The sequence below is a fragment of the Desulfomicrobium macestii genome (assembly GCF_014873765.1).
GTDB lineage: Bacteria > Desulfobacterota > Desulfovibrionia > Desulfovibrionales > Desulfomicrobiaceae > Desulfomicrobium > Desulfomicrobium macestii.
In genome coordinates, this window is sequence record NZ_JADBGG010000001.1 from 1 (window position 1) to 57,130 (window position 57,130).

Genomic DNA, 57,130 nt, shown 5'->3' on the forward strand with positions numbered 1-57,130 from the left:
AAGGCGAGACAACCACGCAGGGGCGGCAGGGAAGAAGGGCGGCCACGCAGGGCCGCCCCTACGGTATGCATATACCGAATCGTTGCGGCCACGGTATGCATATATCGGATCATGGCGACCATGCGATGATGAATCCCAGGGCGCAAAAACGTAGGGGCGAAAAATATTTCGCCCACCCGTCGCCCACCCGTCGCCCGCCACCGTCGACATCGCACCACCGTAGGGGCAGACCTACGTGTCTGCCCAACCTCGGCGCAAGGCGAGACAACCACGCAGGGGCGGCAGGGAAGAAGGGCGGCCACGCAGGGCCGCCCCTACGGTATGCATATACCGAATCGTTGCGGCCACGGTATGCATATATCGGATCATGGCGACCATGGTATGCATGTGTCGGATCATGGCGACCATGTGATGACGAATACCAGGGCGCAACCCCGTAGGGGCAGACCCACGTGTCTGCCCAACCTCGGTGTAAGGCGAGACAACCACGCAGGGGCGGCAGGGAAGAAGGGCGGCCACGCAGGGCCGCCCCTACGGTATGCATATGCCGGATCGTTGCGGCCACGGTATGCATATATCGGATCATGGCGACCATGGTATGCATGTGTCGGATCATGGCGACCATGTGATGACGAATACCAGGGCGCAACCCCGTAGGGGCAGACCCACGTGTCTGCCCAACCTCGGTGTAAGGCGAGACAACCACGCAGGGGCGGCAGGGAAGAAGGGCGGCCACGCAGGGCCGCCCCTACGGTATGCATATACCGAATCGTTGCGGCCACGGTATGCATATATCGGATCGTGGCGATCATGGTATGCATGTGTCGGATCATGGCGACCATGTGATGACGAATACCAGGGCGCAACCCCGTAGGGGCAGACCTACGTGTCTGCCCAACCTCGGTGCAAGGCGAGACAATCACACAGGGTCGGCAGGGAAGAAGGGCGTCCACGCAGGGCCGCCCCTACGGTATGCATATACCGGATCGTTGCGGCCATGGTATGCATATATCGGATCATGGCGACCATGTGATGACAAATCCCATGGCGCAACCCCGTAGGGGCAGACCTACGTGTCTGCCCAATCTCGGTGTAAGGAAGCATGGCGCAACCCCGTAGGGGCGAAAAATATTTCGCCCCCCACACCCCAACCACGGAGGATAATCGTGGACAATGGTTTTTGGCAGGTTTTTGCGGTGGGTGTGGCCGTGGCCGTGGCGCCGGGGCCGGATTTTTTCATGGTTTTGCGCAACAGCCTTTCCCGTGGCCGTCTGGCTGGGGTCATGACGGCGCTGGGCATCGGATCGGCCTTGGTTGTGCATGTGGTCTATTCCGTGCTCGGACTGGCGCTCGTCATCGCCTCCAGCCCGGCCGTGTTCGGCCTGATCCGCATCTGCGGGGCATTGTATCTGATCCACATCGCCGTGCGTTGCCTGTTCGGCAAAAAAACGGCCATGCCCGACGCCTGTGTCCAGGTGGACGCGGCAGGCGGAAGGGACTCCCTGCTGCGCGGCTGGCGTGAGGGATTCTGGTGCAACCTTCTGAACCCCAAGGCCGCACTCTTTTTTCTGAGTATCTTCTCCCAGTTCATGACTCCCGCGACGCCCAATTTTCTTCGCTGGGTCTACGGAGCCGAGGTCATCGTCATAGTCACGGCCTGGTTCACGCTGCTTGCGCTCTTTTTATCCACGGGACGCATGCGCGGCATGTACGCTGGCGTGGCGCGCTGGATCGACGGCGGCGTGGGCGTGATTTTCGGCGGGGTCGGCTGCTCGATTCTGTGGCAGGAGGCGCGACGGGTGTTGTAGCGGAACGTTTTTCTCGGTGAATCGAATTTGGGCCCGCCAGGATGCTTATGTCCTGGCGGGCCCAATGCGTTGCAGGGTGTTCAGGATGCAGGCGTCATCCTTTTTGTTTCTTCAGTTCCCGTCTTCTGGCGTGCAGGATGGGCTCCGTGTAGCCGTTGGGCTGCTCGCGGCCCTTGAAGATCAGGTCGCAGGCGGCCTGAAAGGCCACGCTCGCATCGAAGTCCGGGGCCATGGGGCGATAGGCCGGGTCGCCTTCGTTCTGACGGTCGACCACTGCGGCCATGCGTTCCAGGGTGGCGCGGACCTGCTCCATGCTGCACAGGCCGTGGTGCAGCCAGTTGGCCAGGTACTGGCTGGAGATGCGCAGGGTGGCGCGGTCTTCCATCAGGCCCACGTCGGTTATGTCCGGCACCTTGGAACAGCCGATGCCCTGGTCGACCCAGCGCACCACGTAGCCCAGGATGCCCTGGCAGTTGTTGTCCAGTTCGCGCTGGATCTCCTCCCCGGAGAGTGCGCGGTCGAGCAGGGGCAGGGTCAGAAGTTCGTTCAGGCTGGCTCTCTTCTTGCCCTGCAGTTCCGCCTGGCGGGCAAAGACATCCACCTCGTGGTAATGCATGGCGTGCAGGGTCGCGGCCGTGGGCGACGGTACCCAGGCGCAGTTGGCCCCGGCCAGGGGGTGCCCCTGCTTGGTCTCGACCATCTGCTTCATGCGATCCGGCATGGCCCACATGCCCTTGCCGATCTGGGCCTTGCCGGAAAACCCGCAGGCCAGGCCCGTGTCCACGTTCCAATCCTCATAGGACAGAATCCAGCTGGCATTCTTCATGGCCGCCTTGGGAACCATGGGCCCGGCTTCCATGCTGGTGTGTATTTCATCGCCTGTGCGGTCCAGGAACCCGGTGTTGATGAAGATGACCCGGTCCTTGGCGGCGCGGATGCATTCCGCCAGATTGACCGAGGTCCTGCGCTCCTCGTCCATGATTCCGATCTTCATGGTGTGGCGGGGCATGCCCAGCGCGTCCTCCACGCGATTAAAAAGGTCGCAGGCGAAGGCGACTTCTTCAGGGCCATGCATCTTGGGTTTGACGATGTAGACGCTGCCCGCGCGGCTGTTGCGCAGGGAGCCGAGTTCCTTGAGGTCGTGCAGCGCGACAAGGCCGGTGACCATGGCGTCAAGGATGCCCTCCGGGACTTCTTCGGAACCGAGCAGGACCGCGTCCGTGGTCATGAGATGGCCCACGTTGCGCACCAGCAGAAGGCTGCGGCCTGGCAGGGTCAGGGGCTCGCCGTCCGGTGCGGTGTACGTGCGGTCTGGGTTCAGGCTGCGGTTCACGGTCTTGCCGCCCTTGGGAAAGGAGGCGTTGAGGTCGCCGCGCAGCAGGCCCAGCCAGTTGGCGTATGTCTGGGCCTTGTCCTCCCCGTCGACGGCGGCGATGGAGTCCTCGAAATCGACGATGGTGGTCATGGCCGCTTCCAGGACCACGTCCTTGAGGCCCGCGGGATGGGCCTTGCCCACAGGATGGTCGCGATCGAAATGCAGTTCGATGTGCAGGCCGTTGTTCCTGAAGAGCAGGACGCCGGGCGCGAATCCGGCGAAAGCCCGTGGATTCAGCAGTGATGTCTTGCCGTCCGGCAACTCGACCTCGACTTCCCGGCCGGAGTCCGCTGGCGTGAGGCGATATTCCTGAACGTCGGCGTGGCTGCCCCGGGCCAGGGGCAGGGCTTTGTCCAGAAAACCGGCCGCAAATTCGACGACCTTGGCCCCGCGCAGGGGATTGTATGCTCCGGAGCGTGTCGCGCCGTCGTCCTCGCTGAGCACGTCCGTGCCGTACAGGGCGTCGTAGAGGCTGCCCCAGCGGGCGTTGGCGGCGTTCAGGGCGTAGCGGGCGTTGGTGGCGGGCACGACCAGCTGCGGTCCGGCGATGGAGGATATTTCGGGATCGACGCCGCTGGTTCCGATGGAAAAGGGCAGGCCCTCCGGCACGATGTAGCCGATCTCGCGCAGGAGTTGCTCGTAAGCGACGGCATCGTGGATTTCGTCCTTGTGGCGTTTGTGCCAGGAATCGATGGTGTCCTGCAGATATTGGCGCTTGGCCAGCAGTTCACGGTTGCGTGGCGACAGGTCGTGCAGGATTCTTTCCAGGGCGGCCCAGAAATCCGTGTCCGTCACGCCGGTTCCGGGCGTAGCTTTTTCGCGAATCAGGTCATGAAGTGGCTTTGCGACGTTCAATCCGCCGACAGGGATATAAGTCATGGGCTGCTCCTTGGTTGGAATGGAAATTGGTCCTACCAATATCAGGGTGCAGGCTTTGGGTCAACGCCGGACGCGCTGACACTCTGCTTGTTGCCCTCTGAAAGTGATGGCCATGTTTTCGAAAAGTCGGGCCAAAAGGCCGTTGCGGGGCACCTGGAATGCCGGGCAATCTTTTTTGTGGGTATTTGGTCGGCCTGCTCTTGAATCGGAAGCGCACGGCGGCTACGTGTCGATCATGCACCGTCAATTACAATCGTATTCAACGGGGGATTCATGAAAAGCTATCGCAAGGAACTCTGGTTCCAGGTGCCGACCCGCCGGGCCTTCATCAACATTACTGGCGATGTCGAGCAATGCCTGGCCGAGAGCGGCATAAGGGAGGGGCTCGTGCTCGTGAACGCCATGCATATCACCGCCTCGGTCTTCATCAACGACGACGAGTCCGGTCTGCATCACGACTACGAAAAGTGGCTGGAAAAGCTGGCCCCGCACGAACCGGTCTCGCAATACCGGCACAATGTGGGCGAGGACAACGCCGACGCGCACATGAAACGGCAGATCATGGGTCGCGAGGTGGTAGTGGCCGTGACCGGCGGGCGTCTCGATTTCGGGACCTGGGAACGGATCTTCTACGGGGAGTTTGACGGGCGCAGGAAAAAGCGGGTGCTGGTCAAGATCATCGGGGAGTGAGGTTTCATTGCGCTTGCGCGGCACAAAACGCCTTCCGCGATGGTTATGCGGAAGGCGTTTTGCCGTTTGCGCCGGGGAGGATCAACCCAGATTCGCGGCGGCGAATTCCCAGTTGATCAGCTTTTCCAGCACGGCCTTGACATAGTCGGCCCTGCGATTCTGGTAGTCCAGATAGTAGGCGTGCTCCCAGACATCGATGGTCAAAAGTGGCTTCAAACCGCTGGTCAGGGGCGTGTCGGCGTTCATGGTGTTCATGACCTTGAGCTTGTCGCCGTCAGCCACCAGCCAGGCCCACCCGCTGGCAAAACGTCCGACTGCAGCGGCGCTCAGTTCCTTCAGGCAGGTGTCCAGATCGCCGAAGGAATCGTTGATCCTGTTTTTCAGATCGGCCGGGGGCGTCCCTCCGCCCTTGGGGGAGAGGCTCTGCCAGTAAAAGGAGTGGTTCCAGGTTTGGGCGGCATTGTTGAAGATGGCGGTCTTGTCCGCTTTGCCGCTCGTTTCGAGAATGATTTTTTCCAGGGACATGTCGGCGAATTCGCTGCCCGCGATGAGCTTGCTTAGATTGTTGAAGTAGCCCGTGTGGTGCTTGCCGTAATGAAAGCCGATGGTCTTGGCGGAAATGACGGGTTCCAGGGCATTTTCCGCGTAGGGCAGCGCCGGAAGTTCGAGCGGGGCTGCCCAGGCGAGACCCCGCAGACCGCCCATTGCAAAAAGGAGAGCGGCGCTGGAAGTGGCTGCCAGAAATTTTCGGCGGGTCAAGCCGCACGAAGGTTCCAGAAGGGGTTTGTTCATGGCTGTACCTCGGATGTGGTGACGTTTTCGGACAAATCGCGTGAATTTCGGATGCCGTGGGAAGCGCTGCCGTCATTTGCGTCGGCATCTCTTCCGGATACGAAATCACGGGAGACCTGCCTTTGCCCGTATCGCGTTTTACAGGCCCAAGGCAAGCGTGAGTGAAATTGATGTCCAAAGGGGTGAACGGAGATAGGCTCTGAAATGCCAATGGCCGCGCGAGGCGGCCATTGATGGGGTGCTGGATGGTGCGGAGGCTAGAAAAAAATCAGGCCCTGGATCAGGCCTATCATCGCGCCCAGGACCGCGCCCACCACTTCGATGAACCTGAATTCCTTGGACATGATGGACATGAGCAGAACTTCGAGCCGTTCCATGGAGAGGTTTTCGATCTTGTCCTGGATGAGCTTTCTGAAATCCAGGGAAGTCTCCAGTTCGCTTGTGGCGGTTTCAAGCAGGCCAGGCACGATGCGGTCCAGTTCCTTGTCCAGCAGGGCCTTGATCTTTTCCATCATGGGGCCGTCCAGAAACATGGCGATCATGGGGTTCAAGGTTCCCAGACGCTTGGACAGGAATTCGGCGAATCCGTCCTGGATCCTGTCCTTGAGCTTGGCCGCGAATTCGGGGCGGCGCATGACGTTCTGGATGTCGTCGTGGGAGAGAAGCTCGCCCTCGATGACGGCGGCCAGGTTCATGGCCAGCGCTTTTTGCCTTTTGGGGAAGATGCCCTGCACCGTCAGGCTGCCGATCTGCACCGGGCGGCGCGGGTGAAAGAGCATCTTGATGGCGATGAAGTTGGTGATCCAGCCGATAAAGGCGCAGATCAGGGTCGAAAAGCACAGTTTCAAAAGCATGGGAATCTCCGGATCGCGAATTCAGGCCCGACGAGACGGGCCACGTTTCTACTCGGCGCTGGGCGGGACCTGCTGGTCCATGGTGCGGGGAATGTCGTTTTTGAGCGTGCTCTTGATCTGGGCGGTGAAGGCCGCAAGACCCTGGATCTGGATGCCGTCCAGCATCTCGGCTTCGGACTCGATCTTGGAGCAGGCCTTGGCGCTGGACCAGATCAGGTGGATGCCCGCAGTCTGCTTCACGCCTGCCGCGTTGGCCAGTTCGATGACGGCCATGGCATTCGAGCGGCGGACCTGCTTTTTGACCTGGGCAGGCAGGGCCGGGACCTTGAGCAGGTCGTTCTTGGTCAAAAACATGTAGGTCAGGCTCATGCTCGGGCTGGACATGGCCTGGTTGCGAAAACCCGCGTCCACGCTCACGCCCTGTTCCTGGGCGGATTTGATCATGTGAAACAGGTCCCCGGCGATGCTCTGGGCATAGTTCTTTTCTGTCATGGTAACCTCGTGTTGATGGTGCCGGGATTCCAACCGTCCCGGCCCCGGCTCCCTTACACGAGGCCCCGCCGTCAGGCAAGATGCGGGTCAGGAGAAGGTGCGCCCGTCCCAGGCCCATTTGCCGGGTTCCGCATCCCTGAAGACGATGTAGATGCGCGGGCTTTCGATTCCAGTTTGCGCCTGGATCATTTCCGTCAAGTCCCCGGCCAGCTTCCCGATCAGGTCGTCCTTGAGCCCAAGGGCGCTCAAGGTCATGTGCGCCACGGGCTCCTCGTTGCCGCCGAAGAACATCGGCACGTCATCGTTGATGATGACCATCATGTAGGTTTCGGCCTTGCAGAGCCCCGTGCAGACACAGTCGGAAAGAGAGCGCATGAGCTTGTTTTTGTCCTGGACGCGAATGTTGGTCGTAAGTTCAAGGCAGGGCATGTTTCCTTCTCCTCCTGAATTATTGCACCACCCAGACGGTGCAGTCCTTGGCGAGATGCGTGACCTTGGTGGTCACGCTGCCGAAAAGAAACTCCTCGGCGCGGGACACTCCTCGCCGGCCGATGACCAGAGTCCCGAAATCGCCCTGCTGCTGGACCTGCAGGATGTCGCGGGCGATGGACGTGCCGATGCTGCACTGCTGCGCGGCGGGGTTCACCGGGGACTGGCAATGCGGAACATAGGAGATGGTCACCGCATCCGGCGCAATGCCCTGTCCGGTCAGATTGGACTTGGCCTGCTGCAGGAAGGTGCGGATGCGCAGTTCCTGGGCCTGGCCGGCCTCGACCCAGGAGGCCTCGTCCGGATACAGGTCGCGGTTGGGCGGACGCTCGATATAAAGGACCGTGATCGAAAAGCCCGTACTTCCTCCGAGCAGTTCGGCGACATAGGTCACGGCGCGGGCCGCGTTGTCCGAAGCGTCCACGGCGATGAGAATTTTCTTGGGGTTCATGTTCTCTCCTTAACTGTTGATTCGCCCGCGACGGATTTCGTCGATGCAGGGCGCAAGATCTTCAAGCATTTCTCCGATATTGAAATAGAACACTTCGGAGACGGAGGAAAAGTGCATGAGCACGTTGTTCAACGCATGGGGCACATAGGGATATACTTTGCGCAGGTTGGCCAGCCGGTGCTTGAAAAGCAGGGAGAAGTCCGCCGCTTCCAGCGAGACATCCGTTTTGCCGTCAAAATCCGGGCGAGGTATGTTGAAGGTGGTGCAGAATTTCTTGCCGACCAGAAACAGAAGCAGATTGCCAAGGCCGAAGATGTCCAGACCGAACGGGTTTTCCTGGAATTCGTAGGTGTAGTCGAAATCAATCCACACGTAGTTGCCCGTGCCCTGCTCAATCCACAGGTGGTCGCGGCGGATGTCGCCGTGGTTCTCGCCGTGCTTGTGCAGGAATTCGATGGCGCGGCAGGCTTCGACGAACTTGTCCAGGATGTCCGGCAGCATTTCGAAGAAATAGGTCTTGTGATCGGCTTCCAGGCGGTCGATGTGCAGGGACAGAAGCTCGCCCTTGACCACATCGAGGACACGCACGTTGTTTCCGACCGCGTCGTCGTGGGAGTAGCCCTGCATGAAGCGCATGTCTCCCCTGACCAGATCAAGGATGCGCGCCTCCTTGCGCGGGCTGCGAAAGCATTCGATCTCCATGCTGCCCATGGACACGGGAAAACGCTCATAAAAGACCAGCTTCAGGATCTTTCTTTCTCCCGTGGACAGCTCCCGGCAACGTTTGACCCAGTATTTGGGGTCTTCCACGCCGAAGCTGCGTTCCTTTTCGTCCCGCAGCACCAGGAAATATTTGCCATCCAGATCAATCACATCGCCATACGTGATGTTCATGAACTCCGAGGTGTCGGTGAGCAGCTGTCCGGCCCGCTTGCGCGGGAAATCCGGGTCGAAGCGGCTGATGATTTCATAGGCATTGGTCATGCGCGTCTCCTGCTTCTTGCCCTAGGCGTGGTTGCGCAACTTGAGTTCCAGGGGATGGGGCCGCAGATACGTCTGGTCCTGAAGGTAGAACTCCTCATATTTGAGCACATAGTGATTGAGCAGGGTCACGGGCACGATGAGCGGCAGGAAGCCGCGAGCATACTGGTTGATGAGTTCGAGCAGCTCCTGCTTTTCGTCCGGCAGCAGTTCGTTCTTGAAATAGCCCATGATGTGCTGCAGCACGTTCCTGTGCTTGGGCGGCGTGGCCTTCATGCGCATGGCGGTCATGAGGTGCTCGTGGTAGTTCTTGAAGAGTTGCTCCTTGGGCATGGCCTTGCCGCCCGCCACCAGCCTGCCCATGGCACGGTAGATTTCGGGGCTGTGAGCCAGGAGCTGGAGCTTGTGCCGGGTGTGAAAGGTGATCAGATTGCTTAAAGTCTGCCCGGATTTGATCATGTCGCGGTAGCGGCGCAGCACGAAGATGCGGTCGATGAAATTTTCGCGCAGGTGAACGTCGTGCAGGCGTCCCTCCTCTTCGACCGGGAGCAGGGGGAAGTGCTGCATGAACATGCGCGCGAAGATGCCGACGGATTGCCCGGCGAGGTTGCCTGATTCCGAATAGACCTTGACCCGCTCCATGCCGCTGGATGGGGATTTGCTCTTGAAAATGAAGCCGCACAGGTTTTCGGACTCCAATTCGGCCAGACGGCCGGCGGCCCATTCCTGCATGCGCCGGGTGTGGTCGACGCGGGTTTTCTGGGTCAGAAGTCGCGGGGACTCGGGATCGCCCACCAGACGCAGGGCTTCACGTGGAATGGGCAGGCCGCATTCCACCTCCGGGCGGACCGGAACGTATTCCACATATTCTCCCAGGGTTTTGGTCAGGAAGGGGTCGTGCTTGTGCCCTCCGTCGTAGCGGACCTTGTCCCCGAGCAGGCAGCGGCTGACTCCCAGCCGGATGGGTCGGTTCATGATATTCTCCTTGCCGGGCCCGCAATTCCGTGGCGGCATGCGTCGGCTCCGGTTGTTTTTTTTAAATATTCCCCAATTGCCGCCCTGCTGTCCAGGATAGCGCGAAGATTTACAAAATCATCATCCAAGACCGATGCGGGTCAGTTTCTGGAAATTGTTGACCAGGCAGTAGCTGTCAACTTTTAGCTCCATGACCGCGCTGTCGGACGCTGCCGCGAAGGCGCTCAGATTCGGGTGCCTTCTTGAAAAGAGATTCACCGCCTTGTGCCTGCGTTCTCCGTCGAGTTCCGTGGCGAACGCGGTCACCGTCAGGGCCTGCGCGCTGGCCGGATCGGACGGATCGTTGCGGGCTGTGCTTACCAAAAAGGAGACATTTGGGTTGGAGCTCATGTTGTCGTATTTCGCGGTTTGGCGCGGGGTTACGATGATCAGGGTCCGCAAGTCATGGGTCGCGGCAAAGGCCATCTGGCTGCACAGAGGTATGTCCATGAAGGAGGTGGCCAGAACCCCGGAGCGTTGTTCACCAAGAATGGTCTCCAGGGTTTCGCGGATGCCTGGTTCGGCGATGGTGGTCTCCACAAAGTTCGGTTGGGTCATCAAAGTCGGCATTGTGAGCCCTCCTTGGGCGGGGTGATGGGTCCGGAAAGAATTTTTCCGCCGATCTTGCGGGCCAGCGCCGTGAGCATGCCCCGAAAGAGCGGCCCATGCACGGGTATGAGGGGGTACCAGTACACGATGCCCCACAATCCCCGGGGCAAGAAGCGGGCGCGCAGGGTCACTTTGGTGCTCCCTGGGCGTTCTTCTTCCACATCGAACTGGAGCAGGGCTTCGCCCGGCAGTTTCATTTCGGCGAGCAGGCGCAGTCGGCGGTTTTCCTCGACGACGAGCACCCTCCAGAAGTCCAGGGCGTCGCCGACGCGCAGTTTATCCGGGTCGCGCCGCCCGCGCCGCAGACCCGGGCCGCCGATGAGCTTGTCGCATATCCCCCGGATTTTCCACATCCAGTCGCCGTACATCCAGCCTTCGTCCCCGCCGAGGCGGGTGATGGCCTTCCAGACCTGGGCCGGGGTGGCGGCCAGGGTCAGGGTATGCGCCGACTCCAGCACCGTGCCTCCGGCGTAGGGCGCGTCGCCGCAGTCTATCCATTCCGGCACGCGTTGCAGGCCCGCGTCGGACCAGCAGGTTTCCACTTCGTGGCGGACCGTGCGTTCGAGCGCCCTGCCGATGGCCTCTTCGCATGTGAGCAGGCGGGTCGGAACAAGCTCACGGATGCTGTTTTCCCGGCATACGACCTTGTTGCGCAGGCCTTCCGCCAGGGGGCGCGACAGGCTGGCGGGAACGGGCGTTACCATCTGAATCCAGTAGGAGGAGAGCTTCGGCGTCAGGACGGGCACCGGTATGATGAGGCGCTGCCGCAGTCCGGCCGCGCGGGCGTATATGTCGAAAAGGTCTCGGTAGCTCAGGATGTCCGGGCCGCCGATGTCCATGGTGCGCCCCGCCGTCTCGGGATTTTCGAGACATCCGGCCAGGTATTCGAGCACGTTGGTCACGGCGATGGGCTGGCACAGGGACTTGACCCAGGCCGGAGTGATCATGACCGGGAGGCGGTCCACCAGATAGCGCAGGATCTCGAAAGACGCGCTGCCCGAACCGATGATCATGGCCGCCCGCAGCCAGGTCAGGGGGACCGGCCCGCTGCCAAGGATCTCGCCGACTTCCATGCGCGATTTGAGGTGTTCGCTCAAATCCTTGTCCATGTCGCCAAGGCCGCCCAGATAGATGATCCGTTCAAGACCGGCCTCCTTGGCCGCGTCGCGCATGATGATGGCCGCGCGTTTGTCGCGGTCCTCGAAATTCTTCACGCCGGGGTACATGGAATGGACCAGATAGTAGACAGCGTAACATCCGCGCAGGGCCTCTGTCAGCGCAGGCTGGTCCAGGGCGTCGGCCTGGGCCAGTTCCACGTTTTCATGGGCCGCGAAAGGCCTGCACCGCAGCTTCTCCGGATTGCGGCCCACGGCGCGCACTCTCCAGCCCCGCTCAAGCAGGGTCGCGACCAGGCGGCCTCCGATGTAGCCGGTGGCTCCGAGCACGGCGACGATGCGGTTGTCTTTCATTCCACAACTCCTGATAATGTTTGAGGTTACAGATAGTTCCTTCCCGGCGTCTGGCAACCGTCTTTACTCTCGTTCCCAGGCAACCTATTGTTTCCGCATAGCCCTTGAATATTTCATACTGACGAGGTTTTCATGAATATACATGTATTTCGGGATGGTGGCGAGTTGAAAGATGCCGTGTTGCTCATGTTTCGCTCCGAAGGAAAGGGTTGGAGCGAAGCGGATCGGGAACTTGCAGGGCTTTTTGGCCTTGATCCCGCGATTTTATTTTCGGGCAAGGCCGGACGGACCCGCCTCTGCTCCGCGTCTGGCGGGTCGTGCCTGCTTGTGGGACTCGGCAAGGCCGACGATCTTGATCTGGACGGATTTCGCGCTGCCGTGGGCACGGCTGTTCGCGCCGCCGCCAGTCAGGAGCTTTGCTCCCTGGCGGTGGATTCCGAACACCTGGACCGGCTGGAACTGGCCGATGACCTGACTCTTGAATGCGTCGTGGCGGCGCGGCTGGCCAGCTATCGTTTTGTCGACTTCAAGTCCGATCCCGGCGAGGAGGACTGCCCCAAGACCCTGGCCGTCTGGAGCCGTGACGAGGACATGCAGATGAAGGTGGCCCGGGCGCTGGCCGTGGCGGAAGGCGTGGCCCTGGCCCGCGATCTGGTCAACACTCCGGCCAACGTAGCCACGCCCGAGCATCTGGCCGGCGTTGCCCGTGACCTTGCCGTCCGGTTCGGGTTTGGCGTGCAGGTTTTCGGCCCCGATGAGATCGTCGGGATGGGCATGGGCTCCTTTGCCTCGGTTTTTCGTGGCAGCGACACTCCGGCCAGGTTCATCGTGCTCGATTCGGCGCCGGGCAGCGAGGCAAGGCCCCTGGTCTTCGTGGGCAAGGGCGTGACTTTCGACACTGGCGGCATCTCGCTCAAGCCGTCCGCGAAAATGCACGAGATGAAAGGGGACATGGCCGGAGCAGCCGCGATTCTGGGGCTGTTCATGGCCTTGGGCCGGTCAGGTGAAAGCCCCCGGCGGGTGGTCGGGCTGCTGCCGTGCACGGAGAATGTGCCGGGCAGCAAGGCCACCAAGCCCGGTGACGTGGTCACGGCCATGAACGGCAAGACCATCGAGATCCTGAACACCGATGCCGAGGGCCGCCTCATCCTGGCCGACGCCCTGGCCTACAGCGCGCGCTTCGAGCCCGAGATCCTGGTCGATCTGGCCACCCTGACCGGGGCCTGCCTCGTGGCCCTGGGTACGAAGGTCGCGGCGGTATTCGTGACCACGGCCGAGCTTGATGGACGCATTCGCGAAGGCGGCAGCCGCGTGGGAGAACGCTACTGGCCCATGCCCCTGTGGGCGGAATACGGCGTGCCCCTGAAAGGCGATGTGGCGGATCTGAAGAATATCGCCACCCGGGAGGGCGGGGCGATCTACGCGGCCATGTTCCTGAAGAACTTCGTGCCCGAAGGCGTGGACTGGGCCCATCTGGACATCGCGGGTCCGGCCTGGACGGATGAGAATGCGTCCATTTTCAGGCCCGGAGGAACCGGGTTTGGCGTGCGGACGTTGTGGGAGCTGATTGGTGCATATGCCGGGGAGGAGGGGGAGACGGCGCTTTAGGCGCTGGGTGGAGTTGGAGACCGAGTTGGAGTCGGAGGAAGAGTTGGAGCCGGAAGAAGAGTTGGAGCCGGAGGAAGAGTTGGAGCCGGAGCTGGCGCTTGGCTGGTGGGCGCGTGGCCGGGCCTGGTCGGGGACGCTTGATGCCAGGGCGGAAGGGGGGAATGGAAAGATCGCGGTCACAGCTGCCATTTGTCCATTCCTGGTAACACCGAGCCGCCCCGCCTCCACGTCATCCCCGCGCAGGCGGGGATCCAGGCATTCCTGATAACGTCGAGCCGCCCTGCCTCCGCGTCATCCCCGCGCAGGCGGGGATCCAGGCTCTTTTGGCAGCGCAGCAAAAATTCAGCGGAGCGTAATCTCATGCGCCTTTTCATAGGCATCCCCCTTCCCGGCGAGTACGCGCAAATCATTCGCCAGATCCAAGCGGCGTGGAAAAAGCGTCTGGCCTCGAAGGTGTCGTGGGTGCGGCCGGAACTGGCTCATGTGACGCTCAGGTTTCTGGGCGAAGTGGATGAGGACAAGGTGCCGGCCATTGTCCAGGCAATGCAGGAAGCGGCCCGGGGGAGCTTTGCGGCGCAGGGGGGAGCGGGCGGCTTTTTTCCTGCCGTGGGCGCGCCGCGTGTGGTCTGGGTCGGTTTGCGGCAGGGACGCGAGGAATGCGCGGCGTATTTTGAAAAGCTTGATGAAGGATTGGCTCAGGCCGGTTTTTTGGCCGAGTCGAAACCTTTTTCCCCGCATCTGACCGTGGCCCGGGTCAAGACTGCGGCCCGAAATGATGAGTGGTCCGCTCTGCTCGTCGATTTGAAGAAGGATTGGCCCGCGTTTACGGTGAGCCATGTCGTGCTCTGGCAGAGCATCCTCAAGCCTTCCGGGCCGGAGTATCGAAGAGTGGCGGAAGTGGAACTTAAGGAATGACTGCAAGGCGCAGTCCGGAGGGCATCTCCTCCGGGCAGCGCCTTGCAGTTGAATGCTTGTTATTGCTGTGGTTTGCCCATTTCACTGATGGCCGTGGCATAGGCCATGCGCAAGTTTTCAAGGTACTCTGGGTCGGCCTGCCCTTTCCAGGTGGTGACTTCCAGGAAGCGTTTGGGGATCTTTACTCCCATGGGGTCGAAGCCGCCCGCGATCCGGGCCTGCCAGCGCAGTTTCTGGATGGAGGCCGCCGCGTCATCCAGGCCGTCGGCCAGGTTGCTGCCGCCGAGCACGGTCAGGCATTGGCGCAGGGTGTCCGGGTCATAGACCTTGCGGGCGAAGAGACAGGCCACCATCGAAGTCAGGATCACCCGCTCGCGTTCGTCCTCCAGCAGAAAGGCCAGGGCCTTGTCCACGTCCTTGGGCGCGCTCGACTGGTCGTAGCTGTAGGCTCCGGTGTCCAGGTGCGAGTGCCGAAGGCCCAGGGACTGGGCCACGTAGAAGACCTCGCCCGTGGCGTATCCGGCCATCTCCTGGCCCAGCACGCAGGCGAAATCCTCGCCCCCGTAGTGTTTGGCCGCGACCATGGTTCCGGCCGCCAGAAGTTTCCAGAACTCGCTTGCCGCTCCGGCCAGCAGGTGCACGGCTTTGAGATATCCCCGGACTTCGCCGAAGCGCAGTTCGATCCCGGTCTGTTCCGTCGTGACCACGCCCTTTTCAAGCGCCTCCGTGGCCCAGGCCAGGGCCACGCCGCCGCTCATGACATCGAGGCCCGCCTTCTCCACCTCGTCCATGACCGTGAGCACGTCCGGGGCGTGGGTCAGGCCGAGCATGGAACCCGTGGCGAAGATGGGCTCGTAGTCGTACCCTACCTGCCGGTAGAGATACTGGTTGTCCTTGTCGAATTTCTCGCGCACGAAGCCGATATGGATGCAGCCCACCGGACAACCCGAGCAGGCGGCATTGCGCAGCAGCGTGTCGTCGGCAAAGCGCTCGCCCGTGATGCCTTCGATGCCGGGGTCCGAGGTGGCCTGCAGGTTGCGCCAGGGCAGGGCTTTCAGCTCGTTCAGCGCCTCCAGGTTCGAGGCGGTGCCGAGATTGTGATACTTGCGCATCATGTCCGTGTCCGTGACCTTGCGGAAGATGTCGGCGTTCAGGGCTCCGTATTCCTTGCCCTCGGGCAGGTTCTGGGAGCCGTTGCCCTCGATGGCGATGGCCTTGACGTTCTTGGCACCCATGACCGCCCCTCCGCCGAGACGGCCGAAATGGCGATAGGTGTCGACATTTATGCAGGCCATGGCCGACTTGTTCTCTCCGGCCGGACCGATGCGCATGATGGTCCGGTGTCCGGAGCCCTTGAGGATGCGGCGCAGGAGCTTGCCGGTGGTCAGGGCGTCCTTGCCCCACAGGTATCCCGCGTCCATGAGCTCTATGATGTTGGCGCCCAGATGCAGAACCGTGGGCCTTTCGGCGCGGCCGACGATGACCAGGGCGTCCAGCCCCGCGAAACGCAGGGCCAGGGCGCTGCGCCCGCCAGCGTGGGATTCGGCGTACTGGCTGTGCAGGGGCGATGTGAAGGCGCAGACGGTCTTGCTCATGAGCGGAAAAAATCCGGTCAGGGGGCCGATGCAGAAAATAAGGGGCTGCTCCGGATCATCCCAGGCCATGCCGGGCTTTGCGTAATCGAGATGAAGTTTGGCGGCCAGACCCGATCCGCCGATGAATGTATCCACGCCTGGCATGGAGCGGATGGTGGATCGGCCCGTGGACAGGTTGACTTCCAGGATCTTGAAGGTATCGGCGATCATGATTCCACCTCCTGCATTTCCAGACAGTCATGGGGGCAGAATTCCACGCAGTTGCCGCAGTGGATGCAGACATAGGGCCTGCCCTCGCGATCCTGGGCGATGGCGTCCACCGGGCAGGCGGCGACGCACTTGCCACACTGGATGCAGAGTTTCTTCTGCTGGGTGACTCCGCCGCCCTTGCGCTGCTTGAGGCTGCCCGTGGGGCAGGCCGCCGCGCAGGGGGCAGGGTTGCAGGCCAGACAGACCTTGGCCAGAAAGCCGGTGGAAAGGCCGCCGGAGGACAGAATGCGGATGCCGGCATTTTCCCAGGACAGACATTTGTGGACCACGCGGGCGCATGCCAAGGAGCATGAATGGCAACCGATGCATCGGTCCATGCGGGTCGCGACGAGTTGTTTCATAAGTGCTTTCCTGTGAAAGGGGTTCCAAAAAAATAAAGGTATGTGTCTTTGGCGCGATTGTGAAGGGGTGAGCGGGTGGTTTACAAGCCGGGACAAACGTGAAAGCGAGAAGCGGCACAGGAGGTGAACGTGGCGGAACGTGTTTTTTCCATCGTGACCAGACCGGATACGGGACTGGAACTTTTCGAGATCATTCAGGATCATGTCCGCGAACTGCATGGGCGCGGCATGGCCAGAACAGTGGGCTACGAGGTCATGAGCAACGGCCGGGTCATCCTCTTGAAGGTCCGGGGCCCGGAGGAAGATGTCATGCCTTCGGACGAAACCCTGGAGTCCGTGCTGGACGACGCTTTCGTGGCGCGGCTTGAAGCCCTGGCCCAGGAACTGGTTGACGGATTTCATGTGCCGTCTTTTGCCCACTGCGCTTCGGAGTCGGGTGAAGATTGATGGCGGGGGATGAGCCCCCTGGTTTGAAAGTGAAGATTTGAGAGTGGATTCGGACGGCCCTGATCAGAGCCGTCCGATTTTTTTGAGCTGAATTTCAAGGCACGACAAGGCTGCGGGGGTGATCCCGGAAATGCGTCCGGCCTGACCGAGGGTGCGGGGCTGGATGCGGGTCAGTTTTTCGGTGACCTCGCGCGAGAGGCCGGGAATGCCTACGTAATTCATGTCTTCGGGCAGGGCCGTCAGTTCCATCTTTTCAAAGCGATCCACCAGCTCCTGCTGGCGGCGCAGATAGCCTTCGTATTTGGCCTTGATTTCGGCTTCCTCCAGCGCTTCCTCATCAAAGTTGTCCAGCTCCGGCCACAGTGGCGAGAGAACCTCGATGGTCAGTTCCGGCTGGCGCAGCAGCTCCTTGAGGCTGACCGACTTTTGCGGGATCGTGCCGCCCATGGCCTCGACCAGATCCCTGGTCGCGGCATCGGGGCGGACGCGGATGGCTTCCAGTCCGGTCATGATTTCGTTCACGGCCGCCTGCTTGCGGGTGAAACGCTGCCAGCGGCTGTCATCGACGAGGCCAAGATCGCGTCCGATGGCGGTCAGCCGCTCGTCGGCATTGTCCTCGCGCAGCAGGAGCCTGTGTTCGGCCCGGGAGGTGAACATGCGGTAGGGTTCAAGCGTGCCCTTGGTGACCAGATCGTCCACGAGCACGGCGATGTAGGCCTGGCTGCGGGTGAGGATCAGCTCGGGCTCTCCGTGCAGGGCGAGGACCGCGTTGATGGCCGCCCACAGCCCCTGTCCGGCCGCTTCCTCGTAGCCCGAGGTGCCGTTGATCTGCCCGGCCATGTACAGGCCGCGCACCAGCTTGGTTTCGAGGGTGGGCTTGAGCTGTGTCGGGGGGACATAATCGTATTCGATGGCGTACCCGGGTCGGATGATCTGGGCCTTCTCAAGGCCCGGAATGGACGCCACCAGCGCCTTCTGGATGTCCAGGGGCAGGCTCGTGGGGATGCCGTTGGGGTAGACCTCGTGACTGGTCAGGCCTTCGGGCTCGACAAAGATCTGGTGCCGGTCCTTCTCGGGGAAGCGGGCGATCTTGTCCTCGATGGATGGGCAATAGCGCGCTCCGGTGCCCTTGATGACACCGGTGAACATGGGCGAGCGGTCGAATCCGGTGCGGATTATCTCGTGGGTGCGCTCCGTGGTGTAGGTCACGAAGCAGGGCAGCTGCCGGAGTTTTATGCCGGGGCTGTCGAAGCTGAAGGGGCGGGGCGGGTTGTCTCCGGCCTGTTCCTCCATGACGGAATAATCGATGGACGATTTGAGCAGCCGGGGCACGGTGCCGGTTTTCAGGCGTCCAAGCTCGAAACCCAGTTCGGCAAGTCGCGGCGAGAGGCCGTGGCTTGCCGGGTCGCCCTGGCGGCCGCCGCTGAAACTGTCGAGGCCGACATGAATGAGGCCCTGCAGGAACGTGCCCGTGGTCAAGAGCGCCGCTCGGCAGGCAATGGTCTCGCCCAGGGTGGTCACGACGCCCGTGACGCGTCCGTCCTCTACGGTCAGGGACGCGACCGTCTCCTGGCGCACGAAGAGGTTCGGGCAGTTGAAGATGTCCTGCTGCACGACCCGCACGTATTCGGTGCGGTCGATCTGGGCGCGGCTGGAGCGCACGGCGGGGCCCTTGCGGGTGTTCAGGATGCGGAATTGGATTCCGGCCTGATCGGCCCATTTGCCCATCATCCCGCCGAGGGCGTCGATCTCCTTGACCATGTGGCCCTTGGCCAGGCCGCCGATGGCCGGATTGCAGGACAGATGTCCGATGCGGTCGGCGTTGATGGTCAAGAGAAGGGTCTGCATGCCCATGTGCGCGGCCGCCATGGCCGCTTCGCAACCGGCATGGCCGGCGCCCACGACAATGACGTCAAAGATATCGGGCACGGTCGGGATGGTCATGTGTTTATGCCTGGTCGTCGAAAAGAAGATGGGCGAACACCCGGGCGTCGGCGATGGTGGCCGTCATCGAAGAGTGCTCGTTGGGCTGGTGCGCCGTGTGCATGAGGGTGGACCAGCAGATGGCGGGAAGGCCCCGCTTGCGGAACGCCGCCGCCACGGTGCCGCCGCCGATCCCGATCACGCGCGCTTCAAGTCCGCGTGCCTTCTGAAGCGCGGCGGTCAGTCGTGTCACGGCCTCGCAGTCGACAGGCGTCGCCGGGGCGGCCTGTTCCGTGACCACGGGCGCGAAGGCGATGCGCACGTCCCGCTCGAGTTCCACCTCGTCGCAAATGGCCCGCACTTCCCGTTCGATATCTTCCAGCGGGTAGGTGGGCAGCACGCGGCAGTCGAGATGAAAGACGTCCTGGCCGGGGATGGTGTTCACGTTGGGGACGTTGGCTTCCATTTTCGTCGGAGCAAAGGTGGATACGGGTGGATCGAAAAGCGGATCGCAGGCGTCGAAGACCGTGTGCAGGCGGTTCAGGGCAAGGATCAGCGCCGAGGCTCCGACCAGGGAGTTGACTCCGGCTTCCGGGGTCGATGCGTGGCACTGCTTGCCCCGGACCGTGAACCTGAGCCAAAGCACGCTTTTTTCGGCGACCTCAATGGCCTGACCGTCCGGGGTGCCGAAATCCGGGATGACGATCAGGTCGTCCGCGGCAAAGACATGCGGATGGTGGCGCATGATGTATTCGATGCCATGCGTGTTGCCCGTTTCCTCGTCGGCCGCGAGCAGGATGCCGAGGGACAGGTCCGTTCGCACCTGGGCCGTTTCAAGGGCGCGCAGCAAGAGGAGCGCGCTGACCATGCCCTGATGGTTGTCTTCCACGCCCCTGCCGTAGATGAGGTCTCCCTCCTGACGCAGGACAAAAGGGTCGCCCTGCCACAGGGACAGGTCCCCTGTGGGCACCACGTCGGTGTGTGCGATGAGCCACAGCGTGCGCGGGCTTTTGCCCGGTCGCCTGATGATCAGGTTCGGGCGGTAGCCGCAGTCGACGGTATCGTCCGGAGCCTTGATCGTTTCCGCCTGGACGCCTGCAAACCGGGCCACATGATCGGCCAGGTACTCGACCTTCATTTTTTCACCCTGCCCCCCATTGGTCGGGCCAAGGGCGGGGATGGCCACAAGGTCGGTCTGCAACCGCAGCAATTCATCGCGGCTGTTTTCCAGGAGTTCTAGCACGGTGCTCAGCATGGTGGCGTCCTTCGGGGTTGTGGATGACTTCAAAAGTCACTTCTGCCCGGAATTTTGAAGAAAAAAAAGGCAGGAAAAACCTGCCTTGTACGAAGTCCGTGATGAAAGGCTTAACGACCTTTGGCTGCGCGCTTGGATGCCTTGAGCGGGTTGACCTTGGCCTTGCCCTTGCCGGGTGCGGTCTTGGTGTGGGTCGAGAAATTGCAGGTTCCCAGTCTCCACTTCGCTGCGGGCTGGGGATACGTTCCGCAAAATTTGGCGCTTTCGAATTCTTTGATCCGCTCGCAGCCTTCACACTGTTCCACAATCGGGTGCATTACAACGCCGTTGACCTGAACGCCTTCGTCGGTCTTGACGGCATTACTGAAATCTACTGCCATGAGGCTCCTCCATAATTTTGTCCTGAAATGCTGCCGCGTCTTCGGCCGGTGAAAATAGCGGCTTTACGCTGATCACCGGAAACTCGCTTTATTTTTCGAATCAAACATAAAAGTCAAGCTTTTTTTCTTTTTGCAAGATGCACCTTTCTTCCTCTGCCCAGGCTGCAAGCAGCTTTAGCGGTGTGCGTCTTTTTTGGCGCTTTCCGGAAGGGGTGCGTCCCGACGGAATTCTGAAAGCCTGACACAAAGAAACCAGAGCCTGCATGAGACCCTGGTTTCTGGTTTCGTGCGTCTGCCTTTTGGCCGTGAATCTACTGGGGCTTCTTGGGATCCTCAAGACTCAGGAAGGACAACTCGTCGTCATCTGACTTGCCCGAGGTCTTTTCCGGGGAATCGGTCCCGAAATCAAGGAGTATTTCTGTCTCCGGGGAAAATGAAGGCTTTTTGGCCGCAGAGGACTTGGAGCGTGGTTCATCATCCAGGGGTGCGAGCATTTCTTCGAGTTCCGGAATGAAAAGATCTTCGCGCTTGGGTTTGCTTGGAGCCGGAACCTGCGGGGCGGGCGGAGCGTCGAAGGAGGCGCTGAAGTCAAGCTCGACCATGTCTTCGGCAGGGAGCGTGTCCAGAAACAGATCTTCTTCCGGCTTGGGCGTCGGCGCTTTTTGCGCGGGAGCCGCTTCCCTGACCGGGACCTCGGTCATGGTGAAATCCAGATCCGGAAAGTTCGAGACGTCGATGTCGGTATTTTTTGCGGCGGCCGCGGCGGGTGGTGCGGCCAGATAGTCCCCGGAGGCGGCGCCTGTGTCGTTTGCTTGCGCATGGAGTTCGGTTTTCTGCGGTTTTGCGGAAAAATCGGGCTCGGGCTGTTGTGCGGCGGGTTCCTGCTTCAGCCAGTTGACTCCCGAGGCGGAGACCCAGTTCAGGTAAAGAGCCTTGCGGGATTCTTCCCAGTCTGCTCCGCACTTGGGGCATGCGCTGACGTGGTCGAAGGAGTGGAATTTACATTTTTTGCAGTACATGAGGTGTCCTGAATTGGCGTTGGTTTATGTTTGCGCATACCCCTGTACACTGGAATGCTTCTCTTATGCAAGCAGCCTGGCCATTGATGAAAAATGAAGTTGTGCGTATCAGGCTCCGTTAAATTATCAGGCATGTTGGGTGGGCTTGGACGGCTGGCACTCGGAAACAGACTTGTTCAAAGCTTGTCGAAGGCCGCCATATGCAACGCCCGCAAGCGAGAATTGTTCATGGAATCACAAAAAGAGGGAGGCGGGAAACTTTCGTTTCCCGCCTCGCGTAAAACCGAGATGACTAAAAACCAGATGCGATGTGATTCCGATCAGTTCGCCGGGCCTGTTCTGGGCCGGAGGTTGGCATCCATGTTGTCATTGTGACTGGAATAAACGCCTCTACAAGTCTGTTACCTGTGTTACCTTGGGAGTTTCCTTCCAACGCGCCTTTCAACCAACATTTTGTTTTTGGTTTCTGACCAACGCACCTCTTTCTTCAAAGCGAAAGATGTTCCCTAGGAATGTTTACAGCCGACACGCCTGTGATAGAGGTTTTTTCCTGATTTCCTTCCAACACGCCTCTGCAGTACAGATTTGGTTGTCGGTTTCTTTTGAACGTCACCTTGGAGACAATTGGAACCATTTCAATCCGCATGCGGCAGGTTCTTGATTTCACCTAGTACTGCAATGCAAGCGAAAGTCAAGATCTATTTCTTGCGCATCCTGTCGGCCATTATCTTGGTAGCGGCGGCGAAAATACCGCAGACGATGCCCATGAAGAAGGCCTTGACCGGCTCGTAGCCGAACCAGCTGGCGATCATGCCGATGGAGCCGCCGATGATGACTCCGCGCATGACGGCATGGCTTGGTGTGTTTTCGTTGGATCTGTCGCTCATTTTTCCTCGTACGCAAGCCTTTGTCAGGCCTTGTTTTTTGCATCCATCATCGCGTGAAGCTGATTCAGGATGCGTTTTTTATAGAATTGGACCACGTCTTCCTTGTTCATGATCATGTCCAGCTGCCTGGTGTGGATGAGGATGTGTCCCAGGATTTCAAGATGATTCTCGATGAATTTCTGGTCGCAGTCGTCCAGCCGGGCGAAAAGCGCGTCTTCGCGCACTCTGGTCCGGAAGTTGAATTCGTCGAGTATTTCTCCGACGAACTTCGCCCTGCGAACCTTGCGCTGGTGATCCGCAGCTCCGCCCTTGAACTGGAATCGGATGTAGTTTTCACGCGGTCTTGGCCCGGCCAGTGCCTCCACGGACGTGAAGTGATAGCCGAACCGCGACTGCAGGTTGCAGAAGTGTTTCGAGATCATGAAATAATTTCTTTCCGAGAACTGGGACGCCATGGCCGGTTCCAGGTTCCTGTTGGTCGCGGACTGGAAGAGCACCGACATGAAGCCCTTGCAGTCGATGCACGGGGGGCCATCCCAGGGATAGGCCACGATGCCGCGCCACAGCGCGAGCATGGGAACGGAGGTGATCTTGTCCAGCGGGATCATCTTGTCGCCGGTATCGCTGACAAATCCGTCCTCGAGATTGATGATCCACCATTGCATGGGCACGATGGTCTTGAGCTGTTTGCTCGACCTGGGAGAAAAATTGTGGTCGCGGCCGAAACTGAACATCTCCTGCACGGATTTTTCATGGCAGAAGCGGGTGATGTCGTGCAGCGTCTTACAGTTGGCCGGAGTGAAGTCGAGCCCGTCGGGGTCCAGAAGGTTCAGGGGGATGATGTGGCGGTTGACGCGCTGCAGCGTCTGGAAGACCGGGCTTCCTGCCATCATGTTCGGCCGCTGTGGCTTGCGGTCCAGGAGGGTTTCCTGGAGTCCGGCGTAGACCGCGCAGTTGTCGGCGTCGAGGGTGATTTCCTGGCCGGTTTCAAGGATGCTTGTGGCTGACGGGACGCCGAACAGGCCTGGGACCTTGAATTCCCTAGCCACGTTGGCCAGATGGCCGGCGACGCTGCCCTGCTCGGTGATGACGCCCTGGCAGCGGTTCAGGACGGCGGCCCTCTTGGGCGCGGCCTCCACGCAGACCAGGATGGCGTTGTCGGGCAGCACGAGGATGTCCACGTCCTTGCGGACGATGTGCACCACGCCGTGGGCTGTACCCGCACTGGCGGTCTGGCCTTCATGCACCAGGGGAGTCACCCCCGGGAGCAGCTCCGAAGCGGACTGATCCTGGCGAACTTCCAGCGGTCGTGTCTGCAGGAGGACGAGCCTTCCCTCCGGGGAATAGGCCCATTCGATATCCTGGGGGATGTCGTAATGCTTTTCTATGCGGACAGCCATGGTCGCGAGGTCCATGATCTGGGGGTCGCTCAGGGTCGGTTGCTCGCAGAGCGCCGGATCGACCGATACCCGGCAGACGCCTTCAGCGGCCGAACAGACCAGCGACGATTCCTTGCGCGGCACCTTTCTTTCAATAATTCGCGGCTGAGGTTCCTTTTCCACGATGAATTCGTCGGTGGTCGCAGTACCGTCGACCACGCCTTTGGCAACTCCCCAGGCGGAAGTGATGCGGACATGGGCACCCACGCCGTTCAGCGGGTTGGCCGTGTAGGCGACACCTCCGGCCTGCGAGGTGACCATGCCCAGACACCCGACGCACATCAGCACGTCATCGTCCCGGATGCCGAGCATGTAGCGGTAGGTCATGGCGTGAGCGGAATATTTGCTGGCAATGATTTCCTTGTAGCCATCGACAAGGCTGTCCCGGTCAAGATTCAGAAGGGATCTGTGCTGGCCGGCAAAGGATGCTCCGGCGCTGTCTTCGCCCAGGGCGCTCGAGCGCAGCGCCACGCGGACATTGGACCCTTCGCGTTCACAGAGTCTGTCGTAGGCACCGAGAATCGCGCTTTCGAGCTCGGGTGGAACCTCGGCTGCGAGGATCATGCCCCGGATCTTGGCGCACATTTCCAGCAGGGCGATGGGCTGATCCGTCTGCGGTTCTTCGTCCGGTTCGGGCGCTTGGGCGGCCCCGGCCGCGAAATGGGAGGCCATGGGGTGGCCAAGTACGAGGCAGTTGATTTCGTCCCAGAGACCAGAGTGCTGCATGAAGGTCATGTAGGCTTGGGCGGTGATGGCGAATCCGTCAGGGACCGGCACCTGCAGGGCATTGCGCAGCTCACCCAGGTTGGCCATCTTGCCGCCCACGTCGTCGATGTTGCGAGCCGTGATGCGATCCAGGTCGAGAATCAGGTCATTGCGGCGGGCGGTCTGGCGCAGGGAGAGTTCCTGCTGGATATTCTCCTGGATGGAGCGCATGGCGTCCCGCAGTCCGAGATACTTGCCCGGGGCCAGAAACAGGAGGTTTTCAACGATGGAAAAAACCTTGGCCGTGGCTCCGGTGACCCGCGACCTGAGGAAGTGCATGCCGAAATGCCGATGCCCCAGGGCCGCGCTTTCGAGGTCGGTCATGATGTCCAGGGCGGTGTTGTTGGCCGAGAGGAGCCGTCGAAAGGCCTGATATCTGGCCTTGAACTCGTCATCCTGTCCGCTGTCTTCCTCTTGCGGGGGCGGGGTAGGGGAAAAAAAGTTTCGGACGCGCTGCATCAAACTCATTCGTGCTCCATGCCGGGGTTCCCGGTGGCTGTATACCTATTGCAGGGAACGTTCGGTCAATCTCGTTGTCTTCTGACACAAAAGAAGCCCGGCCTGCAACGTTGGCGGACGGCCAGTCCCGCCAGGGGGACAGGGCAGGGAAGCGTTCAGTATCGAGGAAAGGAGTGGCCACCCTTGAAAAATTCATCGATTTTTCGGGAGACCTCCTCGTCATCGTCGAGGCGCAGATCGAGGCTGCGGATTGATGCCAACAGTCTCCCAAGGGTGGTCAGCCGGTCCAGAAAACGGCTTTCGTCATATTTGCGGATTTCCGCCTTGAGCGCGTCGCCGTTTTGGCTGACGCGGAATCCGAGCCGGCGCAGGATGCCGGCCAGGAGCGTGGCGCGGCGAACACGCTGAACGTATTCGGCGGCGCCGCCCTTGAAGGAGAAGGTGATGTAGTTGTCGTTGATGACCGGCCCGGCATAGGCGTCTATCGTGGCGAAGTGGTTGCCGAGCCGTCCGCTGAAATTGACGTAACTTCTTGATACGACGGCGTAACTCGCGGCCTCCGGGATGGCGCCGTCCTGGCCGCCAGCCACTTCGGGATGTGTCATTCCGTTCAGGAGTGCCTTCAGGGGCTCGCAGAGGAGTTCTTCTGTGCCGACTGTGGTGCCGCGCTCACGCGGCACGACGCCATCGCCCAGGTCGTAGAGGAAAATCTTGAAAGGCAACCCGGTGCGCAGTTCGTGGGCAGCGCTCTGCGCGTGCGGGAGTTCGTCCGAAAGCCGGAACATCTCGTGCATGGCCACTTCATGGCAGAAGCGGATGATGTCGTGCAGGGTTTGGCATCCCTCGGGCGTGAAATTTGGCATCTGCGGGTCGACCAGATTCAGAGGGATGATGAACTTCAGCGCCTCCTGCAGGGCCTTGTAGACGGGACTGCCCTTCATGAGATTGACGGGTCTTCGTTCCGAGAGGATTTCCTGGACCCGGCCTGCGTAGACAACCCCGTTGGTTGCGTCGAGGGTGACTTCCGTCCCGTGTGCAAGAAGATGGGTTGCGCGGCCCACATCCACGAGCGTCGGGATGCCGAATTCGCGAGCCACGGAGGCCATGTGTCCCGTGGCGCTGCCGATGTCCGTGATGATGCCGGCGACCTTGCCCATGGCGGCCACATAGGCCGGCGATGTCTGTCTTGCGACCAGGATTGCACCTTTTGGTATGTCATCGAGGGCGTGATCGGACTGCACGGAATAGACCATGCCTGAAGCCATCCCAAGGGCCGCCGGTTGGCCGCCGCACAGGAGCGGGGTCCGACCGGGTACGAACTCGCAGCATTCGGCCCGGTCGGTTCCCTCGGCACGCATCAGCGGCCTGGACTGCAGGACGAAGAGGCGGTCTTCATGGTCGAGGGACCACTCCACGTCCTGGGGCATGCCGTAGTGTGCTTCGAGTCGCAGGCCGTATTCGACCAGGGTACGGACCTGATCGCCTGACAGGCAGGATCGTTTCCGGTCTTCGTCGGGCACTTGCCTTGAGACGATACCACCCTGGGGCAGAATGGTGAAGGCCGAGGTTTTGTCTCCTGTCTCGGCGGTGACGGTTGTTCGGTCCGTGCGCCGGATGCGCCAGAAGTCAACATGCGAGGATCCGTCGACGACGCTCACCCCGAGTCCCCAGGCTGCCGAGAGAAGCACATCGTCGCTGTGGGCGGAGTTTGGATCAATGGTGTAGAGCACGCCGCTGGCCTTGGCCTGAACCATGTTCAGGACCAGAACACTCATCATCACGTCCTGCTCCGAATAGCCTTTGGAACGACGGTAGAAAACGGCCCGGGCGGTGAAGGCGCTGGCTACCACGGCGCTCCAGGCCCGCGGGAGGGCGAAGGGGGTGGCGCCAAGAACGGTCGCGTGCTGGCCGGCGAAAGAAGCATCGGAATCCTCGCAGACTGCAGATGAACGCACGGCCAGACGCACGTCGGGGCCGAACCTGGACACCATGCCTCGCGCCTGCTCCTGCAGTGCCTTGTCCAGGTCAGGGGGCAGAGGCGCAATCATGATTCTTTCGCTGGCTTTGGCGCAAATCCGCTCCAGGGCGCCTATGTCCGTGATGTCGATTCCGACAAGTTGGTGCCGGAAAGTTTCGAGAATCCCGGTATGCCCAAGGAAAAGGGCTGCTGCCGAAGCCGTCACGGCGAAGCCCGACGGCGTCGGCAGGCCGACACGGTTGCGGACCTCGCCGAGGTTCGCGGCCTTGCCACCCACTTCGTCCAGGTTTTCAAGAGAGATTGCATCAAGCGGCAGGACGAGGTCCTGGCCGTCGAATGTCCGCTCGCGCAGGAGGGCGCGCAGGGCCGCTCCGCCTACATGCTGCAAGCGCCCGAAGAGAGTTGTGAATCGCCCCTTGGCCAGTGCGTTCATGTCTTCAATCAGGGAACAGCCGTGCTCGAGCAGTCCTCGCATGTGCACCAACGCATCTTCCTGGGTGAAGGAGCGGCCTTCATAGACCATGCGCTCGAGCCAGGCCATTTCCTCGAGGATGTGGTTGTTGCTGGCCAGCAGACTTTTGAAGAAACGATACTTTCGTTTCATCTCCGGATGGGCGTCGGGAGCTGCGAGGTTCCTGCCGGTCGTCGTCTTCACGGCAGCGACCGCCGGAAGATCCGAAGGCGCTCGGCCAGCCGGATCGGTTGCGGGGGGGTCGGTCTGCGCATGAACCAGTTGCATGCGACATGCGCCAGATTTCCAGAGCGAATTCTCATGGCGTTCTCGTCAGTTGATGAACGGTCGTGCTTCAAGGGGAAGCTCGACTGTTATGGTAGTGCCCTGCCCGGCAGTGCTGTCAACGGAAATCCTTCCGCCGATACGCTGCAGGATGCCATGGGAAATGGATAGCCCGAGGCCTGCGCCCTTGCCGGGTGGCTTGGTGGTGAAGAAGGGATCGAAGATCTTGTCGAGGTTCTCGCGGGGGATGCCGAAACCCGTGTCGCGAACTTGCAGACGGACGCCGCCTCCTTCCGAAGGGGCGGTGGAAATGGTGATGGGTCCGCCTTCGGGCATGGCGTCCATGGAGTTGTTGATCAGGTTGATAAGCAGCTGGCGCAGGAGGGCGGGTTCGCTGAGAATGACGGGCAGCCGCGAGGCGAGTTCCTCTCGGATTTCAATGTTTCGCTGCGATGCTTCACGGCGTCTCAAGGCGGCAACGTCGGTGACGAGAGTGTTCATTTCCACGTCGCGAATCGTGCCGTCGGTCTTGCCGCCAAAGCTGAGGAGTTTGTGAGTGATCTCGCGGCTGCGAGCCGTTTGAGTCACGATCTGGCGAAGGGATTCCCTGAGTTCTCCGGCGTCGGGATGGTCTTTGAAAGAATCACGCCGGAGCAGGTCCTGCATCCAGCCCGCTTCCTCTCCGATGATGGCCAGGGGGTTGTTGACTTCGTGGGCGATGCCCACTCCCAGTTGACTGATGGCGTCGAGCTTCTGAACCTGCAGTTCACACTCCCGCAGACGGCCAGAGTCCGTCTCCATCTCTTCCTGGAGCGTCGTGAACTTCTTTACCGCCCGCAGGGACGCCGCGCCCAGGACAAGCAGGCAGATGACGGCCAAGGCCGCGAAGCGTGTCATGGTGTGGTGCAGGGTCTCGGAAATCTCCCTGTTGTCGCGTTGGGTTACGAGCAGCCAGCCGGGAAGGTTGTCCAGGGGGAGCGCGACGTAAAGCAGAGTGGTGCCGGACCATTCGCGCCGGGCAATCTTGGTGACACCGGAGTCCTTAGTGACCAGAGAGCCGTCGACACGGTCCAGGATGCCTCCGTGCAGGACGGCCCTGGTCTGCAGGATTCCCGCATCGTTGACGAGGAACGTCTCGCCGGTGCGTCCGAGGCGCTCGCGGTCGAGCAGGGAACTGAAGAGGAAGGCGTTGACGGAAAGTCTGACGGTTGCCGAAGACAGGTCCGTCCCTTCGCCTATGGCGATGAAAAAGCGCGGTGTTCCGTCCTTGCCGGCCTGAACATCGGTGACGAGGAGACCGCTTTCGGTCCGTGAGGCTGGCGGCAGTTCCTGCGGCAAGGGTTGGCCGGCCATGACCCTGCTGCCAGTTCCGGAATCCATCACGTCCATGCCGTCAATCCAGTCCATGGAGTGGCCAAGGGAAGTGAAGGCGTGCTGCAGTTCCTCCGCGGACATCTTACCGGAACGTTGAAGCAGCATCCCCAAAAGAGCCCCGGCCGAATCCATGCTGTACTCTACCCTGGCCCTTCCTGCTTCCGCGACGACGGCGAGTTGCGATTCGGCGGCACGGCTGTGTTCGGTGTCAACACTTTTGAGTGCGTAGACCAGAACGCATACGGCGACGAGAAAGGCCGGGGCCACGGTGAACAGGACGATCGCGTTTTTGAGCCGTTTTCTGTGCATTTCCAGACGTTGAGGAGTCATCTGCCCACCGTGCCGTTTGGCGGTTTGGGTTGTTGCTGCGGGTCGTTTTTGGAAAAAAACCGGGAAGACGGGTACCTTCCCGGTTTTGTTTAGGATTGAAGAAACGGTTTCGCAACCATGAATCAGTAGAAGCCGATCAGGGGCCAATACACCAGTACGCTGATGGTCGCGACGAGAAGCAGGGTCAGACACCACGGGACCGCGACCTTGATGAACTCAGCCTGCGAGAAATATCCCGTGCTGTAGGCGATGATCGTCGGAGGGCAACCAATGACGAGCATGATGAACGAGGTGGTCATGGGGGATAGCATGGCCACGGCCTTTGGAGAGAGGTTCATCATTTCCGCCATGGGCAGGGTGATGGGCAAGGTCAGGGCCACGGCCGCGGAGTTGCTCATCAGGCTGGACAGGAATGAGCCGAAAAAGCCGATTCCGTAGAAGACCGCAAACGAAGGCTGGCCTTCAAGCAGCGGCAGACAGACCTCAGCCAGGTATTTGCCCGCTCCGGATGTGAGCATGGCTCCGCCCAAGGATACACCGGCACCGAAGACGATCCAGGACTCCCAGGGGAATTTGTCGCAGATGGTCTTGAATGAAATGAACTTTGGGCCGCAAAATCCGGCCAGGGCCAGGGCGGCGGGGACGCTGTAGTGTAGTCCGGTCAGGTCCGAGAATGTCCACAGCAGGAAGGTCACTCCGAAGATGATGGTAACGCCGAGTTCTTTTCCCCGCATGGAAGGCATTTTTTCGATTCTCACCTCGGCCGGGAGTTCTTTTTCCTTGGGCCGGAAAATCATCCACAGGACGCCCCAAGTGGTGACGGCGGTCAGGATGCAGATGGGGAACTGGATGACGATGTACTCCAGGAAGCCGATGGTCGCCTCGTGACCCGCGTCTCGCGTGAAGTTTTGCAGGATTTCGAGGGCCAGAGGGTTGCGGCCGCCGCCCAGAAGGGTGCCGAAACCGCCGGCCGAGGAGGCTAATGGAATGAGAATGATGAAGAATTTTGAAAGATTGTTGCTTTTTTGCGGGGTGATTCCCATGGCCATGAAGACCGGAACCAGCGCAAAGATCATGATGACCGTGACTGTCGCGTCGTGAAAGACGGTGGCCAGCATGGTGCACCCGACGGCCAGCACGAAGCTAAGTTTCTTGACCCCTGTTCCGGCCATCTTGAAAATGTAATACATGATGCGGTTAGCCAGGCCGACCTCGTTCAAGACCACGCCGAACATGACGATCATGAGCACGAACATGACCGCAGGACTGGCGAATGGCGCCCAGGCGTCGGTCGGCTTCTGGATGCCGAACAGGATGAGCCCCGCGGCGGCGCACAGGGCCGAGACGCCGATGGGTATGGCCTCCGTGACCCAGAGGAGGACGACGGTCAGGAGCAGGGCCAAAAATTTGTGCCCGTCGACGGGCAGATTGGCCGGGGTAGGCAGAAGATAAATTCCGAGGCCGATGGACAGGGAGATGAGGGTCTTGATGATGATCGTACGGCCCGACTGCTCGGACGTTTCCGGGTGTTCTTCGATGAGGAGTTCATCTTCGGGGTGATTTCTGTAATCGATATTTTCGTGGCTCATTATGGCACTCCATGAAGATCTTTTTTCATTATGGGTGAAATTGCGCATGCGTCCTTCATGGTTGCCGATAAATGCGCGTACACGTCCGAAAAGGCGAGCATGCCGACAAGGCGCCCACCGTCGGTGACAAACAGGGAATCATGACGATTCATGACGAATCGGTGCAGGGCCTTGTCAAGGCTGTCAGTCACCATGACGGTTTGGCCCGCAGAGGGGCTGCTGACGAAATTCCGGATGAGAATCCCCGATGCGTCGGTACAGAGTTCGTGCAGTGGGGTCGTCCACAGTGCAGCCTGGTCCAGCGCACTTCCGATCATCTTGTCGTAGGAATGGCTTCGGGAGTATTCTCCGACATTGACCTTCAGTCTTGAATAGCGGGGTTCGAGGGCCATGAGCAGGTCCATGGGAGAAACCTTGCCCACGATGTGTCCCTTCCCGTCATGGACGAGAAGGATGCATGTGCTTTTTTTTCCGCTCTGAAAATCAATGCGGCATTGTTCCAGCGCTCTCAGCGCGGCTCCGAACGTTTCCTCCTGAGAAATCCGGGGGAAATGCTCGGCCGGGATCATCAGTTCTTTCACGGTCATTGGCTCCATTGATAACTCCTTCGAGGTGTGCCGGCCTTTGCCTTAGCAGTGTGGCCGGATGTGAAATCCGCCTTTTTTCTTCAAGCGCGGGTGCACGGCGGTGGACGCAATCCCGTCGCTGGGCTCCCTCATTTTCCAAGCGGAATGAAGAATCCCCGACCGGCGTGATGATGCCGGCCGTGTTTGAATCCATGCCGCTTCCGCGCTGCAGCTCTCCCGGGCAGGCGATTTCCGCCTGATCCATCCAGAGTTGCACTCCCGGCCAGGACCTGCGCTTCACGCAAAAGATGCGGAGCAGGCTGAGGTCCTTGGGCCATCCAGAACAGCCGGACGCCATGGATTCAAAGCATTCAAAAAACGGAAAAATCGTTGTTGCTGCTGGGCAGCCGGCTGTAACAATAAAACAATGTGGCCGGGAAATTCCGATTTTACCAGCAGCGGGAGCAAAAATGGAAGCCGCCAATCGGGTCTAATTGTCGAAAAAGCGACTCCAGAGCGAGATCGCCAGATTCAAAGCGAAGAGTCCCGCCAGGCTTGCCGGCCAAAACCACCATTTTTTGAGTATCGGAGGATTCCAGGCCTTCCCCCGCGGTAGATTATGCAGCGGCTTGTAGCTGCTATTCTCGTGCGGCTGGGATGATTTCCGCAAATTCGGCTGACGTCCGTGTTCTTCTTCGTTGAAACTGAAATTTTCCTGCATCAATACCTCATTGCAAAGGGACAGCCGTTTCCCCAGGGAAAGCGATCCGGAGGGGAAACGACGGATAATTTCAGCCTTGGGTGGAATTAGAAGCCCAGGCTTTTGTGCATCTTGTCGAGTATGGCCTTTTCTTCCGCCCTGCGCAGGCGTTCGTCGCGATCTCTTTTGATCTTGTAGGCCTCCTGAATTTTTACCACGAGATATTCGTATTCATATGGTTTCATGAGATAATCGTAGGCACCCAAGCGCATGCCTTCCACGGCCGAGGATACGTCGCCGTGACCGGTGAGCATGATAACTTCGACGCCGATGTGTCTTCCACGAATCTCCGACAGCGTCTCGATGCCGCTGAGACCCGGCATCTGGATGTCAAGAATAACGATGTCGAATTTTTCCGCCGCAAGGCGGTCCAGGGCTTCCATGCCGCTGCTCGCACCGCTGACTTCGTAGCCAGTCTCCTGCAACCGCTTGGCCAGAGTTTCTCGAAACCTTTCTTCATCATCAACCAGAAGCAATTTGGGCAAAAAATCCATTATTTCCTCCTCATGGAAGTGACACTGCATTGGTTCGGGTATGTTTATTGTTTGTGAATACCGTAACAATGTTTTCATTTCAAGATATTCTCGCCGGTTCTCTGCAGAATCGCAATTGCCTGAATTAACATGGAGAGAGGATGCAAAGATGTCTCGAAACGTACATTGGTCTTCAGGCGTGCCAGACCTTTGGATGTCTTCCTTGGTTCTTCTGGTTGAACCGGGGGGATGTAATCCCCCCGGTTTGACTATTACGACTGTGTCGGTCCGCTATCGTTATCTAGGATCGGTACAATGTTGGAACGCTAGACCCATCTTTTCTGCAGTTTATCCAGCAGGGCTTTTTCTTCTGCCCTGTGCAGCCTTTCGTCACGGTCTTTCTTGATTTTATAGGCTTCCTGGATCTTGACTACGAGGTACTCGTATTCACAGGGCTTCATCAGATAGTCAAAGGCACCGAGGCGCATGCCTTCTACGGCCGAGGATACGTCACCGTGTCCTGTAAGCATGATCACTTCCACGCTAAGGTGCTTGGCGCGGATTTCAGCCAGGGTTTCGATGCCGCTTAGTCCCGGCATCCGGATGTCGAGTATGGCCACATCGAATTTGTTGGTGGAGAGCAGGTCCAGTGCTTCCATGCCGCTGGCGGCCTCGCTCACCTTGTATCCGGTTTCCGTCAGACGCTTGGCCAGCGTTTCGCGAAAACGGTCTTCATCGTCGATAAGAAGCAATCTTGGCAAATTTTCCATTATATCCTCCTTGTTTTGACCGTCACGTAGGGACGGACAACCATTCGTCGTTTACTGATACTATTCTCTCTTGCAACTGAAGGTATACTAAAGAGAGTATCAATGAGCTGGGGGGAGGGGCGTTTCCCCTCCCTTTGAACAGGATGCTTAGTTGAATCCGATCATCGGCCAGTAAGTCAGTGCCGCGGCTACGCAGATGGCCAGCAGGGTGAGGCACCAGGGGATGGCTACCTTGGAGAACTCGACCTGGGTGAAGTATCCGGTGCTGTAAGCGATGATTGTGGGAGGACAACCAATGACGAGCATGATGAAGGAGGTGGTCATGGGGGCGAGAAGACCGACGGTCTCGACGCTCATGTTCATCATGCTGGCCATGGGTAGGGTCACGGGCAGGCTCAGGGCCACGGCCGCCGAGTTGCTCATCATGCTCGACAGGGCCGAGCCAAAGAGGCCGATGCCGTAATAGGTGACGAAGGGGGAGTGCCCCTGGAGCAGCGGCAGGCAGACTTCGGCCAGGTACTTGCCAAGGCCGCTGGAGAGCATGGCCGCGCCCAGGGAGACGCCGGAGCCGAAGACGATCCAGGATTCCCACGGGAACTTGTCACAGATGGTCTTGAAAGAGACCCAGCCGGGAGCACAGAAGCCTGCAAGGGCCAGTGCCGCGACCACGCTGACATGCCAGCCGGTCAGGTCGCCGGCGAACCACATGATGAATGCGGCGGAGAAGATTGCTGCCACACCCTTTTCAGCGCTGCTCATGGGCGGCATGGACTCGATCTTCACGGATGCGGGAAGTTCCTTTTCCTTGGGTCGGAAGTACAGGAAACAGATGGCCCAGGTCGCTATGGCGGTGAAGATGGAGACCGGGAATTCGACGATGGCGTACTTCAGGAAGCCGATTTTGACCGCGACGCCCGTGGCCTCCAGAAGGTACTTCTGGGTGATGTCCACGGCCAGGGCGCAGCGGCCGCCGCCGAGCATGGTGCCGAAGCCGCCGGCCGATGCCGCCAGAGGAATGAGGATGATGAAGAATTTGCTCAGGTTGTTGCTCTTCTTCGGCGTGATGCCCATGCTCTGGAAGAGGGGTACAATGGCGAAGAGCATGATGATGGTGATGGTCGCGTCATGAAAGAGGGTCGAGAGCAGGGTGCTGCTTATGGCTATGAAGAAGCTGAGCTGCTTCACCTTTGTTCCCGCGAATTTCAGGATAAAGAAAAGCAGGCGTTTGGCCAGGCCGACCTCGTTCAGGATGACGCCGAACATGATGATCATCATGACGAACATGACGGTCCGGTTGGCGTATGGAGCCCAGGCCTGCGAACTGCCCGTAACCTTGAAAATGATCATGAGCGCCGTGGCCAGCAGGGCGGTAACGCCAATGGGAATGGCTTCGGATACCCATAGGAACACGATCGGGAGCAGGATGGCGCCCAGACGATGCGCTTCCACCGGGAGGGACTCCGGACGGGGCAGAAAGTAAATGAACAGAAAAAGACCAAGCGCGATGAGCAATTTGATGATCATGGATTTGGATGACTGAGTCGGACCCTGGGGCTCTTCTTCGTGCATGAGGAGCTCATCTGGGGAAGTATCTCGCACGTCTTGTGCACTCATGGATTTTCTCCTTTATTATTCAATATGTTAGCTTGGCAGTGACAACATCGCTTGAACAGAAGGTGACTCAGAGGCCGCACGATTCTTTGATTCTGCGGCCAATTTCCTTGTACACGTCGGAAAAGCGCAACACGCCAATGAGCTTCTTGCCGTCCATGACGAAAAGAGAGTCATGCTTGAACATGACAAAGCGGTGGAAGGCATTGTTCAGGTTCGCGTCCTGGTCGATGATCTGGGATGATTTTGGCGGCTGGATGAAATCCTTGACCAGGATATCCTTGGCAATGGCGCAGAGGTCGTCCAGGGGTTTGGCCCAAAGGGTGGTCTGCTCTTTCATGGGCTGGATCACGTAGCTGAACTTTTCAACGTACACGCTGCTCTGTTCGTCGACCAGTTTTTCGTAGTCCGGTTCGAGTCCTCGGACCACGTCGAGGGGTGAGAGCTTGCCGACGACCTTGTTTTCACTGTCGGTCACCAGCAGGATGCGCTGTTCGCGCTTGCCGGAAAGGTATTCCTCGTTGGCCCTCTCCAGAGCCATGACCGCTCCTGAGAAAGTTGCCGTGTCCGATATCCTGGGAAATTTGGCTATGGGGACCATGAAATCTTTTACGGATGCTTCCATTATCCATCGCTCCTTGGGGTTGGGCCGGAATTGATGATTGTGCACCATCTTCGCCTCCGACACAGGTTTATTGCCGATTTCAAGTCGTTAAATAATCTTGCAAACACTGTGGAGTGATTAACAATTCCTGTGCCAAGTTTTTTTTGCGCGATATGAATTTTTATATCTAAAACTCTGTTTTTAAATAATATTATTTTGATATAAAATTCACAAATAGTTTGTGCTCTCTCGGTTTTTGGCAATGTTGTTGCGTAATTTTTGCTGTATATTGCTCTTTTTCTTCTTGAGCAAAGTGTACGGTGTCTGTTATCGGGAAGGAAAATTTGCGCGATTTGAGGCTGTTTCGGAAGGGGTGGAGAAATGGAGGAAGCATGATCAAGCCGAAAGTAATTTTGGAATGGGCATCCCGGATGCGGCCCGGTGGACCTGTTCCAGCCAGGCGTAAACTCCGAACGCGTCTGCTCGTGACGCTTATCCCCACGTCTCTCATCGTGCTCGCGCTGATGGGATATGCAACGTATTGGGCGTCATCGGAATTTATCTCCCTCGCCCTTGAACGCAACTCACGGATTCATGCCGTTTCCACCGCCTATGCGGTGGAAACGTTGCTGGAGCGTTGCAAGCGGCAGCTTCTTTTTGCGGCCCGCAATCCCATGAGCGCGGAGGATATGGCCCGCTATTTAAGGGATATTCGGGAACTCGACGGCCTTGAGTTTGCGGAATTCGGCTTCATTCCCCTGCGTGAAGCAGATCCTGTTGTTTTTGTGAGTCGCGAGGGGAAAGAAATACGATTGACGCAGGATGAAGTGAACGGCATTCGGCCCGGTCCAGCGCTTCTGTATGCGCATGTTCGCGGTTTGAAAGCGGGTGAAGTGTGGCTGTCGGAGTTTAAAGAGGTGGAAACTCCCTATCCCAGTGCTGACAATCCGCGAGAACGCATGTCCTGTGTCGCGTTGCGTATGGTGACTCCCTATGTGGGTCCTGACGGAGAACTGGACGGGTACGCTTATCTTTCGCTTAACGCCAAGATGATCCGCAATGTGCTCTCTCTCTATGAGTCGTCCAATTCTCCCGTTTTCGCTTTCTCGCGCAATCCAAAGTTTCAGCGGTACACCTTTTTTTTCGATGTGGGGGGGTGGGTGCTTTTCCAGTCCGAATCGGAACAGGGTGACGATGCGCCTCTGCGTACCTTGAATATCCGGAAAACCTTGTCCGGGACTCTGGGCAGACCCGGTATGCCAGAGGCGTTCCGTCCCTCGGAGCGGAACGAAAATTATTGGCAGACCGTCGAGGATGTCCGCGATGGGCACAAGGACATTGTCCGGTCGCTCAATCGAGTGGAGTCCGCTTCGCCCTACAGTGACCATTTTCTTGCCTACGCTCCGGTACGCCTGCACCTGGCCCCGGATCAGGACGCAAGAATCATCGGCGGAATCGCCTACGAAGACCGCAGCGTGCTGGTCGACCTCGCAGGTTACAGGCACATCGATGTCATGCTGATCATCAGCGCCATTTCCGTGCTGGTTCTGGTGCTGGCCATTGCTCTGGTGGCCAGGGGCACCACGCTGGGTCTGCAGGAACTTGCCTATGCGGTGAAGACTCTCACGGAAAAGGGAGAGTGGGAGGAAGTCCGTCTGATCGAGACGGGCTATGAGGCAGAGATGCTCAAGGATTCGATCAATTCCATGATCAGGACACTGCAGGCGCAGTTTGAGGAGATCAAGTCAAAGGACCTGAAGATCGAGTCCGTGGCTTTGAAAGAACCGGCGGAACTGAGTATGGGGTCCTCCATATCCACATTGGACGCGGACTTTCCGGAACTTGTCGGTTCGGGGCCGCACATGAAGCAGATGAAACGCGTCATCATCAAGGCCAGCCAGGTCGAAGTGGACGTGCTTATCGAAGGCGAGACCGGTACGGGCAAGCAATTGGCCGCCGAAGCCGTTCATCGCCTGTCGTCCAGAAACGGCAAACCCTTCATCTCAATCAATTGCGGTGAACTGGACGAGAATCTCTTGCTCGATTCCCTGTTTGGTCACGTCAAAGGGGCGTTCACGGACGGTAAGGGGGACCGGCGCGGCGCTTTTCTGCAGGCCGATGGCGGGACGCTGTTTCTGGACGAGATTCAGTCCGCATCCATGAAGGTCCAGCAAGCCTTGTTGCGAGCTCTGTCCCTGCGCAAGATCAAGCCGCTGGGCAGCGACCAGGATGTGGACGTGAACGTGCGTCTTATCACGGCCACCAATGTCGATTTGAAGGCCCTGATCGGTGAAGGGAAGTTCCGTGAGGATCTCTATTACCGGCTCAAGGTCATTACCATCACAACCCCTCCGTTACGGGAGCAGCGGCAGAACATCCCGCTTTTGGCCATGCACTTCCTGAAAGAGGGGGAACACATGGCTGGAAGATCTGATCTCGCTCTTTCGCGCGGGGCCCTGAAAGCCCTTGTCTCCTATGATTGGCCAGGCAACATCCGCGAACTCAAGCATGTGATCATAACGGCGGCCGTGATGTCCGAGGGGCGCGTGATCCAGTCCGAGCAATTGGGCATCAACGGCAAGGCAAGAAATGAGGATGACGCATTAAACCAGAGTGCGGATTCGTTTGTGCGGGAGAAAGGGGACGGTTTTGAAAATTCGTTTCCCGCAAGAACTGATAAAAAGAAACATGACACAGTATTGCCTTTGGATCTGAACCCCCGGCAGGTCATAGCATGCGAGTATGTACGGGGGCATGGGAGCATTTCGAGCAAGGACCTGCTCGATCTTCTCGATGGCGGCATTTCAAAGAGAACCGCAAGCTATGACCTCCAGGACCTGGTCGGCCGCGGCCTGCTGGCAAGGATAGGTCGTGGTCCCTCGACGCGTTACGTGTGGCCCTCGGGCGGCGATTCGTCCTGATCGGTATCGCTGTTGCACCCTCTTCCGGGGTCGGCTATGGGTGATCTGCCAAGTTGAATAACGGGTCATTGGTTGTTTCAGGAAGTATTCCTCAGGAGCACGTATGTCTGTATTTGGGCTCAAGGATCTCGGGACAAAGATTGCCATCACGGCGTTGGGTTTTTCGCTGATTCCGCTTATCGTCCTGGGTGCGACCATGTACTCCATGTTCGCCTCGGCCTACCACACCAAAGTCCGCTCCAATCTGATGACCCTGGCCGAGAACAAACGTCAGGGAATCGATCTCTTTTTGCGGGAACAGGTTTCCCAGTTGCGCACCCTTGCCTATGCCCACTCCATTGAAGACCTCTCCTCCCAGGAGAAACTCGAGCAGATTCTGAGCACGATGCAGTTGAGTTCCCGTACGTTTATCGATTTGGGACTCATCAACGAGGAGGGGGTGCATGTCAGCTACTCCGGACCGTACAATCTCTCCGAGGTGAATTACAAAAACGAAGAATGGTTCAACCAGGTAATGGTTCGGAAGATCTACGTTTCTGACGTGTTTGAGGGATTTCGCGGCTTCCCTCACATGATCATCGCCGTAAAAAAGCAGGAGAGAGGCAAGGTCTGGATTTTACGGGCCACCATCGACTCGGATATTTTTGATTCTTTGGTGCGCTGGTTGCAACTCGGGGATCTTGGTGACGCCTACCTTGTGAATCGCAACGGCGAATTGCAGACAAAACCAAGGTTCGGAAACAAAAGCCAGGAAATCTACGCGGCCTTTCTCGGCAGTCCATTTTCCGGGGCCAAGGTGGCAGAATTCGAGTCCGAGAGAAAGAAAGTGTTCGTCGGAGGGATCTGGCTGGAGCAGAAAAACTGGCTTCTGGTCATCGAGGAGGACATGCGCGGAGAACTCCAGCCCCTTTTTGAGACCCAGACAGCGACATGGGCCGTGGTTGGTGGGGGCATCATTTTCATCATAGTCGGCACCCTCATGATCACGCGCATGATCGTCGCACAGCAGGAGCGCAGTGAAAGGGAGCAGGCTCAACTCAACGAGGAATTGATCCAGTCCAGCAAGATGGCGGCGCTGGGAAAACTGGCCGCTGGCGTGGCGCATGAAGTCAATAATCCGCTGGCAGTTATCCGGGAAAAAGCTGGCTGGATGAGGGATCTGCTGGAAGAAGAGGATGTGAAGGCAAGTCCGAATTTTCAGGAATTCGGAGACGCCGTGGATAAAATCGAGCATCATGTCGAACGGGCTGGGCAGGTCGTGCATCGCATGCTGGGTTTTGCACGGCGAATGGAGCCTGTCTGCAACGATCTCTACATAAATGATGTGCTCAAACAGACCTCCGCTTTTCTGGACAATGAAATCCGGTTCCGGAACATCCAGCTCGTCTGGAATCTGGCTCAGGATCTGCCGACTATTCAATCCGATGCTGCCCAGATTCAGCAGGTGCTTCTCAACCTCCTCAACAATGCCATCGATGCCATAGGCCGTAACGGTAACATCACGGTATCCACAGGTTACGATGATGAATCGGATATGGTGCGCATCAGCATACGTGATGACGGTCCGGGCATGGACAAGGAGGTCCAGCGGCGCATTTTCGATCCGTTCTTCACGACCAAGAGAGTAGGAGAGGGAACGGGGCTTGGGCTTTCCATCAGCTACTCCATAATAAACAAACTGGGCGGCATCATCCGCTTCGACAGCGAAGTCGGTCATGGTACCGAATTTACAATCCTTTTGCCGGTGAAACATCATGACAGAAAGGAATAATTCACAGATGGCATCTGTGCATGCAGGCCCGTCGGTTCTTGTGGTCGATGACGAGCAGGATTTTGTTGAAACCCTGGTCAAGCGCATGGAACGCAGGGGGTTCAAGGTCGCGGGAGTTGGCAGCGGGCAGGAGGCGTTGCTGTTGCTTGGCAAAGAGCATTACGATGTGGTCATCCTCGATGTGATGATGCCGGGAATCGACGGGATCGAGACCTTGCGGGAGATCAAGCTCGCATGGCCCAAGATCCAGGTCATTCTGCTCTCTGGGCATGGCGGCGAGGAAATGGGGCTGCGCGGAATGGCATACGGGGCCTATTCGTACCTGCTCAAGCCCGTGGCCTTGAAGACAATAGTGGAAACAACATACACGGCGTTCGAAGAGGCTGGGGTTCGCTAGCGGGAAGACATGCGTCAGTACACAAGACAGACCATAAAGCGGAATTTTTTCGCGGCCATGCTGCTGGCTCCTTTCATTCCCGTGCTGCTGGCACTTGGGACGGGCGGGTATCTTTTCTGGAATCATGTCCAGCAGGGAGCGCTCGGCAGATTGACACTCCTCTCAGTAGGCAGCGCTCGAGTCGTCGACCTTTTTCTGGATGATTTCCTGGGTGACTTGACGATGGCCCAGGTCCATCTGTCCGAACATTCCGATTCCATCGGGTTGCGTGATGTTTTTGACAGGCTTTCCGTCAAGCACACGCGGCTTGTCGATGTCGCCCTGATCGACCCGGAGGGGCTGGTGAAGGCTTATGCGGGGCCCAGCGTTTACACAGGCACGCACATCGTCCCCGGACAGTGGCTGAGTGAGGCGCTGCAAAGGGGCAGCAGCGTAAGTGGCGTCATCTCCGGGCAGATGGGCCTGCCTCACTGCATTGTGGCGTTGCGGTTAAACTCCGGAAATGAGCCGCTCATCCTGCGCGCGTCCCTTGATTTGGAAATTTTTGCCCAGATGCTCATGGATGTCCGCGACGAGGGGACCGAACTGTTTCTCGTCAACCGGGAAGGGGAAGTCATTGCCGGAAGCGGCGGACAGATTCTGACCAGAGAGCGCGGACTGGTTGAACATGTCTTCATGGAAAGAGTCGGGACGGCATTCCACGACTCGCGTTCCGATACGGCATATTCAAGCGTTGTCCTGCGCCATGGCGGTTGGATTCTGGCTGCGCGTAAACAGATGGGCGCGATTTTCAGCGCCGCTGACTCTACGGTCCTTTTTATGGGGATGTCTCTGCTTTCCGCAGGCATTGTTGTCTTCCTGTCCTCGCTTTACCTGACCGGCTACGTCGAAAAAATGTTGCGGCAGCGTGACGAGGAGCGTGAGGTGCTGCGAGAACAGCTCTATCGTGCCGGACGGCTGGCTGAACTCGGCGAGATGGCTGCGGGATTTGCACATGAGATCAACAACCCCTTGCAGATCATGAAAAGCGATCAGGCCTACATGGAGATGCTGTTGCAGGATTTTCGGGACAGGGCCGCGTCGGACGTCGCTTTTTTGAATGACGTGAACGAGATGGCTGCGAGCATCAATCAGCTCAAGCTTCAGATCGACCGTTGCGCGCGGATCACCCATTCGATTTTGAGTTTCGGCCGGGCGGGAAACTCCGAGGCGCAGAACATCGATCTTGGCAAGTTCATTCCTGAAGTTCTGACCATGATCCAAAAAAAGATTCAGCTGAGCAATATCGCCCTGCATGTCGACATGCCTGCTTCTCGGCTGCTTGTGCATGTCGATCCTGCCCGTTTGCAGCAGGTTCTTCTGAATCTGCTCAACAACGCCATGTACGCCGTCAGTGAGGTTTCCAATATCAGGCCCGGAGAAATCGTGCTCTCATGTTCGGCCGAGGGTGCCGACCAGGTGCGTGTCGAGATCAGGGATAACGGGAGCGGGATCGGCGTGGATCAGCAGAAGCTTATTTTTACGCCCTTCTACACCACCAAGCCCGCCGGAAGCGGTACCGGCCTTGGGTTGTCCTTGTGCCATGGCATTGTGGAGAGCATGAAGGGTGTTCTGGATTTTACCAGCGTGAAGGGGCAGGGGTCGGCTTTTTTTCTCCTCCTGCCCAGGGTTTCATCTTCCGCGGATTGACGGAAAGAGGTGCATCCGCCCTGCCGGTCTCTTTCATCAAGGCCCGGTCTGTCGTGTATATGCGAGCTTACTAAGAGGTGACTATGGATGATGCATTGCGGGTCCTGCTTGTCGATGACGAGGAAAGCTATCTGGAAACCGCGGCCAAGATATTCAGGCGCAAGGGCGTTGACGTGGAGCTTTGCTCCATTGGCAGGGACGTGGTGGGAATTCTCAGGGAAAAGAAATGTCAGGTGGTCGTGCTTGACCTGAAGATGCCCGGAATGACGGGACAGGAAGTGCTCCGGGAAATCAAGGGCAGCCTCCCGGCCGTGCAGGTGATCATTCTCACCGGTCACGCCACTTCGGATGATGCAGCCGTCTGCCTGACCAGCGGCGCTTTTGATTTTTTGATCAAACCGATTGAAATGAGCCACCTTCTTGACAGGATCAAGACGGCTTACGATATGTGGAAACTTTCTTCGGACAATTGATTTTCAAAAGGAAGAGACAAGGAGAGTCGCCGTGGGCAGACCGCATGTTGTCATTGTTGATGATGAGGCTCGTTTTCGGGAAACGATGGCAAAAATTCTGGAACACAAGGGTTTTGTGGTCAGCTTGGTCGAAAACGGTGATCAGGCTTTGGAATTTCTGGAAACCGCCAATCCCGACGTTGTGCTGCTTGACGTGAGAATGCCGGGACTGAGCGGAGACGAGGCCTTGCCGCGAATTTTGGGCATGAAGCCCAAAGCCAGGGTCATCATCCTTACCGGACACGGCGATGAGCGGGCAGCGCGGAAGGCTCATGAGGCCGGCGCGTTCGATTACCTGTGCAAGCCCTGCGACATAGATGTCCTTGTGGCCCGCATCCTCGACGCCGTCCGCCCGCAGACCGGCATCCAGGAACGGGAGCGGACCATCGCCGAGCTCATGATCCCCATCGACGAGTACACCTGCGTGCAGGCGTCGAGCACGGTCAGGGAGGGCATAGAGCGCCTCAAGATCGCGGCGGAAAATTTCATTTCCACGGGTCTGATCATGGAGTGCGGACATCGGGCAGTTTTGGTGTTCGAGGGGGAAGAGCTGGTGGGCGTGCTGAACATGCGCAATCTGATCGAGGCGCTCCGGCCGGACTATATTTCGGCGGTGCGCGGCGAGACGAACCATGGCGTGAAATACTCGGGAATTTTCTGGCAGGGGCTTTTCAACACCCGGGTTCGCGACCTTGAGTCCAAATGCGTGCGCGACATCATGAACCCGAGGCCGCCAGTGGTGGACAGTGACGCCAACCTGATGCAGGTGGCCGATCTTCTGAGTGCGGAAAACCGTCGCCGGGTGGCCGTCGGGCGGGACGGCAGGATCGTGGGCGTCGTGCGTGAGCAGGAGCTTTTCCACGAAATTGCCCGGCTGGTCCTGCATCGTCCCTAGGCGTTCTTTTGCCGGATTGACCTAAGCCTTGCCGGCTTCGATGATGGCCCGCATGAAGGCCGGGAGATCATCAGGCGTGCGGCTGGTAATCATGTTCTTGTCGATGACGACCTCGTGATCCTGCCATTTGGCCCCGGCGTTGATCAGATCTTCCTTGATGGCGAAAAATGAGGTCACCGTGCGCCCCTTGAGGATGCCCGCCGAGACGAGAACCCAGCCCGCATGGCAGATGGCCGCGACGATCTTGCCCTGCTGGTCGAAGGCCCTGACCAGGCTGACGGTGTTCTGATCCCTGCGCATGTGGTCGGGGGCATATCCGCCCGGGACGATGATCCCCGCGAAGTCGGCCACCTTGATGTCCGCCGGAGCCTTTTCGGATTTGGCGGGAGTTCCGTATTTGCCCTCATAGCTTTGCCCGGCCTTGCCCGAGACTACAACGACCTGTGCTCCGGCTTCCTTGAGCCTGAAGTAGGGATACCAGAATTCGTGGTCATTGAACTGCGTTTCAACCAGAAGCACGAATTTCTTTCCAGTCAGTTCCATCATGCCCTCCGTGACGTTTTGATTGTCATCCCTTGCTCCTGCCCGCCTTAGGCTTGGGCAGGCAGGAGCCCAAAGTCAATTTGTCTTTTGCTCAGGGCAGGCTTTTCGCCCTGACACAGTTCCGGCCGTCGTGCTTTGCCTGATAGAGCAGCTTGTCCGCCTGTTCCAGGAGCAGGGCGCGGTCGCACTGCGCGATATCGTTGCAGGTCACCGCACCGATGGACACGGTGAGGTAATCGGCGACCGAGGAATCCTGATGTTCGAGATGCAATTTTTTCAGGGCGTCGCGGATGTTTTCCGCCAGGTGCAGGCATCCCTTCTCGCTTGTGTCCGGGAGCAGGATGATGAACTCCTCTCCACCGAAACGGGCCAGAAAGTCGGCCGGGCGGCCAAGCGAGGACTGAAGAACCCGGGCCACGGCCTTGAGGCAGTCGTCGCCGGCCATGTGACCATAGAGGTCGTTGTAGTTTTTGAAGTGGTCGATATCGATGAAAAGCAGGGACAGGGGTGATTTTGTGCGCAAGGCCCTGGTCCATTCATTAACATAAATTTCGTCGAACCTGCGCCTGTTGGGGATGTTGGTCAATCCGTCCAGGGTGGACAGGTTTTCGAGCAGGTCGCGATTTCTCTTGAGCTCCAGATGATTGCGTATCCGGGCGCGAATGATCGGAGGACTGAAGGGCTTGCGTATGTAGTCCACGGCACCAAGTTCGAGCCCCTTGGCCTCTTCGCAGGTTTCCCATTTGGCGGTCAGAAAAACGACTGGAATGTTGCGGGTCTTTGCGTCCTTTTTGAGTTCTGCGCAAACCTCAAAGCCATCCAGACCGGGCATGACGATGTCCATGAGGATGAGGTCCGGCTGAGGCTCGGCGCGAGCCATTTCCAGAGCCATTTCTCCCGTGGTGGCGTAGGTGAGATCATGCTCGTCGCCCAGGACTATTTCGAGGGCCTTGATGTTGACGGGTTCGTCATCAACGATCAATATCGTGTTTTTGCTCGGAAAAGGGGGTGCGATAAGTACTCCTCCGGGTTTTTCGTGTGTCAAACGTACATGGTCGGTTAGGATATTGTTTTTGATCTATTTCGGTTCCTAAGCATCTTCGGTCGATCATGCAACTAAGACCCTTGGGCGTCGCAAAAAAAACATGAAGGGCACCCCACAGGCTGGGTGCTCGCGGATGTGCGAATCGCCATGGCGTAAATCCTGAAGGCCGTTACACAACATCGCGCGCGAGCCTGTGCGTAGTTCCGCGCAGGCGACATTTTTTTTAATGAGGCATCCAGGATGGCCAGCTCCCCTTATTCAAGGTTTTTTTTTTGAGCGACGTCGACCCTGGTTGAAAACTGTTTTTATAAAGGGATTTTCAGATGGATACAGAAGGCGGGATGATTTTTGAGCAAGGCAGGAAGATTCAGCTCTTTCATACGGACGCAACCGGCAGGATAACACTTGCGTCCCTGTGCCGATTCGCCCAGGAAAGCGCGGGAGGGCATGCCGAGCGCCTTGGGTTTGGCATGGAGCGGCTGGCTGGAAAGAACATGGCTTGGGTGCTGCGCGAACAGGCCATGCACGTGACGCGATACCCTGGACTGGGAGAGGTGTTGCGGATCACGACCTGGCCGACACGGGCCGAAAGGATTCTATGCCATCGCGATTACCGCATCCTGGACGAAAGCGGGCAGTTGGTCGCCCGGGGAACCAGCGCCTGGCTCGGGTTGGATCTTGCGACAAGACGTCCATGCAAGGCCGAGTCCTTTTTTCATCTGCCGGCCGAGGTCGTGCCAGCGTCGGTCTTTGAGGGGCCCCTGCCGGAATTGCAGGCGCCGTGGGACGGTTGTCCTTCTGACATCCGCACTGTTCGCGCAAGTGACATGGATGCCCTGGGGCATATGAACAACCTGCGTTACCTGGACTGGATCGCGGACCATCTGGGCACTTTTGGCCTGAAAACGCCTTTTGGCCGCGTGCGCATTCGTCACGTGCGGGAAGTCAGGGATGGGGACAAGGTCGAAGTTCGGCACGGCATGACCGAAGACGGCGAGGTGCTTTTGCAGATGCGCCGGCTTGATGGTGGACGGGAAGTCTGTCTTGCGCGCCTGGGTTTGGAGTCGTCGGAGCAGATTGTGCGGCAATGATGCTCGCGGGTCAGGACATGGCCCGGGATGTCTGTGGCGGGCGCTGTGCGCGACCGGTGTGCCGGAACAAGGGTTCCGGCTCGCCGGACTATGGATTGGGCGTGGAGGGCTGCTCCAGGCTTGCGGACTGGACGGGCTCTTCGAGCTGTTCCATGTATGCGGCCACGGCGGCCTTGAAGGCGGGCATCTCCTTGCTTGCGATGGGATCGGCCGGCATGGTCTTGAGTTTCAAGGGGTTGATGAGCTTGCCGTTTTGCCTCATGCGGAAGTCAAGATGCGGGCCCGTTGCGTAGCCGGTGCTGCCGACATAGCCGATGGTCTGGCCCTGCTTCACCTTGGCGCCTTTCTTGGAAGCCTTGGCGAATTTGCTCATGTGATTGTAGATGGTCTCGTAGCCGTTGCTGTGGATCACGCGCACGAAACGGCCCTGGGACTTGTTGGAGCCTACCTGGGCGATGATTCCGTCGGCGACCGTGCTGATCGGCGTTCCGGTGGGCGCGGCGTAATCGATGCCCTGATGCGGACGTCTGTATTTCAGGATGGGGTGCATGCGGCTCATGGAATAGCCGGACGAGATGCGTGTGAAGGGCAGCGGCGACTTGAGGAACGCCTTGCGTAGCGGACGTCCTTTTTCGTCGTAGTAGGCCGTGTTGCCTTTCTTGTCCGTGTATTGATAGGCGTGGTAGGTCTGCCCCTGGTTGGTGAAGCTGGCCGCCATGAGTTGCCCGTAGCCGACGAACTTGCCTTCCCTGAATTTTTTCTCGACGATGACTCTGAACGAGTCCCCGGTGCGCAGGTCCCGTGTGAAGTCCACGTCGTAGGCGAAAACATTGCCCAGCCTGATGGCCAGTTCCTCGCTTTCACCGGCGGAGGTCACCGCTCCGAACAGACTGCTTTCAACCACTCCCGATACGCTTTTGGTTTCCATCTCGTAGGGGATGGCTTCGCGCCGGAATTCATAGCCGGAATCGGTCAGGGAAACCACCAGACGTTCGTTGGAATCGATTTCATATTCCAGGCCGATCAGGGCCTTGTTGGAATAGATCATGGTCCAGGGCTGGCCTGCCCTGAGACTGTCCAGGGGATAGAAGTCCTTGCTTTCGTTGCACAGGGAATAGATCTCGGAGAGTCCTAGGTGCCCTTCCAGGAGGGTCGAAGGAGTATCGCCGCGCTTTATCGTGTCGCTCATGCGGGTGATTTCAGGCTCCCGTGGGGCGCATGCCTCGGGCAGTTCCTCGCTCTGCTGCTCCTGATCGGCAAATGCTCCGTCGTCTTTGATGTCCTGGTATTCGTGGCGGGTGGCAATGCCTTGAGCGCTCCAGTCGATGCTGGACTGCGTTTCGTTGGGGGAGAGAAAGTTGAAAAAAATGGCGGCTCCGATAAGCAGCGCGCCCATGAAGGCGAAGAAGGGCATGGTCAGTCTGGAAGGCGCGGGTTTGCGCTTCAGGGACAGGTTGACAGGCCGGTGGATTTTATGTCGATTCTTTTTTGTCATACGTCCATGTGCGGTTTAGGCGATGGCCCAGATGATGCTTCAATCGGCGTTGCACGGCCACGCCCGGGCTTTGCGAGGAATTGATGGTGCCCTCATAGCCGCGTAAGACGTCAAGCTCAAGCACTTGTTTCCCGCAAGGATGCTTCCGGGAGTTGCAACTGCTTGGCCGGTTTGCCAAGGGCCCGATGCCTGGATGCTTGATGACCGTGGCGAAGAGTCGTTCAGGTCTGCCGGGATCGGCTTACCCCGCGGAGTGTTTTTTCAGCCGAGGACTTCGTCGCTGACGCCGCCAAGCATCTCGATGCCCATTTCGAAACAGTTGGAAGAGCGTTCTGGCCGGGTCGAGCACCAGCGCACGCGTCCCACCCGTTTTCCGATACCTGTCACGTTGTTGCCGAGGGCATTTCCCTGCACATCCACCTTGATGTATTGCCCTGCGCCAAGCGGTATGTCCGTTTCGAGCAGGAGTCCGTTGTAGCAGTAGTTGATAACCCGCGAGGGACGTTTGGTGGCATTTTTCGTGGCAGGGAGCATGTCGCAAGGTTCCAGACATGCGAATCGTGGCCATTTTCTTTTTTCAAGCATGGTCTGCTCCTGCACCGTCCGTGCGGATGGTGAAAAAGTGTCCGGGAGATTGATTCCCGATATACCTTGCCGGGGCAAAAGGCCAATTGGAAAACGGAGGAAGCTCCTGGCTAGCGGGCTTTCAGGCCGTAAATGACAAAATCGACGATATCGTCGAACAGTCCGTCGTCCCCGTAGGGGGTCAAGAGGCCGTGCCGGATGCCGCCGACCAGGTTGCAGAAAACGACGACAGAGGTTTCGTGTGGGTCGAGTTCGCGGATGCTGCCGTCCCGTACCCCGCGTTCCACGCATTCTTCCAGAATTTCGTAGAGTTCCGAGAAGTTGCGGATCATCACGTCCTTGTCTTCGACGGTTTTCAGATCGCTGAATGGTGAGCAGCGTACCAGGACCATGAAATCCTGACGGGGATTGCGGGCGAAGTCGAAATATGTCTTGGCGAAGGTGCGGACCGCTTCAAGGCCATTGGGGACGCCTTGCAGGTTGGTGCGCATGGTCTGGACGAGTTCATGCACGACATCGAGTCCGGCCGTGAGAAAAAGCTTTTCCTTGTTGCCGAAGTGATGGGTCAGAAGCCCGAGAGCCACGCCGGCCCGTTCCGAGATTTTCTTGAACGTCGTTTCCGAATAACCGTGTTCGCTGAACAGTTCCTTGGCAGCCTTGAGCAGCAGTTCTTTTTTTGTCGGTCCCGTGGCCATGATGGTTTTTCTCGTGCGTCTGATGGTGGGTAAAGAAATAGGGTGATTCGAAGCTTTGAAAAATGTCCGCCCCGGCGGACAGTGGAGAACGCGAAGGCGAAAAACAGGCTAACTCTTTAAATTGAATACCCAATCAATATGCGGCGTCTTGTTTTTTGTCAACGCGGCGCGGGATTTCGCATAAATTGACAAACAACGCTCTGATCTTGAATAAGAAGCGTCCACCGTCGACGAGGAGCAATGAATGAATGCCTTGAAATACTGGTCCGGATACATGCTGTCGGCTCTGCGCGCCCGTCTCTACGGATTGCGGCCGGGCAGGAGGCCCTTGGTCAAGAACGACCGGGTTCGCAACAGCCCCCTTTATGATGATGTCTGTGCCTGGCAAAAGGCGCAGATGGAGTCCATGACGTTTGAAAACGACCGCCCTACCAAGGAGTTCAAGGGCGCGGTGGACCTGCCGCTCATGCGCCGCATCCACCGGCGCACCCTGCTTGAGATCAGGCACGAGCTCGGAGACCTCTGGCGTCCTTCGTCGGTGACCATGAACGAGGGACGCGGGATCAGCCTGGATCAGTCCATCGCCATAATGCACCGGTTGCGTGACGCCGGCTTTCCCGACGATTCACTGGGCGTGGTTTCGGTCGAGTTCGCAGGTAGACGGCACTCCTTCGCCATTGTCCAGGATCGTACGGACGATTTCTGGATGCTGGACAACGGAAAATTTTCCTACTGTCCGGTACGCGGAAGCGTTTTCTTGTCCGTGCGCAAGGATGTGCATGTGCTCATCGGATTCAATTTCTTTGATGTCTGGAATTACTGAACCGGCTTTGCAACACGCCGGAAGGAAAGGGTAAAATGAAAATCATGCCTACCGAGGCCGCACAGGCCGTGCATTTCGATTCGGAAGTCGCCCGTGGGGTGACGGGCAGGGTGGTCATCGGGCGAGTCGATGGCGCAAACAATTTCTGCATGCGCCGCTTTGATCTTGCGCCGGGCGGACATACCCCGCGCCATGCCCACGCCTGGGAGCACGAGATCTTTTTTCACGCGGGCGAAGGCGAGGTCTACCACGATGGTCAATGGATCCGTGTCGCTCCGGGAGACGCCGTCTTCGTGCCCGGGGACCAGGAGCATCAAATCCGCAACGCCGGAGACGCGGCGCTGACATTCATTTGTCTGGTTCCAGCCGGAGCGCCTGAAATCTAAAGAGGTCCGCGATGTTGGCCCAAGCCCGGAAATATGCCTATCTTTCCATAGGCGCCTCGCTTTTGACCATGGCCCTGAAATTCGGGGCGTTTTTCCTGACCGGGTCGGTGGGGCTTTTTTCCGATGCCGTGGAGTCCGTGGTCAACCTGACCGCAGGACTCATCGCGCTCATGGCCATTATCCTGGCGTATCGTCCCGCCGATCAGAGCCATGCCTACGGGCATGGCAAGATCGAATATTTTTCCAGCGGCATGGAAGGCATATTGATCTGTATCGCGGCGCTGGGTATCGCCTACGCCTCGGTACAGCGCTTTTTGCACCCGCAGGAGCTGCATTTCCTTGGCACGGGTATTGTCGTGGCCACCTTGGCCGGTGTCGTCAATTTCGCGGTGGCCAGGATCATGCTCCGGGCTGCCCGCGATTACGACAGCATCGTTCTCGAGGCCGACGCAAGGCATCTGCTGACCGACGTCTGGACCTCGGCCGGGCTGGTGGCCGCCTTGGCGGTCATGCATTTCGCGCCACCGTCCTGGCAGATACTTGATCCGATCCTGGGTCTCATCATGTCCGTCAACATCGTTTGGACCGGACTGGGCCTGGTTCGAAAGTCGGTAGCGGGGCTCATGGACGCCGGTTTGCCCGCGGATGAAGTTGTCCTGATCACGGATGCCATAAGGCGTATCGGCGGGATTGAATCGGGTTTTCACGCTTTGCGCACACGCAAATCCGGAGTCGTCAGATTCGTGGATTTTCATCTGCTCGTGCCCGGAGCCATGACGGTGCAGGAGTCGCACGACCTGTGCTGCGAGATCGAGGAAGCCATAAAGGCAGGCCTGCCGGGCAGCCAGACCACCATCCATGTGGAGCCCCGCGAGGACTATGCCTCGTTTGACGGCTGGAAGGTGGGCGGTCTCTGCGACAGGTCCGCCTGCCAAAAAGGCCGGCAGGATTGAACGAAGCGCGTGGCGGGGCTTTGAAGTCCCGGCGCATGTCCGTGATGGAGGTTTTGATGTTGAAAAAATTGGTGGTGCTGGTCTGTCTTGCGGCCTTTTTGGGCGCCGGGTGCTCGACCGTGGGTGAGGTGACCGGCAAGACGGTCAAGGGCGTTGAAAACGCGGCCGACGATTTCAAGGAAGGATATCGCAAGGGCAAGAGCGAGTGAGGGCCCGGCGGTGTGCGGCGGCTTCGGGTTGAAGTCACGCCCGCGCGGCCTTGAAGATGATCTTTTGACCTTTTTTGACGAATGATCCAGGCATGTTGCCCCGCTTGGCGGGAATGCGCGTGCCATGCGATATTCGCATCGTTTCGGGGCCCTGCTGCTCCCAGGAAACCATTTGGCCGGGACACGGCAAAGAGTTTGCCAAATTGGGGAGAGCCGTATATTTTTATGCTCCTTTATTGGAGACCATTTTCTGGAGGAAAGAATGAGCAATCCGGTGGTCCTGGTGGACACGACCAAAGGAGAATTTCTGGTTGAACTGTTCGCGGACAAGGCGCCGCTGACCGTGGCCAATTTTTTGGGTTATGTGGACGATGATTTCTATGTAGGCACCCTGTTTCACAGGGTCGTGAAAGGGTTCATGGTTCAGGGCGGCGGACTCGACAACATGATGCGCGAAAAGCCTACCCGGCCGCCTGTCGCCAATGAGGCCGCCAACGGTCTCAAAAATGTCGAGGGCACCGTGGCCATGGCTCGCACCGCCGATCCGCACAGCGCCTGCGCCCAGTTTTTTATTAACACGGTCGATAACCCGGACCTTGATCATCAGGGAGAGGACGAGTTCGGCTATTGCGTTTTCGGTCAGGTCATTGACGGGATGGATGTGGTCAAGAAAATTGAAAAAGTCCGGGTCAAGGCCCAGGGCGATCACGAACACGCACCCGCCGATCAGGTGTCCATTAACTCCATTACCCGTTTCGAATGACGGTTTACGGTGAAGTAAGGTAGTCAATCATGAGTGAAGATTTTGCCGAGCTGTTCGCATCCTATGAATCCCAGCGCAAGACAGCCCTCAAGGCAGGGGACAAGATTTCCGGTACAGTGATTTCCATTGGTCAGAAGGCCGCTTTCATTGATTGCGGATCGGCAGTGGATGGTATCGTGGACCGCGAGGAATTGCTGAACGACGACGGAGAGCTGAGTGTCGCCGAAGGCGATACGCTGGAACTTTACGTGGTGGGCGTGACCGACGACAGCGTGCGTTTGTCCAAGGCACTGACCGGCATCGGCGGCCTCAATATGCTCGAAGACGCCTATAACAGCGGCGTGCCGGTGGAAGGGAAAGTGCGCGAGCAGATCAAGGGCGGCTTTCATGTAGAGGTATTGAAGCATCGTGCCTTCTGCCCGGTTTCCCAGATCGATGCGCGCTACGTCGCGACCCCCGAGGATTATGTCGGGCAGACTCTGCAGTTTCGGATCACCAAGGTTTCCGAGAACGGGCGCAACATCGTCGTGTCCCGCCGGGCCCTGCTCGAAGAGGAGCAGAAGCAGGCTAGCGCCAGCTTTTTCGAGACGGTCAGCGAAGGCGACATCGTCGAGGGTACGGTCACTCGTCTGGCCGCTTTCGGAGCCTTTGTGGAGCTGGTTCCGGGCGTGGAAGGGCTGGTGCACATTTCCGAGATTTCCTGGGCCAGAATTCAGAGCCCCGAGGAGATCCTGAGCATGGGCGACAAGGTGCGGGTCAAGTATCTGGGCACAAGCGCGGGCAAGAAGCCCGGTGAGACCCGTCTGTCCCTGTCCATCAAACAGGCGCAGGATGATCCCTGGAAGACCGTGGCCGATCGCTTCAAGGATGGCGACAAGGTCACTGGCAAGGTGGTCAAGCTCATGGATTTTGGCGCCTTCGTGGAGATCGCTCCTGGCATCGAAGGATTGGTTCACGTCAGCGAGATGAGCTACGCCAAGCGTATCAACAAGCCCGGCGATGTGGTCCAGGTCGGCGACATGGTCGCGGCCGTGATCAAGCAGGTCGATGTGGAGAAGCAGCGGATTTCGCTCAGCATGCGTGACGCCGAAGGCGATCCGTGGCTCAATGTGGCCGAGAAATATCCCGTGGGCCAGGCCGTGCAGGGCACCGTGGAGAAACGCCAGCAGTTCGGGCTCTTCATTTCCCTGGAGCCGGGCGTGACCGGACTTCTGCCCCAGTCGGTCATGTCCCGGGCTGACGGCGAGGTCAAATACGACAAGCTGGTTCCTGGCGATACCGTGGTGGTCAGCATCGAGAGCGTGAACACCCGCGAGCGCAAGATCAGCCTTGGAACCGGCAAGAAAGAGGAAGTGTCGGACTGGAAGGGCTACAAGCCCCAGTCTTCTGGTGCCGACATGGGCTCTTTGGGTAGCGCCCTGGCCGAGGCTCTGAAGAAGAAAAGCTAGGCTTTTTTTACGAGAGTAGACTCGTTCACCTTAAATTCAATGGAGGCTCATATGGCCATGGAACGATGGGAATGTCCGTGCGGCTATGTTTATGATCCGGCGGAAGGCGATGCGGAAAACAACATTCCGGCCGGCACCGCTTTCGAGGATCTGCCTGAGGATTGGGTTTGCCCCAAGTGTGGCGCGGAAAAAGAGTTTTTCGACAAGATGGATTGATGCCGGATTGTCCTCGGTTTTGTGGGGAGCAGGAAGTGATTCCGCTCCCTTTTTTTCGTTTCCGGGCGCTTGCCCGTGTTGAAAGGGGAGGCTTACGATGGATGAGGTGTTGAAGCACAAGGCGGCAAGTTGCTGGGAACGCTATATGGCGAGCGATGACAGGGCTGCCATGGATCTGTTGGCCAACGAGTTCCTTGACTTTTTGACCCGGTGCAAGACCGAGCGCGAAACCATCGCCTGGGTGGCGGAGCAGGCCGCAGCCAGCGGATTTTCCGATGATTTGCACCAGGATCTGGTCATCCTGCCTTTTCGTTCCAAGGCCGCCATCCTGGCGCGGCGGGGCACGAAGCCCCTGGCCGAGGGCCTGCGCCTGATCACGGCCCACGCCGACACTCCGCATCTGGATCTCAAACAGCATCCATTGCACGAGGAATGTCAGGTCGCGCTCATGAAGACGCATTATTACGGCGGCCTCAAGAAATATCAGTGGCTGGCCAGGCCCTTGGCGCTGCACGGCACCATCGTGGCCATGGACGGCCGGGTCATCCCGGTCTGCATCGGCGAGGACGAGGCTGATCCGGTCTTCACGGTTCTGGACCTGCTGCCGCATCTGGCCCGCAAGCAGCGCGAGGAGACGGTGGAGAAGGCTTTCGTGGCCGAGAAGCTCAATATCGCCATCGGCCATGAACCGGCCGAGACCGACGAGGACGCCAAGGTTCGGCAGCGGGTCCTGGAACTTCTTTACGGGCGTTACGCCATTCGCGAGGAAGACCTCTACAGCGCCGAGTTGCAGATCGTGCCCTCGGGCAGGGCCCGATTCGTGGGCCTCGACCGCGCGCTTCTCGGCGGATACGGACAGGATGACCGCCTGTGCGTGTTCGCGGCCTTCAAGGCGTTCATGGACGCACCAAGAGGGGAGCACACCCAGATTCTCTTGTTGTGGGACAAGGAGGAGATCGGCTCTGACGGCGCCACCGGCGCCAAGTCCCGCTTCATGGAATACGCCCTGGCCGACATCCTGGATGTCTGGGAGCCGGGCACCCGGCTGCGGCATGTCCTGGCGCGGACCAAGGCCGTCTCCGCCGACGTGCACTGCCCCATGGACCCGGATTATCAGGATGTACACGACAAATACAACGCCTCGCTGCTTGGCTTCGGTCCCGTTTTTTCCAAGTTCACCGGACACGGCGGCAAGTACGGCGCCAGCGAGGCCGATTGCGAGTACGTGGCCTGGTTTCGCGCGTTGCTGGCGGCGGAAAACATCCCGTGGCAGATGGCCGAGATGGGCAAGGTGGACGAGGGCGGGGGTGGCACGGTGGCCAAGGAACTGGCGGTCTACGGCATGGAGATCATCGATTTCGGTCCCGGAGTCCTGTCCATGCACAGCCCGTTCGAAATCAGTTCCAAGGCCGACCTCTTGGCCACGGTACACGCCTACAACGCTTTTTACCGCAGCTAGCAGGCCGCCCCAAAATCAAATAATTCGCAGGCTGCTGAAAAATGGTGAGATGCAAGGAAGCGAAAAAATCCAGGACGCGCGGTGTATTGTGACATACATAAGCGGTCTGGATTTTTTCGCTGACGCCGCAGATCGCCGTTTTTCAGCGGCCTGCTAGGAGAGACGCATGCCTGTCATCATGGGTACGGCCGGACATATCGACCACGGCAAGACGAGCCTCATCAAGGCCTTGACCGGCATCAACTGCGACCGCCTGGCCGAGGAGCAGAAGCGCGGCATCACCATCGAGCTTGGCTTCGCCTACCTGGACCTGACCCCGGAAGTGCGCCTCGGCATCATCGACGTGCCGGGCCACGAACGCTTCGTGAAGAACATGGTCTCCGGTGCGGCGGGCATCGACTTCGTGCTTCTGGTCATCGCCGCCGACGAAGGCATCATGCCCCAGACCCGGGAGCATCTTGAAATCTGTTCGCTCCTTGGCATCCGGGCCGGGCTTGTGGCTCTGACCAAGACGGACATGGTCGAGGAAGACTGGCTTGAACTGGTGCACGAGGAGGTTCAGACGTATCTGGCCGGATCGTTTCTGGAAGGCGCGCCCATCGTCCCGGTTTCGGCCCATACGGGTGCCGGTCTGGACGAGCTGCGCGGGCATATCGCCGAACTGTCCTCGACTTTTGCCCCGGACCGGCGCTCGGATCTGTTTCGCCTGCCCGTGGACCGCGTCTTCACCATGAAAGGCCACGGCACGGTCGTGACCGGCACATCCATTTCCGGGGCATTACGTCTGGGCGAAGAGATCGAGATCGTCCCGTCCGGGCACCGCTCCAAGGTGCGCGGTCTGCAGGTGCATGGCACGGCCGCCGAAGTGGCCCGGGCCGGCGAGCGCACCGCCGTCAACCTCTATGGCCTGGAGGTGGCGGAGCTTGAGCGCGGCGAAGTGCTGGCCCATCCGCAGACCCTCTTTCCGTCGCCGGTCTGGGACGTGGAGATGACCTGCCTGTCGTCTTCGCCCAACCCGTTGAAGCACCGTACGGAAGTTCATTTCCATCACGGTTCGCGCGAGATTCTGGCCAAGCTCTTTTTTCTCGACCGTGACAAGCTCGAACCCGGCGAAACGGCGGTCTGCCAGGTCCGCTTTCCCCGTCCATTGCCCGGCGTATACGGGGACCGTTGCATCGTGCGCTCGTTCTCGCCCCTGCAGACCGTGGCCGGCGGGCGGATCATCAATCCCCTGGGC

54 protein-coding genes (1 of these 54 cut by a window edge) are annotated in these 57,130 nt (G+C 58.9%); 22 read left to right on the plus strand and 32 right to left on the minus strand.

From position 1 onward, the window contains the following. Positions 1–1,166: 1,166 nt before the first annotated feature. Positions 1,167–1,808 carry a LysE family transporter gene (locus H4684_RS00005; protein ID WP_092188474.1) on the plus strand — a complete coding sequence of 214 codons (642 nt, stop codon included), beginning with the start codon at positions 1,167–1,169 and terminating at the stop codon, positions 1,806–1,808. 94 nt (positions 1,809–1,902) lie between these two features. Here H4684_RS00005 and H4684_RS00010 read toward each other — a convergent pair whose 3' ends face one another. Continuing rightward, positions 1,903–4,062 (minus strand): malate synthase G, encoded by a 2,160-nt coding sequence (locus H4684_RS00010; protein WP_092188472.1) that lies wholly within the window; start codon positions 4,060–4,062, stop codon positions 1,903–1,905. Between the two features lie 273 nt (positions 4,063–4,335). On the opposite strand from H4684_RS00010, the gene H4684_RS00015 reads away from it, so the two are divergent. Further along, complete coding sequence (locus H4684_RS00015) at positions 4,336–4,752, plus strand: secondary thiamine-phosphate synthase enzyme YjbQ (RefSeq protein WP_092188470.1); 417 nt, start codon at positions 4,336–4,338, stop codon at positions 4,750–4,752. An 81-nt stretch (positions 4,753–4,833) separates the two neighbouring features. Here H4684_RS00015 and H4684_RS00020 read toward each other — a convergent pair whose 3' ends face one another. From H4684_RS00020 to H4684_RS00060, 9 genes are all read right to left on the minus strand, one after another. Beyond that, the gene (locus H4684_RS00020) at positions 4,834–5,544 is read right to left on the minus strand and encodes a superoxide dismutase (protein WP_092188468.1); all 711 of its coding nucleotides are present in this window, start codon (positions 5,542–5,544) and stop codon (positions 4,834–4,836) included. Between the two features lie 257 nt (positions 5,545–5,801). After that, entirely contained in the window at positions 5,802–6,398 is a 597-nt protein-coding gene (locus tag H4684_RS00025) for a DUF445 domain-containing protein (RefSeq protein WP_092188466.1), read from the minus strand. A gap of 48 nt (positions 6,399–6,446) precedes the next feature. Then, positions 6,447–6,890, minus strand: coding sequence for a hypothetical protein (locus tag H4684_RS00030; protein WP_092372683.1), 444 nt, complete (start codon positions 6,888–6,890; stop codon positions 6,447–6,449). An 87-nt stretch (positions 6,891–6,977) separates the two neighbouring features. Further along, positions 6,978–7,319: a phenylpyruvate tautomerase MIF-related protein gene (locus H4684_RS00035; RefSeq protein ID WP_192622447.1), complete on the minus strand. Its 342-nt coding sequence runs from the start codon at positions 7,317–7,319 to the stop codon at positions 6,978–6,980. A 19-nt stretch (positions 7,320–7,338) separates the two neighbouring features. Then, on the minus strand, positions 7,339–7,830 hold the full coding sequence (locus H4684_RS00040) for a universal stress protein (RefSeq protein ID WP_092188461.1): 492 nt from the start codon (positions 7,828–7,830) through the stop codon (positions 7,339–7,341). Between the two features lie 9 nt (positions 7,831–7,839). Next, complete coding sequence (locus H4684_RS00045; protein ID WP_192622448.1) at positions 7,840–8,814, minus strand: serine/threonine protein kinase; 975 nt, start codon at positions 8,812–8,814, stop codon at positions 7,840–7,842. A gap of 21 nt (positions 8,815–8,835) precedes the next feature. Next, positions 8,836–9,786, minus strand: a complete 951-nt coding sequence (locus H4684_RS00050; RefSeq protein ID WP_192622449.1) for a YbgA family protein — start codon at positions 9,784–9,786, stop codon at positions 8,836–8,838. A gap of 120 nt (positions 9,787–9,906) precedes the next feature. Further along, on the minus strand, positions 9,907–10,395 hold the full coding sequence (locus H4684_RS00055; protein WP_092188455.1) for a pyridoxamine 5'-phosphate oxidase family protein: 489 nt from the start codon (positions 10,393–10,395) through the stop codon (positions 9,907–9,909). Then, positions 10,383–11,903: an SDR family oxidoreductase gene (locus H4684_RS00060; RefSeq protein ID WP_192622450.1), complete on the minus strand. Its 1,521-nt coding sequence runs from the start codon at positions 11,901–11,903 to the stop codon at positions 10,383–10,385. Before H4684_RS00060 ends, H4684_RS00055 begins: the two co-directional genes overlap by 13 nt. Before the next feature lie 132 nt (positions 11,904–12,035). On the opposite strand from H4684_RS00060, the gene H4684_RS00065 reads away from it, so the two are divergent. Continuing rightward, complete coding sequence (locus tag H4684_RS00065) at positions 12,036–13,511, plus strand: leucyl aminopeptidase (RefSeq protein ID WP_192622451.1); 1,476 nt, start codon at positions 12,036–12,038, stop codon at positions 13,509–13,511. A 360-nt stretch (positions 13,512–13,871) separates the two neighbouring features. Continuing rightward, positions 13,872–14,426 (plus strand): RNA 2',3'-cyclic phosphodiesterase, encoded by a 555-nt coding sequence (gene thpR, locus H4684_RS00070; protein WP_192622452.1) that lies wholly within the window; start codon positions 13,872–13,874, stop codon positions 14,424–14,426. A 59-nt stretch (positions 14,427–14,485) separates the two neighbouring features. On the opposite strand, the gene H4684_RS00075 is transcribed toward thpR, so the two are convergent. Beyond that, on the minus strand, positions 14,486–16,231 hold the full coding sequence (locus H4684_RS00075; protein WP_192622453.1) for an aldehyde ferredoxin oxidoreductase N-terminal domain-containing protein: 1,746 nt from the start codon (positions 16,229–16,231) through the stop codon (positions 14,486–14,488). Continuing rightward, positions 16,228–16,632: a 4Fe-4S binding protein gene (locus tag H4684_RS00080; protein ID WP_092188443.1), complete on the minus strand. Its 405-nt coding sequence runs from the start codon at positions 16,630–16,632 to the stop codon at positions 16,228–16,230. Before H4684_RS00080 ends, H4684_RS00075 begins: the two co-directional genes overlap by 4 nt. Before the next feature lie 129 nt (positions 16,633–16,761). Between H4684_RS00080 and H4684_RS00085 the strand changes: the two genes are divergently transcribed. Continuing rightward, positions 16,762–17,079, plus strand: coding sequence for a hypothetical protein (locus tag H4684_RS00085; RefSeq protein ID WP_092188441.1), 318 nt, complete (start codon positions 16,762–16,764; stop codon positions 17,077–17,079). Between the two features lie 63 nt (positions 17,080–17,142). On the opposite strand, the gene mnmG is transcribed toward H4684_RS00085, so the two are convergent. The 10 genes from mnmG to H4684_RS00135 form a co-directional block, all read right to left on the minus strand. After that, positions 17,143–19,023, minus strand: a complete 1,881-nt coding sequence (mnmG, locus tag H4684_RS00090; RefSeq protein ID WP_192622454.1) for a tRNA uridine-5-carboxymethylaminomethyl(34) synthesis enzyme MnmG — start codon at positions 19,021–19,023, stop codon at positions 17,143–17,145. Between the two features lie 4 nt (positions 19,024–19,027). Next, on the minus strand, positions 19,028–20,257 hold the full coding sequence (locus tag H4684_RS00095; protein ID WP_192622455.1) for a M20 family metallo-hydrolase: 1,230 nt from the start codon (positions 20,255–20,257) through the stop codon (positions 19,028–19,030). A 110-nt stretch (positions 20,258–20,367) separates the two neighbouring features. Next, on the minus strand, positions 20,368–20,637 hold the full coding sequence (locus tag H4684_RS00100; protein ID WP_092188434.1) for a PxxKW family cysteine-rich protein: 270 nt from the start codon (positions 20,635–20,637) through the stop codon (positions 20,368–20,370). 311 nt (positions 20,638–20,948) lie between these two features. After that, on the minus strand, positions 20,949–21,656 hold the full coding sequence (locus H4684_RS00105) for a hypothetical protein (RefSeq protein ID WP_192622456.1): 708 nt from the start codon (positions 21,654–21,656) through the stop codon (positions 20,949–20,951). Between the two features lie 698 nt (positions 21,657–22,354). Beyond that, a complete protein-coding gene (locus H4684_RS00110; RefSeq protein WP_092188431.1) occupies positions 22,355–22,543 on the minus strand; it encodes a hypothetical protein in 189 nt (62 codons plus the stop codon). Positions 22,544–22,566: 23 nt separating this feature from the next. Further along, entirely contained in the window at positions 22,567–25,215 is a 2,649-nt protein-coding gene (locus H4684_RS00115; protein ID WP_192622457.1) for a PEP/pyruvate-binding domain-containing protein, read from the minus strand. 146 nt (positions 25,216–25,361) lie between these two features. Then, positions 25,362–27,923 (minus strand): PEP/pyruvate-binding domain-containing protein, encoded by a 2,562-nt coding sequence (locus tag H4684_RS00120; RefSeq protein WP_192622458.1) that lies wholly within the window; start codon positions 27,921–27,923, stop codon positions 25,362–25,364. Between the two features lie 45 nt (positions 27,924–27,968). Then, positions 27,969–29,624, minus strand: coding sequence for a sensor histidine kinase (locus tag H4684_RS00125; protein WP_192622459.1), 1,656 nt, complete (start codon positions 29,622–29,624; stop codon positions 27,969–27,971). 122 nt (positions 29,625–29,746) lie between these two features. Then, positions 29,747–31,213, minus strand: a complete 1,467-nt coding sequence (locus tag H4684_RS00130) for an SLC13 family permease (protein WP_092188423.1) — start codon at positions 31,211–31,213, stop codon at positions 29,747–29,749. After that, positions 31,213–31,809, minus strand: a complete 597-nt coding sequence (locus H4684_RS00135) for a CBS domain-containing protein (RefSeq protein WP_192622460.1) — start codon at positions 31,807–31,809, stop codon at positions 31,213–31,215. The genes H4684_RS00130 and H4684_RS00135 overlap by 1 nt, the downstream gene beginning before the upstream one ends. A gap of 326 nt (positions 31,810–32,135) precedes the next feature. Here H4684_RS00135 and H4684_RS00140 point away from each other — a divergent pair, with 326 nt between their 5' ends. Then, a complete protein-coding gene (locus tag H4684_RS00140) occupies positions 32,136–32,273 on the plus strand; it encodes a hypothetical protein (protein WP_192622461.1) in 138 nt (45 codons plus the stop codon). Here the strand turns inward: H4684_RS00140 and H4684_RS00145 are convergent. The 5 genes from H4684_RS00145 to H4684_RS00165 all read right to left on the minus strand — a co-directional run bounded on the left by H4684_RS00145 (position 32,270) and on the right by H4684_RS00165 (position 35,934). Continuing rightward, positions 32,270–32,500: a hypothetical protein gene (locus H4684_RS00145; RefSeq protein WP_192622462.1), complete on the minus strand. Its 231-nt coding sequence runs from the start codon at positions 32,498–32,500 to the stop codon at positions 32,270–32,272. The two genes, H4684_RS00140 and H4684_RS00145, sit on opposite strands and share 4 nt — an antisense overlap. 86 nt (positions 32,501–32,586) lie before the next feature. Continuing rightward, on the minus strand, positions 32,587–33,033 hold the full coding sequence (locus H4684_RS00150; protein WP_092188417.1) for a response regulator: 447 nt from the start codon (positions 33,031–33,033) through the stop codon (positions 32,587–32,589). 305 nt (positions 33,034–33,338) lie between these two features. After that, on the minus strand, positions 33,339–33,782 hold the full coding sequence (locus tag H4684_RS00155) for a response regulator (RefSeq protein WP_092188415.1): 444 nt from the start codon (positions 33,780–33,782) through the stop codon (positions 33,339–33,341). A gap of 147 nt (positions 33,783–33,929) precedes the next feature. After that, positions 33,930–35,396, minus strand: a complete 1,467-nt coding sequence (locus H4684_RS00160) for an SLC13 family permease (RefSeq protein WP_092188413.1) — start codon at positions 35,394–35,396, stop codon at positions 33,930–33,932. Positions 35,397–35,463: 67 nt separating this feature from the next. After that, positions 35,464–35,934, minus strand: a complete 471-nt coding sequence (locus H4684_RS00165; protein WP_225940154.1) for a CBS domain-containing protein — start codon at positions 35,932–35,934, stop codon at positions 35,464–35,466. A gap of 455 nt (positions 35,935–36,389) precedes the next feature. Here H4684_RS00165 and H4684_RS00170 point away from each other — a divergent pair, with 455 nt between their 5' ends. The 6 genes from H4684_RS00170 (at position 36,390) to H4684_RS00195 (ending at position 44,182) form a co-directional block, all read left to right on the plus strand. Next, complete coding sequence (locus H4684_RS00170) at positions 36,390–38,918, plus strand: sigma-54-dependent transcriptional regulator (protein WP_192622463.1); 2,529 nt, start codon at positions 36,390–36,392, stop codon at positions 38,916–38,918. Between the two features lie 103 nt (positions 38,919–39,021). Beyond that, the gene (locus H4684_RS00175; protein WP_092188407.1) at positions 39,022–40,689 is read left to right on the plus strand and encodes a sensor histidine kinase; all 1,668 of its coding nucleotides are present in this window, start codon (positions 39,022–39,024) and stop codon (positions 40,687–40,689) included. Positions 40,690–40,696: 7 nt separating this feature from the next. Next, complete coding sequence (locus H4684_RS00180) at positions 40,697–41,086, plus strand: response regulator (RefSeq protein WP_092188405.1); 390 nt, start codon at positions 40,697–40,699, stop codon at positions 41,084–41,086. A 9-nt stretch (positions 41,087–41,095) separates the two neighbouring features. After that, positions 41,096–42,775: a sensor histidine kinase gene (locus H4684_RS00185; RefSeq protein WP_192622464.1), complete on the plus strand. Its 1,680-nt coding sequence runs from the start codon at positions 41,096–41,098 to the stop codon at positions 42,773–42,775. Between the two features lie 83 nt (positions 42,776–42,858). Next, positions 42,859–43,248 (plus strand): response regulator, encoded by a 390-nt coding sequence (locus tag H4684_RS00190; protein ID WP_092188401.1) that lies wholly within the window; start codon positions 42,859–42,861, stop codon positions 43,246–43,248. 31 nt (positions 43,249–43,279) lie between these two features. Continuing rightward, entirely contained in the window at positions 43,280–44,182 is a 903-nt protein-coding gene (locus H4684_RS00195) for a response regulator (protein WP_092188399.1), read from the plus strand. Between the two features lie 21 nt (positions 44,183–44,203). Here H4684_RS00195 and H4684_RS00200 read toward each other — a convergent pair whose 3' ends face one another. Together H4684_RS00200 and H4684_RS00205 are read right to left on the minus strand one after the other, a co-directional pair. After that, complete coding sequence (locus H4684_RS00200) at positions 44,204–44,725, minus strand: type 1 glutamine amidotransferase domain-containing protein (protein ID WP_092188397.1); 522 nt, start codon at positions 44,723–44,725, stop codon at positions 44,204–44,206. A 91-nt stretch (positions 44,726–44,816) separates the two neighbouring features. Then, positions 44,817–45,707, minus strand: coding sequence for a GGDEF domain-containing response regulator (locus tag H4684_RS00205; RefSeq protein ID WP_264080929.1), 891 nt, complete (start codon positions 45,705–45,707; stop codon positions 44,817–44,819). A gap of 404 nt (positions 45,708–46,111) precedes the next feature. Between H4684_RS00205 and H4684_RS00210 the strand changes: the two genes are divergently transcribed. Beyond that, the gene (locus tag H4684_RS00210) at positions 46,112–46,861 is read left to right on the plus strand and encodes an acyl-[acyl-carrier-protein] thioesterase (RefSeq protein ID WP_161948999.1); all 750 of its coding nucleotides are present in this window, start codon (positions 46,112–46,114) and stop codon (positions 46,859–46,861) included. Positions 46,862–46,949: 88 nt separating this feature from the next. Here the strand turns inward: H4684_RS00210 and H4684_RS00215 are convergent, their stop codons facing one another. From H4684_RS00215 to H4684_RS00225, 3 genes are all read right to left on the minus strand, one after another. After that, a complete protein-coding gene (locus H4684_RS00215) occupies positions 46,950–48,356 on the minus strand; it encodes a M23 family metallopeptidase (protein ID WP_192622465.1) in 1,407 nt (468 codons plus the stop codon). A gap of 261 nt (positions 48,357–48,617) precedes the next feature. Beyond that, a complete protein-coding gene (locus tag H4684_RS00220) occupies positions 48,618–48,941 on the minus strand; it encodes a hypothetical protein (RefSeq protein ID WP_192622466.1) in 324 nt (107 codons plus the stop codon). 110 nt (positions 48,942–49,051) lie between these two features. Further along, positions 49,052–49,636, minus strand: coding sequence for a TetR/AcrR family transcriptional regulator (locus tag H4684_RS00225; RefSeq protein ID WP_192622467.1), 585 nt, complete (start codon positions 49,634–49,636; stop codon positions 49,052–49,054). Positions 49,637–49,880: 244 nt separating this feature from the next. On the opposite strand from H4684_RS00225, the gene H4684_RS00230 reads away from it, so the two are divergent. From H4684_RS00230 to selB, 9 genes are all read left to right on the plus strand, one after another. Beyond that, positions 49,881–50,459 carry a hypothetical protein gene (locus tag H4684_RS00230; RefSeq protein WP_192622468.1) on the plus strand — a complete coding sequence of 193 codons (579 nt, stop codon included), beginning with the start codon at positions 49,881–49,883 and terminating at the stop codon, positions 50,457–50,459. 35 nt (positions 50,460–50,494) lie between these two features. Next, positions 50,495–50,845 (plus strand): cupin domain-containing protein, encoded by a 351-nt coding sequence (locus tag H4684_RS00235; protein WP_092188385.1) that lies wholly within the window; start codon positions 50,495–50,497, stop codon positions 50,843–50,845. An 11-nt stretch (positions 50,846–50,856) separates the two neighbouring features. After that, positions 50,857–51,798 (plus strand): cation diffusion facilitator family transporter, encoded by a 942-nt coding sequence (locus H4684_RS00240; protein WP_192622469.1) that lies wholly within the window; start codon positions 50,857–50,859, stop codon positions 51,796–51,798. A 56-nt stretch (positions 51,799–51,854) separates the two neighbouring features. Continuing rightward, positions 51,855–52,007, plus strand: a complete 153-nt coding sequence (locus H4684_RS00245; RefSeq protein ID WP_153304598.1) for a hypothetical protein — start codon at positions 51,855–51,857, stop codon at positions 52,005–52,007. Between the two features lie 262 nt (positions 52,008–52,269). Then, positions 52,270–52,770 (plus strand): peptidylprolyl isomerase, encoded by a 501-nt coding sequence (locus H4684_RS00250; protein WP_092188381.1) that lies wholly within the window; start codon positions 52,270–52,272, stop codon positions 52,768–52,770. Positions 52,771–52,799: 29 nt separating this feature from the next. Then, positions 52,800–54,218, plus strand: a complete 1,419-nt coding sequence (locus tag H4684_RS00255; protein WP_192622470.1) for a 30S ribosomal protein S1 — start codon at positions 52,800–52,802, stop codon at positions 54,216–54,218. A 57-nt stretch (positions 54,219–54,275) separates the two neighbouring features. Further along, complete coding sequence (locus H4684_RS00260; RefSeq protein ID WP_043812375.1) at positions 54,276–54,434, plus strand: rubredoxin; 159 nt, start codon at positions 54,276–54,278, stop codon at positions 54,432–54,434. 97 nt (positions 54,435–54,531) lie between these two features. Beyond that, positions 54,532–55,893 (plus strand): aminopeptidase, encoded by a 1,362-nt coding sequence (locus H4684_RS00265; RefSeq protein ID WP_192622471.1) that lies wholly within the window; start codon positions 54,532–54,534, stop codon positions 55,891–55,893. A 166-nt stretch (positions 55,894–56,059) separates the two neighbouring features. Continuing rightward, a protein-coding gene (gene selB / locus H4684_RS00270) for a selenocysteine-specific translation elongation factor (protein WP_192622472.1) crosses the window boundary here: on the plus strand, positions 56,060–57,130 show its 5' portion. It continues 834 nt past the right edge of the window; the window shows 1,071 of its 1,905 coding nt (coding positions 1–1,071); its start codon is at positions 56,060–56,062; its stop codon lies off the right edge, out of view.

Coding starts and splice junctions, on each gene's coding strand:
- H4684_RS00010 (WP_092188472.1), bottom strand. CDS start 4,062: ATGACTTATATCCCTGTCGGCGGATTGAACGTCGCAAAGCCACTTCAT.
- H4684_RS00015 (WP_092188470.1), top strand. CDS start 4,336: ATGAAAAGCTATCGCAAGGAACTCTGGTTCCAGGTGCCGACCCGCCGG.
- H4684_RS00020 (WP_092188468.1), bottom strand. CDS start 5,544: ATGAACAAACCCCTTCTGGAACCTTCGTGCGGCTTGACCCGCCGAAAA.
- H4684_RS00025 (WP_092188466.1), bottom strand. CDS start 6,398: ATGCTTTTGAAACTGTGCTTTTCGACCCTGATCTGCGCCTTTATCGGC.
- H4684_RS00030 (WP_092372683.1), bottom strand. CDS start 6,890: ATGACAGAAAAGAACTATGCCCAGAGCATCGCCGGGGACCTGTTTCAC.
- H4684_RS00035 (WP_192622447.1), bottom strand. CDS start 7,319: ATGCCCTGCCTTGAACTTACGACCAACATTCGCGTCCAGGACAAAAAC.
- H4684_RS00040 (WP_092188461.1), bottom strand. CDS start 7,830: ATGAACCCCAAGAAAATTCTCATCGCCGTGGACGCTTCGGACAACGCG.
- H4684_RS00045 (WP_192622448.1), bottom strand. CDS start 8,814: ATGACCAATGCCTATGAAATCATCAGCCGCTTCGACCCGGATTTCCCG.
- H4684_RS00050 (WP_192622449.1), bottom strand. CDS start 9,786: ATGAACCGACCCATCCGGCTGGGAGTCAGCCGCTGCCTGCTCGGGGAC.
- H4684_RS00055 (WP_092188455.1), bottom strand. CDS start 10,395: ATGCCGACTTTGATGACCCAACCGAACTTTGTGGAGACCACCATCGCC.
- H4684_RS00060 (WP_192622450.1), bottom strand. CDS start 11,903: ATGAAAGACAACCGCATCGTCGCCGTGCTCGGAGCCACCGGCTACATC.
- H4684_RS00065 (WP_192622451.1), top strand. CDS start 12,036: ATGAATATACATGTATTTCGGGATGGTGGCGAGTTGAAAGATGCCGTG.
- thpR (WP_192622452.1), top strand. CDS start 13,872: ATGCGCCTTTTCATAGGCATCCCCCTTCCCGGCGAGTACGCGCAAATC.
- H4684_RS00075 (WP_192622453.1), bottom strand. CDS start 16,231: ATGATCGCCGATACCTTCAAGATCCTGGAAGTCAACCTGTCCACGGGC.
- H4684_RS00080 (WP_092188443.1), bottom strand. CDS start 16,632: ATGAAACAACTCGTCGCGACCCGCATGGACCGATGCATCGGTTGCCAT.
- mnmG (WP_192622454.1), bottom strand. CDS start 19,023: ATGACCATCCCGACCGTGCCCGATATCTTTGACGTCATTGTCGTGGGC.
- H4684_RS00095 (WP_192622455.1), bottom strand. CDS start 20,257: ATGCTGAGCACCGTGCTAGAACTCCTGGAAAACAGCCGCGATGAATTG.
- H4684_RS00100 (WP_092188434.1), bottom strand. CDS start 20,637: ATGGCAGTAGATTTCAGTAATGCCGTCAAGACCGACGAAGGCGTTCAG.
- H4684_RS00105 (WP_192622456.1), bottom strand. CDS start 21,656: ATGTACTGCAAAAAATGTAAATTCCACTCCTTCGACCACGTCAGCGCA.
- H4684_RS00110 (WP_092188431.1), bottom strand. CDS start 22,543: ATGAGCGACAGATCCAACGAAAACACACCAAGCCATGCCGTCATGCGC.
- H4684_RS00115 (WP_192622457.1), bottom strand. CDS start 25,215: ATGAGTTTGATGCAGCGCGTCCGAAACTTTTTTTCCCCTACCCCGCCC.
- H4684_RS00120 (WP_192622458.1), bottom strand. CDS start 27,923: ATGCAACTGGTTCATGCGCAGACCGACCCCCCCGCAACCGATCCGGCT.
- H4684_RS00125 (WP_192622459.1), bottom strand. CDS start 29,624: ATGACTCCTCAACGTCTGGAAATGCACAGAAAACGGCTCAAAAACGCG.
- H4684_RS00130 (WP_092188423.1), bottom strand. CDS start 31,213: ATGAGCCACGAAAATATCGATTACAGAAATCACCCCGAAGATGAACTC.
- H4684_RS00135 (WP_192622460.1), bottom strand. CDS start 31,809: ATGGAGCCAATGACCGTGAAAGAACTGATGATCCCGGCCGAGCATTTC.
- H4684_RS00140 (WP_192622461.1), top strand. CDS start 32,136: ATGGATTCAAAGCATTCAAAAAACGGAAAAATCGTTGTTGCTGCTGGG.
- H4684_RS00145 (WP_192622462.1), bottom strand. CDS start 32,500: ATGCAGGAAAATTTCAGTTTCAACGAAGAAGAACACGGACGTCAGCCG.
- H4684_RS00150 (WP_092188417.1), bottom strand. CDS start 33,033: ATGGATTTTTTGCCCAAATTGCTTCTGGTTGATGATGAAGAAAGGTTT.
- H4684_RS00155 (WP_092188415.1), bottom strand. CDS start 33,782: ATGGAAAATTTGCCAAGATTGCTTCTTATCGACGATGAAGACCGTTTT.
- H4684_RS00160 (WP_092188413.1), bottom strand. CDS start 35,396: ATGAGTGCACAAGACGTGCGAGATACTTCCCCAGATGAGCTCCTCATG.
- H4684_RS00165 (WP_225940154.1), bottom strand. CDS start 35,934: ATGGCTCTGGAGAGGGCCAACGAGGAATACCTTTCCGGCAAGCGCGAA.
- H4684_RS00170 (WP_192622463.1), top strand. CDS start 36,390: ATGATCAAGCCGAAAGTAATTTTGGAATGGGCATCCCGGATGCGGCCC.
- H4684_RS00175 (WP_092188407.1), top strand. CDS start 39,022: ATGTCTGTATTTGGGCTCAAGGATCTCGGGACAAAGATTGCCATCACG.
- H4684_RS00180 (WP_092188405.1), top strand. CDS start 40,697: ATGGCATCTGTGCATGCAGGCCCGTCGGTTCTTGTGGTCGATGACGAG.
- H4684_RS00185 (WP_192622464.1), top strand. CDS start 41,096: ATGCGTCAGTACACAAGACAGACCATAAAGCGGAATTTTTTCGCGGCC.
- H4684_RS00190 (WP_092188401.1), top strand. CDS start 42,859: ATGGATGATGCATTGCGGGTCCTGCTTGTCGATGACGAGGAAAGCTAT.
- H4684_RS00200 (WP_092188397.1), bottom strand. CDS start 44,725: ATGGAACTGACTGGAAAGAAATTCGTGCTTCTGGTTGAAACGCAGTTC.
- H4684_RS00210 (WP_161948999.1), top strand. CDS start 46,112: ATGATTTTTGAGCAAGGCAGGAAGATTCAGCTCTTTCATACGGACGCA.
- H4684_RS00215 (WP_192622465.1), bottom strand. CDS start 48,356: ATGACAAAAAAGAATCGACATAAAATCCACCGGCCTGTCAACCTGTCC.
- H4684_RS00220 (WP_192622466.1), bottom strand. CDS start 48,941: ATGCTTGAAAAAAGAAAATGGCCACGATTCGCATGTCTGGAACCTTGC.
- H4684_RS00225 (WP_192622467.1), bottom strand. CDS start 49,636: ATGGCCACGGGACCGACAAAAAAAGAACTGCTGCTCAAGGCTGCCAAG.
- H4684_RS00230 (WP_192622468.1), top strand. CDS start 49,881: ATGAATGCCTTGAAATACTGGTCCGGATACATGCTGTCGGCTCTGCGC.
- H4684_RS00235 (WP_092188385.1), top strand. CDS start 50,495: ATGAAAATCATGCCTACCGAGGCCGCACAGGCCGTGCATTTCGATTCG.
- H4684_RS00240 (WP_192622469.1), top strand. CDS start 50,857: ATGTTGGCCCAAGCCCGGAAATATGCCTATCTTTCCATAGGCGCCTCG.
- H4684_RS00245 (WP_153304598.1), top strand. CDS start 51,855: ATGTTGAAAAAATTGGTGGTGCTGGTCTGTCTTGCGGCCTTTTTGGGC.
- H4684_RS00250 (WP_092188381.1), top strand. CDS start 52,270: ATGAGCAATCCGGTGGTCCTGGTGGACACGACCAAAGGAGAATTTCTG.
- H4684_RS00255 (WP_192622470.1), top strand. CDS start 52,800: ATGAGTGAAGATTTTGCCGAGCTGTTCGCATCCTATGAATCCCAGCGC.
- H4684_RS00260 (WP_043812375.1), top strand. CDS start 54,276: ATGGAACGATGGGAATGTCCGTGCGGCTATGTTTATGATCCGGCGGAA.
- H4684_RS00265 (WP_192622471.1), top strand. CDS start 54,532: ATGGATGAGGTGTTGAAGCACAAGGCGGCAAGTTGCTGGGAACGCTAT.